Here is a 41276-nt window from a genome sequence, read left to right as displayed (position 1 = left end):
GGCTTGGGGATATACCTAGCGCGGTCGCGCTCACGCACGCATGCCTTACAGGCGCTGCGATGCCTGCCGGGACCATTGCTTGGGAATTCACCCAGGGGCTTGGTCTCTCGGCACTTTGTGCAAGTCTTCAAGGGAGGTGGAGACGCCCAGGGCGGGCAAGGAAAGCAGGAGGGGATGGCGGGATGCCGTAAAGCTAAGGTCTGTTACTAACATGTACGTATTTAGTAGTTCCCCCCACTCACGGGCAGCGGCATGCCTCAGGACGGTATAAGGCAAGTCAGAGTGAGTCGTGCAGAACAAGGCGCGGCATAGCGAGGGTCGCTAGCCGAGGGAGTGGGTAACTCCCCCATCGGTCCCCATCAGCGGGCTTAAAGACTTTCTCTAGGACGTCTTAGGGACAGCCCATGACTCCCTTCCCTATCTCATAGAGCGGCCCAGCGGTACTACCATGTACGTATTTACTCGGCATAGCTTGGTGGGTCCGTCGCCGGCCCCGGCCGAGTTGGCGAGCGCAAAGTCTTCCTCGTCTGCGCGGCGATTAACCCTTAAGGATTCGGCACAGGAGCCGGGGAGGGCTGCTCGGCGTCCGGGTCCAGCCCGTGCGCCTGGGCGGCCAGCTTCGTCACCTTGCGTTGGAGGACCTGCATCGCGGCTAGGATCAGTTCATCCTCGGACTGCGCGTGTTCCTCACCACGGATGTAGCCGCCGTCTTTGCGGATCGCCGGCAGGACCACGGAGGTAACCCACTTGCGAAAGGACTGGGCCTCAGGCTTGCGGGACTTCATCACGAGGGCGTACAGACCGGACTCGCTAACCACTACGGGCGGGCGGCCCCGGAAACCACTATTCGGTAGGGGTTTAAATTCGTCCGATTCCAGAATGGTGCGGATGTTGTCGGTACGCGTCCCCAATGCGTCACACACGTCCTTGGCAAAGAACCAAGGGTTCTCGGCGTCGCCCGTGACGCGTAGGGACATGCCGGGCGCACGACCCACGCGGCGGGGCGCGGAGTAAATCAGTACATGGCAGTACCGCTGGGCCGCTCTATGAGATAGAGGGGAAGCTCAGAGACTGTCTCTAGGACGCTATGAGCCGTTCCCTGGTAGAGGGGTGGGAACCCCATCCCCTGTGCCCTTAGGCCGCTGTAGGACTCTTGCGGGCCGCCATGATGGCTTCAGAGCCCCATGACGGTCGCATGCGCGTCTCAATGATCCATGTCGCGCTTTGCGGCTTCGCGCTTACGGTCCTGCTCTTCCCAACGTCTGCGGTCGTCAGCTTTGTCCCGCGTATAGGCCATGTATCCGGCGCCAGCGAAGAAGGCGGCAACAACGAGTGCGAATGTCATGGAGGTGTCTCCGGGCTTGTGGCGGCTCACGCCTGCGCCTTTAGCGCCGACTCGACCATGATGTCGCACAGGACGTCTTCGAGAAATGACAGGACGTGCGGTGCGGTGGGGTGGCCCGAGGATTCGGCAGCCGCTTGCAAGACCCACGCCTTACCGACAGGGCGCAGGGTCCGACTATGGACAGTCATACGGTGATCGCGCCGCAGAACCCTCACAGCGCCACCAGCGGCCCGATTGAGGCACGTAATGATATGGGGCGGGACGGTAACGGCTGATTGCGTAGCGAGCATCTTCAATCTCCAAGGAATGGGGCCGCTGCGTTCAAGTGCCGGGACGGGCAAACAAGAAACAGAGGCGAGCAAGTACGAGCGGAAGATAGTGCATGGACGCTGCAAGCGGCGCAAAGGGGGCATGCGACCATCGGACTTAAGTCCCACGGCCCCGACGCCCGCATTCTGTTTACCGGCGCGGCGTTGCGGGGCTGTCAATGGTCCACAGGAATCTTTTTGAAGCGTTGGCCGCAAACGACAATTCCGCCTCACGGCTACCCGTAAAGCGGCATGGGAAAAGGCCCAAAGGGATGAGGGTCTAGGCGGCGTCCCGGACTTCCGCACAGTAGCGAGCGACGGTCGCGGCGCTGATTCCGAATTGCTTTGCGGTCCCGCTGATGCTTGCGCCGTTCGCCTTGCGCCAGTTGGCTACCTCGATAGGCGTAAAGCTCTTAGACCGCCCCAGGGACGCCTTACCGTTCTGAGTCTTGCCCGTCTTCGCCAGCGCCTCACGGGCGGCCTTGCGACCGTCTGCGGCTCGCTCGTTGATGCGGCGGCGCTCCAGTTCTGCGACCTGGGCGAGGACTGCAATGATGATCTCGCCCGCGCCGGGAGCCACGGGACCGATGCCCCGAATGTCCACAGTCACGCCTTGGGCCATGAGACCCTTCACGGTCTGCTGCACGTCAATGGCGTCCCGCCCGAGCCGATCCAGCGCATAGACCCGCACGGTGTCGCCCTTGCGGACGAACTTGAGCAACTCGGCAAAGCCGGGGCGATGCGCCGCCATTACGCCGCCACTGACCCCCTCATCGCTGAACTCGTGGTCAGCCGGCCCCAACGCCGCCCGTTGGCTCTCTACGGTCTGGTCCTTGGTCGATACGCGGTAGTAGTTAATGACGCTCACGTCAGCCCCTATCTCAAAAGGTAGGGCCTCAGTATGCCTATGTCAAAACATACCGTCAACACCAATATTGCGATAGGTCATGAGATAGGTCGCAAAAGGACTCACTTCTGAGAGAGGCGTACAACCCGGACTTAGAGACCCTGCATCGCCTGTTACGCGGAGGTGCCATCCCGGACACAGGTGCGTGTTACCACACCTGTGTATGGTAGTGTTCTAAATCCGCCACAAAGGAGATGTCATGGAAGTCCATAGCGGCAAGATTGCCGGACCGCTCACTGTCGAACGAGATATGACAATTCAGGGGATGGTTGTCGGTCACGCAACAGTGCGTCCGGGGTGCAAGCTCGTGCTTCACGGGATGGTAACGAGCGACCTAGTGGTTGAGTCGGGCGGACATGCCATCGTCAATGGGATGGTCAACGGTGCGGTTATCAATGAGGGTGGCCGAGTCGAGATTAACGGTATGGTCGGCGCTGTCGTGGACAGGGTTCCGTCATCCCGAACCGTGATTGCACAGGGGGCTGTTGTCAAAGGACTCTAGTTGTCCCCAGGCGGGGCCGTAGCGCCTCAGAGTTTCTACGTTGAACGTAGGACGAGGACACCCGGCCCCACGGGGGAAATCCGCTATGCCGAGCCCACCCAGGGGTATGCGCGGATTTTCTTGTCAGATTTTTTGGGGAGTGCTTGCCCTGCCGTCATTCGCCGGGATAGGCCACGCGGTCCAGGGCCTCCTTCAGGACCGCCAGTGACACCTTGCCCGTATAAACGACGCGACCGGCTGAACCACTGGCGGCGTGGCCGGTGATCTGGTCGGCCACCTCGACTGCGACATGCCGCTCGGCCAGCGCCGTCCGTAGCCAGTGGCGAAACTTGTGTGCCCCGTTCAGGCCGCCTTCGGGCAGGCGGGCATCCACACGGAACTGGCGGAACCAGCGACCGGCAATGTCGCCCGGAGTGGTCCTCCTGCCGTGCATTGAGGGCAGGGCCGGCCCGTTGGCGCCCATGGCGCGAGAGACCCACTCAGCGAACCACAGATTGCTCATCAGATGGGCCGCCAGCGGGACAACCCGTTCAGAGGCGGAGGTCTTCACGGTGCCGGCCTCGGCGGTAATGCGAACACAGGTGAGGCCGTTGCGGACCATGAAGTCCTCCCCCCGGAGTTGCGCGAGCTCCCCAATGCGGGCACCGGTATGCGCTAGCAGAAGTAGCAGGGCACGGCCATCCTCGGCCGCAACGTCCCGCCAGCGCGGAAACTCTTGCAGATCGGTCTTGCAGTCGAATAGGCGGTGCTTGAACATCGCGGCCAGTTCTTCGGACGTCCAAGCGTCGCGCTGCTGACTGCCGGCGCTGGCATCCATCGTCAGGTCGAACGGGTTCTGTTGAATCAGGTCCTCGCGCTCCGCAACGTTCATGAGCGCGTTGATCGCGGCGGCATGATTCGTCGCGGTCTTGGCGCCGAACCCGCGTGCCTCAGTGTCGCTCAGGAACCGCACGAAAGCGGCGCCGTGGCCCTTATTGAAGGCGGTCAGGGAAAGGGTGCCCACGGCTTCCTCAAACAGCCCTAGCGCCCTCTCCGTGCGTCCAATGGCGTTCGGCTTCGCCTTTGTGCGGGCGATCCATAGCGGTAGTACGTCGCGCAGGGTTTGGGAGGGGGCGGGCGTTTCGGGCGTTGTATTGGTCGGCCCTTCGATGGTCACGGGGACGTGCTCCGGCGTGGGGATGGGTTCACCCACTGCCCGCGCTGCAAGAGCCCTCCACGCTGCAATGGCGGCCCTCTGAACCCGCTGAAGCGCCGACCGTGCTGGCGTGGTCGTCAGGTCCACGACGACGCCAAGTTCCCGTAGCTGTCCGCGTGCAAAGTCCTCGGCATAGCTCAGGTCCCCCAGGGCGGTCATCTCTCCAAGGTTCCGGGCGACGACCTCCGCTACGGCCTGTCGTTGGGCAAGTTCGGATTCGTCGTCGTCATGGCCGGCCCGGACGATCCCCGCTTTGGCCCTCTCGATCTCATGGCCGCTCCCTGTCAGCGATAGCTCGTCGTCTTCGGCCAGGAGTCGCCGCTCTACCTCTCGAACAAGGTACGCGGCCATGGCGGGTGTTAGCGGGACAGTCTTTGGAGCGGCGTCGCGGCGCAGGGCGTCGAACTTCTCGTGATACTCGGCAATGATGCGGTGAGCCTTGGCGGCGGCTTCATTGCGATCTGATGTTCGCAGGGACTCCCGGAATGCATCGACGGCAGGCGAGCCATCGCGGCGCTTGGGCCAGAGATGGCGGATGTCGTCCGGAATACCGATGCGTAGATGGAACGTCGATCCCCGGAGGTGGACTCCGGTCGGCAGGGAGATAGGCATGTGCGAATCGTGATCGATTGACACAGCGGATTGCCTCGACTTCAAAATGAAATCGCCCGGATCGCCTTGACTGACCTCGGTTCTGAGGACTGTCGCGGCTTTCCGGGCGATGGTATCTGGTCGGGGTGAGAGGATTCGAACCTCCGGCCTCTACGTCCCGAACGTAGCGCTCTACCAGGCTAAGCTACACCCCGATTTGGTTTGCTGGCAAACGTCTGACCGTCTGCAGCAAAGAATGTAAGTTTAGCAGCGTTTTTTGGGGAATGGAAGAGGGCGAGGAAAATCGCCGTTCAGCCCGCTTCCGCTGCCTTCCCCGCGGTTGCGTCAGGACTGCCGTTGCAATGAGAACGCGCAGAGCTGGATCAGGGTTTCCTTCAGTTCCGACGGCGGGAACTGCCGTGCCGCCTGTTCGGCGGCTTCAGCCTCGCGCCGTGCGGCTTCGAAGGTGACGTCCAGCGCGCCACTGGCGTGGATTGCGGCAAACACGGCATCGAAATGCTCGGTGCCGCCTTGCACGATGGCGTCGCGCGCGAGCTGGCGCTGTTCGGGCGTGCCGTGTTCCAGCAGGTGCAGCAGGGGCAGGGTGGGCTTGCCTTCGCGCAGGTCGTCGCCGGCGTTCTTGCCCATCTGCTCGGCGCTGGCGGTGTAGTCCAGCATGTCGTCGATCAGCTGGAAGGCGGTGCCAATGCGGCGGCCATACTCTGCCGCCGCTTCTTCCATCTGGGCGTCGGCGCCGGCCAGCACGGCGCCGAGTTGCGCTGCGGCCTCGAACAGCTTGGCGGTCTTGTAGCGGATCACCTGCAGGTAGCGTTCGACGGTGACGTCGGGGTCGTGCATGTTCAGCAGCTGCAGGACCTCGCCCTCGGCGATCACGTTGGTCGCGTTGGACAGGATCTCCATGATGCGCATGCTGCCGGCATCGACCATCATCTGGAACGCGCGCGAATAGAGGAAGTCGCCCACCAGCACGCTGGCGGCGTTTCCGAACACGGCATTGGCGGTATCGCGCCCGCGCCGCAGCTCGGACTCGTCGACCACGTCGTCGTGCAGCAGGGTGGCGGTGTGGATGAACTCCACCACGGCGGCCAGCTCATGGTGGCGGTTGCCGTCGTAGCCCATCGCGCGCGCTGTCAGCAGCAGGATCACCGGGCGCAGGCGCTTGCCGCCGGCACCGATGATGTATTCGCCGATCTGCTCGATCAGGGGGACTTCAGAAGACAGCCGCTGGCGGATAACAGCATCGACCGCGCGCATGTCTGCAGCGACCGGGGCAAGCAAGGCAGTGGCGGAAGGCTGGGACAAGATGATCACCGTTACGCAAAACCGGACGATTATATGCGATGCGCGTAGCGTTCTACGTATGGCGCGTTTCTAAAGATTCGCGCTCAGGGTATGCGCTCAGGGTGTTCGCAAGGCGCGCAACTATAATGCAGCCATGAACAAGCCCGTGCCTCGCCGCCACCTGCGCCGCACCGCCCTTTGGGTGGCGTTTGCTGCACTGGCGGGATTCCTGCTCGCCGACCTGACCTGAGCCAGGGCGCGGCCCCATTGTGGCGATGCCGCCGCACACAGGCTATGTGCCTGTTTTCTTTGCCCTTTTCCCGGATCTCGTTTACAATTCCCGGTTTCCTCCGGTAGCTGCGCTCGCTTTGCGGGTTCTGACCGGCGGGAGATAACCGGGCCGCACTGAGCCCATCCAGGCGCCAGGCCGTGCGATTGACCGGCCGCGCAGGGTGCGCCAGTGCCGGCATACGGCGTTTTATTCACATCCGAGAGGTTCGACAATGTACGCGGTCGTAAAAACCGGCGGCAAGCAATACAAGGTTGCTGCTGGCGAAAAACTGAAAGTAGAACAGATACCGGCAGACATTGGCGCAGAAATCACGCTCGACCAGGTGCTCGCAGTGGGCGCCGGCGACCAAATCAAGTTTGGTACGCCGCTGGTTAGCGGGGCTTCCGTCAAGGCTACCGTTATCTCCCAAGGTCGTCACGACAAAGTGAAGATCTTCAAGATGCGCCGTCGCAAGCACTACCAGAAGCGTCAGGGCCATCGTCAGAATTACACCGAACTGCGCATCGAAGCGATCGTTGCCTGATCGATCGAGCGTAACCAGGTAAAGCGACAGGAGTAAGACATGGCACAGAAAAAAGGCGGCGGTTCCACGCGGAACGGCCGTGATTCCGAATCGAAGCGTCTGGGCGTGAAGGTGTTTGGTGGCCAGGCCATCAACGCCGGCGGCATCATCATCCGCCAACGCGGTACCCGCGTGCATGCCGGCGACAACGTCGGCGTGGGCAAGGACCACACGCTGTTTGCCCTGGTGGACGGCCACGTGCAGTTCGCCGTCAAGGGCCCTGCCAAGAAGCAGCAAGTCAGCGTCGTTCCGGCGGCCTGATAACAGCCTTTGCAGGATGAAGGCCCCGCAACGCTTGCGGGGCCTTTTCTTTTCTGGCGACAATGTCAGTTCGCCAGCCCGGTTGGAGGCTTCCAGCCGCTGATCCGCCGATCCATCACGGAAACCCATCATCATGAAGTTCATAGACGAAGCCCGAATCGAAGCCATCGCCGGCAACGGCGGCAATGGCAGCGCCTCGTTCCGGCGCGAGAAGTTTGTGCCCTTCGGCGGCCCGGATGGTGGCGATGGCGGCCGCGGCGGCAGCGTGTTCGCCGTGGCGGACCGCAACATCAATACGCTGATCGACTTCCGCTACGCCAGGAAGCACGTGGCCCGCAACGGCGAGAACGGCCGCGGCTCCGACTGCTACGGCGCGGCGGGTGAGGACATCACGCTGCGCATGCCGGTGGGCACGCTGATCACCGACATGGACACTGGCGAAGTCATCGCCGACCTGACCGAGCACGGCCAGCGCGTGTGCCTGGCCGAAGGCGGCATGGGCGGCTGGGGCAACCTGCATTTCAAGTCCAGTACCAACCGCGCGCCGCGCCAGCAGGTGGACGGCAAGCCGGGCGAGCGCCGCATGCTCAAGCTCGAGCTCAAGGTGCTGGCCGACGTCGGCCTGCTGGGCATGCCCAACGCCGGCAAGTCGACCTTTATCTCGCATATCTCCAACGCGCGCCCGAAGGTGGCGGACTATCCGTTCACCACCCTGCACCCGAACCTGGGCGTGGTGCGCGTGGACCATGAGCAATCGTTCGTGGTTGCCGACATTCCCGGCCTGATCGAAGGCGCGGCCGAAGGCGCGGGCCTGGGTCACCAGTTCCTGCGCCACCTGCAGCGCACCGGCCTGCTGCTGCATATCGTCGACCTGGCACCGTTCGACGAGGCAGTCGACCCGGTGTCCGAGGCCAAGGCCATCGTCAACGAGCTGAAGAAGTACGACGAAACCCTGTACGACAAGCCGCGCTGGCTGGTGCTGAACAAGCTCGACGTGGTTCCCGAGGACGAGCGCGCGGCCCGCGTGAAGGATTTCATCAAGCGCTACAAGTGGAAGGGGCCGGTGTTCCAGATTTCGGCGCTGACCGGCGAAGGCTGCCGCGAGCTGATCTACGCGATCAAGGACCACCTGCAGGCGATCAAGGCCGAAGAAGCCGCGGCGCTGGCCGAGCCGGACATCCGGCTGGACGAGCGCCTGCACAACGTCGACCAGGGGCCGGGCGAGGCATAAGCCGGGGCCGCCGCTGGCGCCCCACCACAGAAGAATACCCACGGACAATTCGGGCGCGGCGCCCGCCGCCGGCTGCCCGGGAGACAGGATTCCCGTCATGCAATCGGTCATCGCGCAGGCAAAGCGCATCGTCGTCAAAGTCGGCTCCAGCCTGGTCACCAACGACGGCAAGGGGCTGGACCACGACGCCATCGCCCGCTGGGCGGCCCAGATCGCCAAGCTGCGCGTGGCCGGCAAGGAAGTGGTGCTGGTCAGCTCCGGCGCCATCGCCGAAGGCATGCAGCGCCTGGGCTGGGTGCGCCGCCCGAAGGAAATCCATGAGCTCCAGGCCGCCGCCGCCGTCGGCCAGATGGGCCTGGCGCAGGTCTATGAGAGCCAGTTCGACCGCTACGGCATCCGCACCGCGCAGGTGCTGCTGACCCACGCCGACCTGGCCGACCGCGAACGCTACCTCAACGCCCGCTCGACCCTGCTCACGCTGCTGTCCCTGGGCGTGGTGCCGATCATCAACGAGAACGACACCGTGGTCACCGACGAAATCAAGTTCGGCGACAACGACACGCTGGGCGCGCTGGTGACCAACCTGATCGAAGGCGACGCGCTGGTGATCCTGACCGACCAGCGCGGCCTGTACACCGCCGACCCGCGCAAGGATCCGGCCGCGCAGTTCGTGGACGAGGCCCTGGCCGGCACCCCCGAGCTGGAAGCCATGGCCGGCGGCGCCGGCACGTCGATCGGGCGCGGCGGCATGCTGACCAAGATCCTGGCGGCCAAGCGCGCGGCCAAGTCCGGCGCCCACACCACCATCGCCTCCGGGCGCGAGGCCAATGTGCTGGAGCGCCTGGCCGCGGGCGAGGCCATCGGCACCCAGCTGCTGGCGCCGACCGGGCGGCTCACGGCGCGCAAGCAATGGATGGCCGACCACCTGCAGCTGCGCGGCCGGGTCGTGATCGACAACGGCGCGGTCGAGAAGCTCACCAGCGGCGGCAAGTCGCTGCTGCCGATCGGCGTGACGGAAGTGCAGGGCGAGTTCGCCCGCGGCGAGGTGATCGCGTGCGTCGACGCGCAGGGCAAGGAGGTGGCGCGCGGCATCACCAACTATTCCAGCGCCGAGGCGCGGCTGATCGCGCGCAAGCCCTCGTCCGAGATCGAGTCCGTGCTGGGGCACCTGAACGAGCCCGAACTGATCCATCGCGACAACCTGGTGCTGGTCTGACGGGCGTACAGGCCGGGCGCAAATAAAAACGGCGGGGCTGCCAGGCAGTCCCGCCGTTTTTTTATGTCGACGCTGCGCGCTTCAGCGCTTGCGCGGCGCGCGCGATTGCAGGTCGCGCACCATGGCGTCGGCGGTGCCGGCCACAGTACGGCCCTCGCAGAAGAAATCGATCGCCAGCGTGGCGGCATAGGCATTGCGCACGCCAGTCTCCATGCGGTGCCAGGTCTCGCCGTAGTCGCTGCTGTTGGGCACCCATTCCGTCGCGCCCCTGGGCAGCGTGGCGTAGAGCTTGCGCTCGAACGCATCGCAGCGCAGGCCTTCGAAGGTCACGTTGCGCGCGCCGCTCTGGCTGGTGGTGACGACCGTGTAGCGCACCACGTTGTCCTTGCCGACCGAGACCGATTTGCCGTCCACCGCGAACGACAGCGAGCCGGTGCCCGCCACCGAGAACGGGATCAGGTTGGCGTCCTGCGGTGGTGCCGGCAGCATCGCCTTGGCCTCTTCAAAGGTCTTGGGCGCGAACGGGTTGAGCCAGGTGCTTTCTTCCTCCGCCATCTCCTTGCCGGTGGTCTTGCAGCCGGCCAGCGCAAGGCTGGCCGCGGCAATCAGCAATCCGGCAGCGGTCAGGCCGCGGCGGCGGCCCAGGCCGGTGAAACTAGTCATCAGTGCTCCGTGAGGTGGAAACCGGCGTTGCCGGTGAATCGTGCTCGGTCGCGTGCGCGGCCTCGGCATTGCAGTCGGCGTCGGCCTGCTGTGCCTGCTGGGCACGGCTGAGCGCCTGGCTGCGCGGCCCGCCATGCCGGCCATGCATGCCGTGGGGGCCGTGCGTGCCGTGTGTGCCATAGGGACTCAGCGGCACACGCGCGTGCCGGTTCAGGAAGCGTGACAACTCCGTCAGCGCCAGCTGGTAGACATCGCGCTTGAACTCGATCACCGCCTCCAGCGGCACCCAGTAATGACTCCAACGCCAGGCGTCGAATTCAGGGTGCTCGGTGGCACGCAGATGGATGTCACAGTCCCTGCCGGCCATGCGCAGCAGGAACCAGATTTGTTTCTGGCCCTTGTAGTGGCCGCGGATCTCGCGGCGGATGAACTTGTCCGGCACCTCGTAACGCAGCCAGTCGCGCGTGCGACCGACGATCCTGACGTGCTCCGGAAGCAGGCCGATTTCCTCATGCAGTTCGCGGTACATGGCCTGTTCAGGCGTTTCGCCGTACTTGATGCCACCTTGCGGGAACTGCCAGGAGTGTTCGCCGATTCGCTTGCCCCAGAAAACCTCGTTTCGTGCGTTGAGGAGGATGATGCCGACGTTCGGGCGAAAGCCTTCACGATCGAGCATGACTGCACCTCGAATCCTTTAGAATTACGCTGATTATAAAGGAAGCGCGCAGCCGGGCCCGGACCGGGGGATGCTGGTTTTCCCCGAGCGGAAGGGCAGTTTCAGGCGCGTGCCCACAATTCAGCGCCGCCGGCCCCCGGATTTTGCCGGGACGGATTTTCCCGAACCCGGCGGCCCAGAGAGAAATTACGGATGAAAGCCTCGCAATTCTTCATTTCCACCCTCAAGGAAGCGCCCGCCGACGCGGAAATCGTTTCGCACAAGCTGATGATGCGCGCCGGCATGATCAAGAAGCTGGGCGCCGGGATCTACAACTACATGCCGATCGGGCTGCGCGTGATCCGCAAGGTGGAGAACATCGTGCGCGAGGAAATGAACCGCGCCGGCGCGGTGGAGCTGTCCATGCCGGTGATCCAGCCGGCCGAGCTGTGGCAGGAAACCGGCCGCTGGGACAAGATGGGGCCCGAGCTGCTGCGCCTGAAGGATCGCCATGAACGCGATTTCGCGGTCCAGCCGACCTCAGAAGAGGTGGTGACCGACATCGCCCGCTCGGAAATCCGCAGCTACAAGCAGCTGCCGGTCAATTTCTACCAGATCCAGACCAAGTTCCGCGACGAGCGCCGGCCGCGCTTCGGCATCATGCGCGGGCGCGAGTTCACCATGAAGGATGCCTATTCCTTCGACCGCGACACGGACGGCCTGCGCAAGTCGTACGAGAACATGTACGACGCCTACGTGCGCATCTTTCGCCGCTTTGGCCTGGAATTCCGCGCCGTGGCGGCCGACAACGGCGCCATCGGCGGCTCGGGCTCGCATGAGTTCCATGTGATCGCCGACACCGGCGAAGACGCCATCGTCTACTGCCCGACCTCGGACTACGCCGCCAACATGGAGGCCGCCGAGGCGCTGCCCCTGCTGGCCGAGCGCGCCGCGCCCAAGGAAGACCTGGTCAAGACCTTCACCCCGGAAAAGGTCAAGTGCGAGCAGGTGGCGGAATTCCTGAACATCCCGCTGGAGCGCAACGTCAAGTCCATCGTGCTGGCCAAGGACACCGAAGCCGGCGCCGAGATCTGGCTGCTGCTGATCCGCGCCGACCACGAACTGAACGAGGTCAAGGCGTCCAAGGTCCCGGGCCTGGCCGACTTCCGCTTTGCCACCGAGAACGAGATCGTCGACGCCTTCGGCTCGCCGCCGGGCTACCTGGGCCCGATCGACATGAAGAAGCCGGTCAAGGTGGTGGCCGATCGCACCGTCGCCAACATGAGCGATTTCGTCTGCGGCGCCAACTACCGCGACTACCACTACACCGGCGTCAACTGGGGCCGCGACCTGCCCGAGCCGATCGTGGCCGACCTGCGCAACGTGGTCGCCGGCGACGCCTCGCCGGACGGCCAGGGCACGCTGGAAATCTGCCGCGGCATCGAGGTGGGCCATGTGTTCATGCTGGGCACGCGTTACTCGGAATCGATGAACGCCACCTTCCTGGACGAGAACGGCAAGACCCAGCCGATGCAGATGGGCTGCTATGGCATCGGCGTCACCCGTATCCTGGGCGCGGCGATCGAGCAGAACTTCGATGAACGCGGCATCATCTGGCCGGCCGCGATCGCGCCGTTCGCGGTGGTGATCTGCCCGGTGGGCTACGACCGCTCCGAAGCCGTCAAGGCCGAGGCCGACCGCATCCATGCCGAGCTGCTGGCCGCCGGCGTGGACGTCATCCTGGACGACCGCGGCGAGCGCCCGGGCGTGATGTTTGCCGACTGGGAGCTGATCGGCGTGCCGCACCGCGTGGTGGTGGGCGACCGCGGCCTGAAGGAAGGCAAGGTCGAGTACCAGGGCCGGCGCGACGCGCAGGCCACCGCCGTCAGCGTGGCCGACGTGGTCGGCCACGTGCGCAGCCAGCTGGCGAACTGAGCCCCATGCGCGCCGCCCGCGGCATGACCGGTGCCGCCCGCCGCTGCGCGGGCGGGCTGCTGCTGGCCGTCGCGGCCATGGCAGCCCACGCTGGCGCGCAGAAGGAAGAAGACCTCGCCGATTCCGTGCGCGGCGCGCTGGCCGCCGCCATTGCCGATGACCGGCCCACGCGGCCGGTATTCGCGTCCGGCGGCGAGCGCCTGGCCTACCTGAAATGGCTGGGCGAGATGTCCGCCCGCCTGGCCTCGCGCATCCCCGAGCCGCAGGTGCGCGTGGAACTGATCGAGGTGGCCTACTACGAGGCCAAGCGCGCCGGGCTGGAGCCCGCGCTGGTGCTGGGCCTGGTCCAGGTCGAGAGCAACTTCCGCAAGTACGCGATCAGCTCGGCCGGCGCGCGCGGGCTGATGCAGGTGATGCCGTTCTGGGTGCGCGCCATCGGCGACAGCGACCCGCGCAAGCTGTTTCACCTGCAGAGCAATCTGCGTTACGGCTGCACCATCCTGCGCTACTACCTGGACCGCGAGCAGGGCGACCTGTACCTGGCGCTGGGCCGCTACAACGGCAGCCGCGGCCGCCCCGAATACCCGAACGCGGTGCTGGCGGCGTGGAAGCGCTGGCAGTATTCCGAAGCCACGGTTACCGTTGCCGGCGACCCCGAGATCGCGCCGTCGCGCCCGCGCGCACCGGTGTCCGAGCCGCCTGCCCGCAACCCGTTCTCGTCGCAACGCGTCGTCACCAATCCGTCATGATCCGCGAAGCCTCCGTTGCCGGCGGCAAGACCGGCTACACCGAATCCTCGCCCGAACTTGAACAATGGCTGGCCCGGCATATCGCCCAGGGCTTTGCCGCCGATGCGCTGGTGTTGTCGATGCTGCGCTCGGGCTATGACGACGCCTTTGCCCGCCAGGCCGTGGCCGCGGCCTTTGCACAAGACGCCGGTAGTGCCGCCCCGGCCCGGCCTGCGCCGGCGCGCCCTGCGGCTGCCGCCGGCACGCCCGCGGTCTACGCGGCCGATGGCGGCGACCGCCAGGTCCCGATCCTGTTCCGGCTGGCGTCGCCGCAGGTCCAGCTGTTCCAGCAACTGCTGACCGACGACGAGTGCGATGCCCTGGTGGCGCTGTCGCGCGGCCGCCTGGCGCGCTCGCCGGTGGTCAACCCGGACACTGGCGACGAGAACCTGATCGACGCCCGCACCAGCATGGGCGCGATGTTCCAGGTGGCCGAGCACGCCCTGATCGCGCGCATCGAGGCACGCATCGCCGCCGTCACCGGCGTGCCCGCCGAGCACGGCGAAGGGCTGCAGATCCTCAACTACAAGCCCGGCGGCGAATACCAGCCGCACTTCGACTACTTCAACCCGCAGCGCCCGGGCGAGGCGCGCCAGCTGTCCGTCGGCGGACAGCGCATCGCCACCCTGGTGATCTACCTGAACACGCCCGAGGCGGGCGGCGCCACCGCGTTCCCGCGCGTGGGGCTGGAGGTGGCGCCGGTCAAGGGCAACGCGGTGTACTTCAGCTACCTGCTGCCCGACGGCACGCTGGATGAACGCACGCTGCACGCCGGCCTGCCGGTGGCATCCGGCGAAAAGTGGATCGCCACCAAATGGCTGCGCGAACGCCCGTACCGCAGCGAGGGGTGAGCCACCCCATGGCCGCGCCTGCGGCCACCCGCTGGTGGGCCGATCCCGCGCTGGCGTTCGCCGAAAGCCGGCGCGCCAGCCACAGCAGCGCCAGCTACCTGCCGCATACCCATCCCACCTTGTCGGTCGGCGCCGTCGACAGCGGCACCAGCCGCTTTGCCTGCGGCGACGAAGCGGCGCTGATCGGGCCCGGCGCGGTGGTGGTGATCCCGGCGGGCCAGGTGCATGCCTGCAATCCCGTGCCGGACGGGCGCTGGAGCTACCAGATGCTGCATTTCGATCCGGCGTGGGTCGCCTCCGTGCTGGATGAGGACGGCGCGGCACGGACCGCGCTGCCGGCGTGCGTGACGGAGTCGCCTCCGGTCTACGGGCTGGTCTGCGGGCTGAACCGCGCGCTGTTCTCGGCTGCGGACAGGGTCGAGAAGGAGGCCGCGCTGGTTGCCTTCATCGGCGACCTGCATGCCGCCATCGATACCGGCGCGGCCACGCAGACAATGCCGGCGCCCGCCGCCGTCTCCGCACGGGTGTCGCAACTGTGCGAGCTGCTGCGCGCACGCCACGCCGAACGGCTGCCGCTGGCCGAACTGGCGCACACCTGCGGCCTGAGCCGCTATCACCTGATCCGTGCCTTCCGCGCCGAGACCGGCATGACGCCGCACGCCTACCAGCTCGACCTTCGCATCCAGCACGGGCGCCGCCTGCTGCGGCAGGGCGCGGCGCTGGCCGAGGTGGCGCTGATGCTGGGCTTTGCCGACCAGAGCCACTTCCAGCGCGCCTTCAAGCAGCGCGTGGCCATGACGCCGCGCGGCTACCAGCGCGCTGCCTGACCTGGCCTGCCGCCACAGCAACTTTCTTCAAGACCGCTCGCATCCCCGCGCACGACACTGCTGGCTCTTCACGGAGGGTCGCATGGACATGTCTTTCGATCTCGGCACGCGCGCGCTGCCCTGGCAGCAGTTCGCCATGGTGGCCGGCGCGCATGCGCTGGCGCTGCTCAGCCCGGGGCCGGACTTTTTCCTGGTGGTGCGCAGCGCGCTGGTGCACGGGCCACGGCGTGCCAGCGGCGTATGCCTGGGCATCGCGCTCGGCAATGGTGTCTTTATCGGCCTGGCGCTGGCCGGGTTTGCCGCGATGCGCGACTATCCGCTGCTGTTCGCGGCGTTGCAGTGGGCGGGCTGCGCCTACCTTGCATGGCTGGGCTGGCGGCTGCTGCGCGCCAGTGGCGACGTGGCCATTCCCGCGGCGGACGGGGCCGCGCGCGCCGCGCCCGCGCCGTGGCTCGCCCAGCTGGCCAGCGGGTTCCTTTCCGCTGCCCTGAATCCCAAGAACGGGCTGTTCTATGCCAGCCTGTTCTCGGTGCTGGCCGCCAGCCGCACCCCGCCCGCGGTGCAGCTCGCCTACGGCGCATGGATGTTTGCCGTGGTGCTGGGCTGGGACCTGCTGGTGGCGCATGGCATCGGGCATCCGGCGGTGGCGGCGCGCTTCGGACGCTCGGTGCGGTGGGTGGAGCTGCTGACCGGCGCCGTGCTGTGGCTGCTGGCGCTGGCCGTGGCCTGGCACGCTGCCCGCTGAGCGTCACGGCGGCTCCGGCGCGGCGCCGTGACGCAATACGCGCCGCAGGGCCTCATCGTCCAGCCGCTGCATGCCGTGCATCCAGCCGCCGAGCAGCGTCAGCAACTCCAGCAGCGCATCGATGCGCGCCAGCAGGTGGGGGGCGTCCTCAGCGGCTTCCTGCCGCAGCGCGCGCAGGGCGCGCAGTGCCGGGTCGATCTCGCGGCGCTTGCGCTCGGCGGCCAGGGTGCGGAAGCTGACCCAGACATCGGCGGGAACGCGCAGGTATTCGCGCCGGTCGCGCGGGACATCGGCCTGGGAAGGGCGGGTCAGGTTCCAGGAGTCCAGTTCCCTTAACCCCACGCTGATATTGGAGCGCGAGCGGCTCAGCGCCTGCGCGATCTCGTCGGCATTCAGCGGCCGCGAGGCGATATAGAGCAGGCTCAGGATCCGGCTGGCGGTGCGGGACAGGCCGCACTGGCTGCCCAGGTCGCCAAGGTGCGCAATCAGAAGTTGGGCTAGCGGTGACAGATGCATGGTGTAGGGGTGGGGGTCGCTTCGCCGCCGCATCGGCGGCCATGTGTTTGGCAGGACAATGCGCGGCGGGTTTGCGCCCGCCGCGCCGGCCCGGGTTGCTACTGCGCCGGCATCCAGGCTTGCGCATCCGCCTCCTTGGGCACCTGCGGTCCGCCCGACTGACGCCGCTGGCGCCGCAGCAGCTGGAAGGCAACTGGCATTTCGACGCGCTGCCGCTGCCCGATGCGCTGGCGCGCGGGGTGCTGCCGGTGCGCGTGCACGGCACCGACTACGTGGTGCTGGCCGATGCGATCGGTGCCGCGCTGACATCAGACATGGCCCTGACCACGGTGGATATCCAGGCCGCCGAAACGCGCGGCCAGCATCGAGCTGGAGGCGCGCGACATGGCGTCGGCCTTCCGCTACCTGGAAGCATTGCAGGCCGCGCCCGGCCTGGCCGCGACGCTGACGCAGAGCGCGATCAAGGCAAACGATCCGCAGCAGCCGCTGGCAGTGAAAGCTGCGCGTTTCACTGGTGCGCAAGTCCATCAGCCCGAAGCAAGCTGACCGGCGGCCGGCGGATCCCTGTATCGGCGTATTTTCATCAAAGTGTACCGGTACTGTACCGTTGGCTGACCGTAGACTGATTCCCCGAATGCCCTGGAGTCAGTCATGGAAGTATCCCAACTCGCCGCCGGAACCGGTGTCTTCGCCGCCTTTGCCGGCTTTGCGCTGGTGTCGTCGATCACCCCTGGTCCCAACAACACAATGCTGCTCGCCTCGGGCGTGAACTTCGGCTTCGTGCGCACGGTGCCGCACCTGCTCGGTGTCAGCATTGGCTTTGCGCTGATGGTGGGGCTGGTCGGGCTGGGCCTGGGATCAATGTTTCACGCCTTCCCGTGGACCTGGCAGGTGCTGCGCGTGGTGGCGACGGTCTACCTGATATGGCTGGCGTGGAAGCTGGCCACCGCCGGCGGCGTGCAGGACCAGCAGGTGGCGCGGCCGATGGGCTTCTGGGCCGCGGCGGCGTTCCAGTGGGTCAATCCCAAGGCGTGGGTGATGGCGGTGGGCGCGTGCAGTACCTACGTGCTGCACGGCAACCTGTGGCTCAACGTGCTGCTGCTGGCGGGGATCTTCGGGGTGGTGAACCTGCCCAGCGTGGCGATGTGGGCACTGTGCGGCTCGGCGCTGCGGCGCTGGCTGGCACGTCCGCGGGTGCTGCGCGCGTTCAATATCGGCATGGCCTTGCTGCTGCTGGCCTCGTTGTGGCCGATCCTGGCGCCGCACCAGGCCTGACCAATGGGCTTGCTCCCCTCCCCCATGAACCGATTGTGTGCTCCCTCTCCCGCTTGCGGGAGAGGGAGCAAACCGAGAGGCGACCTAAATCACACCAGCGCGCGGATCGAGCCCAAGTTACGCCAGTAGCCCTTCGCATCCATGCCGCACCCAAACACATAGCGGTCCGGCACGGCAAAGCCGCAGAAGTCCGGATGCATGGGCTTGATCTTGGTCAGCGTCTTCTCGCACAGCACCGCGGCATGGAATTCCTTGGCGCCCATGTCCATGATGCGCTCGCGGATCGCGGCCATGGTCTCGCCTTCATCCAGGATGTCGTCCAGCACCAGCACCACGCGGTCCTTGACCGACTCGCGCGGGGCCACGCGCCACTGCATCTCGCCGCCCACGGTCTTGTTGTTGTAGCGCGAGAGGTGGATGTAGTCGAACTCCAGCGGGAAGGCCAGCTTGGGCAGCAGCATGCCGGTGAAGACCACCGCGCCGCCCATCACCGACAGCACCAGCGGGAAGGCATCGCCCATCTTGGCGGTGATTTCCGTGGCCATGCGGTCCAGCGACTCCTGGACTTCCGCGGCGGAGACGATTTCTTCGGAGTTGGCCCACAGCTCGCGGGCCTGTACGGCGCTCATCATGATGTCTTTCCTGTTCTTTTGCGGGGGAGGCAAGTCGGGGTGCGACGGACGGATTCTAGCGGTTGAAGAGGCCCTTCATGCCGCCCTTCATCGCGCCCATCTGGCGCATCATCTTCATCATGCCGCCGCCCTTGAGCTTTTTCATCATGGACTGCATCTGGTCGAACTGGTTGAGCAGGCGGTTCACTTCCTGCACCGGCACGCCGGCGCCCGCGGCAATGCGGCGCTTGCGGCTGGCCTTGATCAACTCGGGCTTGGCGCGCTCGGTCGGCGTCATGCTGTTGATGATGCCTTCCATGCGGGCCACCTGCTTCTCGGCCTGGTCCATGTTGGCGCCCTGCGCCTGCTGGGCGAACTGCGCCGGCAGCTTGTCGACCAGGCTGCCCAGGCCGCCCATCTTCTTCATCTGGCCGATCTGGGCCTTGAAGTCTTCCAGGTCGAAGTCACCGGTCTTCTTGATCTTCTTGGCCAGCTTCTCGGCCGCTTCCATGTCCACGCCGCGCTGGGCTTCCTCGACCAGCGCGAGGATGTCGCCCATGCCCAGGATGCGCTGGGCCATGCGGTCGGGGTAGAAGGGCTCCAGGCCGTCCAGCTTCTCGCCGACGCCGACGAACTTGATCGGGCGGCCGGTGATATGGCGCACCGACAGCGCCGCGCCGCCGCGCGCGTCGCCGTCCAGCTTGGTCAGCACCACGCCGGTCAGCGGCAGGGTGTCGTTGAAGGCCTTGGCGGTGTTGACGGCGTCCTGGCCCAGCATGGCATCGACCACGAACAGGGTTTCGGCGGGCTTCAGCTCGGCGTGCAGGGCGGCGATTTCCTGCATCATCAGCTCGTCGATACCGAGCCGCCCGGCCGTGTCGACGATCAGCACGTCGTGGTAGTGCTTGCGCGCCCAGTCCACCGCCGCGCGGGCGATGTCCGCCGGCTTCTGGTCCGGCTGCGACGGGAAGAAGTCAGCGCCGACTTGCTCGGAAACCGTCTTCAGCTGGGCGATAGCGGCGGGGCGGTAGACGTCGCACGAGACCGTCAGCACCTTCTTCTTTTTGTTTTCCTTGAGCCACTTGGCCAGCTTGCCCACGGTGGTGGTCTTGCCGGCGCCCTGCAGGCCGGCCATCAGGATGATGGCGGGCGGCTGCACGGCCAGGTTCAGCTCGGCTTCCTTGTTGTTGCCGCTGGCCGCGTCGGCGCCGCCGATCACGGCGGTCAGCTCGCGCTGGACCACGCCGACCAGGGCCTGGCCCGGGGTGAGGCTGCTGACAACCTCCTCGCCCATGGCCTTTTCCTTCACGCGGGCAACGAATTCGCGCACGACCGGCAGCGCCACGTCGGCTTCTAGCATGGCAAGGCGCACTTCGCGCAGCATCTCGGCGGTGTTGGCCTCGGTCAGGCGCGCCTCGCCGCGCATGGTCTTGACCACACGCGCCAGGCGTTGAGTGAGATTGTCCAGCATGGCAGGAATCGGGGGAGAAGTCGGAGCAGGGCTCGGGGCTGAAATCGGAGGCAGTCTTGCACACGGGGCGGACCTGGAACACCGGTTACACCGGTTCAAGCGGGCCGCCACCGTCCGTGGGCACTAAGGTAAACTGCGTAAATGGTCATTGTACTGTATGCCCTGACGGCACTTCTCTATTGCGGCCTGGCCTTTCACGGCTGGGCCACGCGCCACCCACGCGTTGCCACCGCTGCCGGCCCGGCAGGGGGGGCGAGCTCGGCCGTGCTGGTGGCCGGCGGCGGCCCCATCCCCCCGGCGGGCGGCGCGCACGGCGAAGGGCGCCCGGCCTGGTGGCACGTGCTGATGCTGGCGGCGCTGGCCAGCCACGGCATGCTGCTGCATGAAACCATCTTCCCGGCCGAGCGCATGATGTTCGGCTTTGCCTTTGCGCTGTCGGCCATGCTGTGGCTGGGCGTGGGCATCTACTGGATAGAAAGCTTCTTCTTCTCGCTGGCGGGCCTGGGCCTGATCGTGATCCCGGTGGCGCTGGTGGCCAGCCTGATGCCGCTGGCCTTCCCCGGCTCGCAGATCCTGGGCTACGCGGCGCGGCCGCTGTTCAAGCTGCATTTCATCATCGCCAACGTGGCCTACGGGTTGTTCACGCTGGCGGCGTTCCATGCCTTCCTGATGCTGCTGGCCGAACGGCGCCTGCATGGCTTCCGGCACGCTCCGGCGCGGCCGCCGGAGCAGCAACCCAGCGAATGGCTGGGCCGCTGGCTTGACCTGCTGCCGCCGCTGCTGACGCTGGAGAAGCTGCTGTTCCGGCTGATCGGCGCCGGCTTTGTGCTGCTGACGCTGACCATCGGCTCGGGCCTGCTGTTCTCTGAAGACCTGTTCGGCCGCGCCTTCCGGCTGGACCACAAGACGGTGTTCGCGCTGATCTCGTGGGCCATGTTCGGCGGCATCCTGGCCGGGCGCATCTTCCGCGGCTGGCGCGGCAAGGTGGCGCTGCGCTGGGTCATCGCCTCGTTCGGCATCCTGCTGCTGGCCTATGTCGGCAGCCGTTTCGTGATTGAAGTCGTCCTGCATCGCCTCTGATTCCCCATGGCACGTATCCTGATCCTGCTGGCCGTGGTGCTGGGCGTCATCTGGTGGCTGCGCGCCCGCGCCGAGGCCCGGCTGGCTGAACACCGCGCACGCCAGGCCCGCGAGGCCAGCGAGCGCACTGCCGCCGCCGGCCCGGCCGACGCCACCGCCGAACCGATGGTCCAGTGCGCCCAGTGCGGCGTGCACCTGCCGCAGGGCGAGGCCATTGCCTGGCGCGGCCTGCATTACTGCCGCCGCAGCCACCTGCCGGACGAAAGCCGGGCCGAAGGCAGCGACAGCAGCAGCGGCCCCCGCCCATGACGGAGCCGGCGTCGTCGGGCTGGCAGCGGCTGAATGCCTGGCGCGGCCTGGCCCAGCTGTGGCGCCAGCCCGAACCGCCTGACTTCCACTGGCGCCTGCTGCGCTATTTCTGCTGGACCCGCGTGGCCGTGGGCGTGCTGCTGGTCGGCTTTGCGCTGATGCGGCGCGGCGAGCCGGCATCCGTCTCCGCCATCACAAATGCGATCCCGCCCGTGCCGTTCGACCTCGGGGGCCTGGGCGGCATCGAGCACGCGGCGGCCATGACCATCGCCGTGCCCTATCTTGGCATTGCCGTGGCGATGCTGGCCGGCACGCTGTGGCGCCGGCACTTCCACCTGCGCGTGCGGGTGCAGGTGCTGGCCGACCTGGCCCTGCTGGCGCTGGTCTTCAGCGTGCTGGGGCGGGGCGGGCAGGCCGAGGGCCTGGCCATGATCTTCCTGCTGCCGGCGCTGGAAGCCGGTGCACTGACCAGCCTGCTGTTCGCGCTGTTTGCCGCGTCGATCTCCGCGCTGGTGGTGATGAGCGGGCCCTTCATGCACACCATCCTGCTGCGCCAGGCCGATGCCGGGCTGCTGGGCTCGGGCCTGTTCGGCCTGGTGTTCATGATCGCGGCGCTGCTGATGTATATGCTGGCCAACCGCCAGATCGCGCAGGAGCGGCTGGCGCTGGCGCGCGAGCAGGAGCTGCGCCTGCAGCAGCTGGTCAACCGGCTGATGGTCAACGACATGCAGGACGGCGTGATGCTGGTGCGCGCCAACGGCGCGGTGGTGGCCGCCAACCCCGCGGCGGTGGTGCTGCTGGGCGTGCAGCCGCATGAGCGCATCTACTCGCGCCGGCTGGGTGGTGCGGCAGGTCAGGGCGGAGAAGCAGTGCTGTTCGACCTGCGCCGCATCCCGCGCCTGCAGCCGCTGATGGAGATGCTGCGCGACTGGCTGCACAGCAAGGACGACGTGCCGCGCATCCTGCAGCTGCTGCCGATGGCGTCCGGCACCGCGCTGGCCGACGGCACCATGCAGCACACCCGGCTGCGGCTGCGCTTTGTGCTGCCGGGGCTGGCAGGATTGCGCTCGACCATGGCGCATGGCCGCACCGTGCCGGCCACGCTGGATACTGCCGCCTGGAGCGAACTGTCGCCCGAAGCCGCCGGCCGCCTGCGCCTGGCCATCGCCCAGAACGAGGCCATGGCCTGGTCGCAGGAGGATGAGGCCCTGTTGCGAAACGAGATGCGCGACACCGTGCTGGTCCATATCGAAAGCTGGGAACGCATCGCCGAGCAGGTGCAGCAGGAAAAGCTGGCCGCCATGGGCCGGCTGGTGGCCAGCATCGCTCACCAGATCCGCAACCCGCTGGCGGCAATCAGCCAGGCCAGCGAGCTGCTGGGCGATTCCGGCCGGCGCGACCCCGCCGGCCAGGACCATGGCGGCGCCGATGTCGATATCGACGCGCGCCTGCTGCGCATCATCAACGACAACGTGCGCCGGCTGGACCAGGTGGTGTCAGACGTGCTGCAGATGTCGCGCCGCCCGCGCACCGGCCGCAGCACCGTGCACCTGGCGCAGGCGCTGCCCGAGATCGTCGAGCGCTGGCGCGCCGAAATGCGCTCGCGCCGCCCGCGCGCCGGCGAGACCCGCCCGGCGGGCCGGGCCGACATCAACGCCAATGCCATCCGGCTGACCGTGGACGTGGCCCAGCCGGTGGTGTTCGACGCCTCGCAGCTGCAGCAGGTGCTGGGCAACCTGCTGGACAACGCCTGGCGCTACTGCAGCCGGCTGCCGGGCTCGATCCGGCTGCTGGCGCATGCGCTGGACCAGCACCATGCCGAGCTGATCGTCTGGAACGACGGCGCCGAAGTCGCGCGCGAGCACCAGCGCAGCCTGTTCGAACCGTTCTTCACCAGCAACGCCCAGGGCACCGGGCTGGGCCTGTTCATGGCGCGCGAGCTGTGCGGCGCCAATGACGCCCAGGTGCGCTACGGCGCCATCGCCTTGCCGGCGCTACTCGAGCGCACCGGCATGCTGGCCGCCGCCGCGCGCGATACACTGCCGGCCAAGGCGTTCGTGCTGACGCTGCGTATTGAAAGCGCCGATGCGGCCGCCGCCTGACCTGTCCCAACCCAGCCACCACCCCATGCCACCCCGAATGTCCCGAGCGCCCGATCCCATCCTGGTCATCGACGACGAGGCCGACCTGCGCGAGCTGCTGGACATCTCGATCCGCCGCATGGGCCATGACGTGGTGCTGGCCGGGTCGCTCGCCGAGGCGCGCGAGAAGCTGGCGCAGGGCCGCTACAGCCTGGTGTTGACCGACATGCGCCTGGGCGACGGCCTGGGCATCGAGATCGTGCGCCAGCTGTCGGCCGCGCCGGAGCGCATCCCGGTGGCGGTCATCACCGCCTACGGCAGCGCCGACAACGCTGTGGAAGCACTCAAGGCCGGCGCCTTCGACTACATCGCCAAGCCGGTCTCGCTGGAGCAGCTGCGCAGCCTGGTGCTGAACGCGCTGGGCCGCCAGCAGCGCGACAGCACCGATGCCGAAGCCGCCGCGGCCGAGCAGGCCGCAGACCGCGCCGCCGCCCTGCTTCCTGGCCATTCCGCCGCCATGCAGGAGGTGCGCCGCTCGCTGTCGCGGCTGGCGCGCAGCATGGCGCCGGTGGTGATCAGCGGCGAATCCGGCAGCGGCAAGGAGCGCGCCGCGCGCGCCATCCACGCCACCAGCGGGCGCGCCGCGCATCCGTTTATCGCCGTCAACTGCGGCGCCATCCCCGAGAACCTGATGGAGTCCGAGTTCTTCGGCCATGTCAAAGGCGCCTTCACCGGTGCCGACGGGGAGCGTGGCGGCTTCTTCCAGTCCGCCAACGGCGGCACGCTGCTGCTCGACGAGGTGGCCGACCTGCCGCTGCCGATGCAGGTCAAGCTGCTGCGCGCGCTGCAGGAGCGCCGCGTGCGCAAGATCGGCGCCAGCCGCGAAGACGCCGTCGACGTGCGCGTGATGTGCGCCAGCCACAAGGACCTGGCGGCGATGGTGGCGGCCGGCCAGTTCCGGCAGGACTTGTACTACCGCCTGAACGTGCTGGCGCTGCGCATGCCCACGCTGCGCGAGCGCGGCGAAGACATCCCGGTGCTGGCGCACGCCATCCTGGACCACCTGGCGGTGCGCTACGGCGACCCGCGCCCCAGGCGGCTGTCGCCGGCGGCGCTGCAACGGCTGGTGGCCTATCCCTTCCCCGGCAATGTGCGCGAGCTGGAGAACCTGCTGGAGCGCGCCTACGCCTTTGCCGAGAGCGAAGAGATCGAGCTGGCCGACCTGGGCCCGCTGGACGCCGGCGCCGAGCGCGCCGGGCTGATGCATGCCCCGGCGCCGGCGATGGCGCCCACCAACTATTCCGCCCCCTGGGGCGCCGCAGGCATGTGGGCGCCAGTGCCGCCGGCCGCCGCGCCCGCGCCGGCCCCGGCAGAGCCGCCCCCGGCCAGCGCGCCCGAGCCCGAGCCCGCCGGCGATCCCGCCGAACGCGCCTGCCGCGGCATCGTCTTCCCGATCGACCTGCAAGCCAGGCTGGAAGCCGTGGAGCGCGAGCTGATCCTGCAGGCGCTGGCGCAGACCAACTTCAACCGCACCGCGGCCGCGCCGCTGCTGGGCCTGAACCTGCGCCAGCTGCGCTACCGCATCCAGCAACTGGGCATCCGCGAAGCCATGGACGCCGCCGACCGTAGCACCGTGGAAGGCGAGGGCACGCCATGACCAAGCCCGCGCACCGCTACCTGCCCGATGCCGACGGCTGGGTCCCCGCCGCGCGCCGCGTGCCGTCGCCCAACTTCGACGCGCGCCCGGCCGGCATGCCGGTGGACCTGGTGGTGCTGCACAACATCAGCCTGCCGCCTGGCCAGTTCGGCAGCGGCGACATCGAGGCCTTCTTCCAGAACCGGCTCGATCCCAACAAGCACCCGTTCTTTGCCACCATCCACCAGGTGCAGGTGTCCGCGCACTTCCTGGTCACCCGCGAGGGGGAGCTGGTGCAGTTTGTCCCATGCACGCAGCGGGCCTGGCACGCCGGGCAGTCAGACTTCTTCGGCCGTGCCCGCTGCAATGATTTTTCCATCGGCATCGAGATCGAGGGCTGCGACGACCTGCCGTTCACCCTGGCCCAGTACGACACCGTGGCCGCGCTGGTGCCCGCGCTGCTGGCCGCCTACCCGGTGCGCGCGATTGCCGGCCACAGCGACATCGCCCCGGGGCGCAAGACCGATCCCGGCCCGCATTTCGACTGGGCGCGCTTTGCCAGGCAGGCGGGCGTGGCGCCGGGCATGTTGCCCTACCAGTGCCCGGGCGCGGCTGGCCAGGTGACGAATCCTTAACCTCATTCCCCATCCCCGTGCGCCCCGTTCCGGCGCACATGCCCCACCTCCGGGTGGGGCTATCGCAACGTCGCAACAATCAAAAAAATTTTTGTGAAATGTGCAGTTGCGAACGGTCTGACGAAAACCCTTGCGAGTACTAGGCTTGCGGGCATGTGGCGCTGCCGCATCGGCGCAACCGCCCCCGAAAAAGCGCTTGTCAAGACTGGTCATTCGGATTCGTTTCACTATACTTAGCCCAGTTTTACGCGTCACACACTATATCTAGTAGTCAAACCGGGGAGCCGGCCCAAGGGCGAGTCAGGGATCACGAAGTTCGTGCATCGTCTCGAAACCGCCCGCTAAGGCCAGCGAATCACAAGAGTCCCTGGCGAAATGTTCACGTAAAGGCAGTCTGTCCGCCCCGACTTCACGCCGGGAGGGACGTTCTTTTCGCCGCATTTCGCCAGGGACTCTTTTGTCTCTTATTTCCAGGGTAAAAACAGGAGTTCTCATGCAAACGGCCCAGAACGAAATCACCACGGGTGGCGCCGCCGCCGGTATCGCACCGACCGCGCAGCAGACCCCCACCGCCGCTACCACGAATTACCCGGATCACAAGATCATTCGTCGCAACGGCGCCGTGGTGGCTTTCGAGCCGTCCAAGATCGCGGTCGCCATGACCAAGGCCTTCCTCGCCGTGAACGGCGGGCAGGGCGCTGCCTCCGCGCGCGTGCGCGAGATCGTCGAGCAACTGACCGACAACGTCGTGCGCGCACTGGTGCGCAGCCGCCCGAGCGGTGGCGCCATCCATATCGAAGACGTGCAGGATCAGGTTGAGCTGTCCCTGATGCGCTCGGGCGAGCATGAAGTGGCCCGCGCCTACGTGCTGTACCGCGAAAAGCGCAAGGCCGAGCGTGCCAGCGCCAGCGCCGAGGCCGTGGCCCGCGTGCAGGAAGGCGGCATCAGCGTCAACGTGAGCGACGCCGGCGTGACCAAGCCGCTGGACATCGTCGCCCTGCACGAACTGCTCGACAACGCCTGCGCCGGCCTGGGCAAGGCCGTCAGCGCCGAGCCGATCCTCAAGGAAACGCTCAAGAACCTGTACGAAGGCGTGCCGATGACGCAGGTGTACGACTCCGCCATCCTGGCCGCGCGTACCCTGATCGAAAAGGACCCGGACTACAGCCAGGTCACCGCCCGTATCCTGCTGCACACCATCCGCAAGGAAATCCTGGGTGCCGAAGTGACGCAGGCCGAGATGACCACGCGTTACGCCGAGTACTTCCCGAAATTCATCGCGCGCGGCATCAAGGCCGAGCTGCTGGACGAAAAGCTGGCCACCTTCGACCTGGCCCGCCTGGGCGCCGCGCTGGACGCCGGCCGTGACTTCCAGTTCAACTACCTGGGCCTGCAGACCCTGTATGACCGCTACTTCCTGCACATCGATGAAACCCGCATCGAAATGCCGCAGGCCTTCTTCATGCGCGTCGCCATGGGCCTGGCCCTCAACGAAACCGACCGCGAAGCGCGCGCCATCGAGTTCTACCAGCTGCTGTCGTCGTTCGACTTCATGTCGTCCACGCCGACCCTGTTCAACTCGGGCACCCAGCGCTCGCAGCTGTCGTCGTGCTACCTGACCACCGTCTCGGACGACCTGGAAGGCATCTACGAAGCGCTGAAGGAAAACGCGCTGCTGTCCAAGTTCGCCGGCGGCCTGGGCAATGACTGGACCAACGTGCGCGCACTGGGCTCGCACATCAAGGGCACCAACGGCAAGTCGCAGGGCGTGGTGCCGTTCCTGAAGGTGGTGAACGACACCGCCGTGGCCGTGAACCAGGGCGGCAAGCGCAAGGGCGCCGTCTGCGCCTACCTGGAAACGTGGCACCTGGACATCGAAGAATTCCTGGAGCTGCGCAAGAACACCGGCGACGACCGCCGCCGCACCCACGACATGAACACGGCCAACTGGATTCCGGACCTGTTCATGAAGCGCGTGATGGAAAACGGCGAATGGACGCTGTTCTCGCCGTCCACCTGCCCGGACCTGCACGACAAGGTCGGCAAGGCGTTCGAGCAGGCCTACCTCGGCTACGAAGCCAAGGCTGCAAGCGGCGAACTGAAGCTGTTCAAGAAGATCCCGGCCATGCAGCTCTGGCGCAAGATGCTGGGCATGTTGTTCGAAACCGGCCACCCGTGGATCACCTTCAAGGATCCGTGCAACATCCGCAGCCCGCAGCAGCACGTCGGCGTCGTCCACAGCTCCAACCTGTGCACGGAAATCACGCTGAACACCAATGACAGCGAAATCGCCGTCTGCAACCTGGGCTCGGTCAACCTGGTCGCCCACCTGGCCAAGCAGGCCGATGGCTCGTACGTGCTCGACCACGCCAAGCTGCAGAAGACCATCCGCACCGCCATGCGGATGCTCGACAACGTCATCGACATCAACTACTACGCTGTCGAGAAGGCCCGCAACTCCAACCTGCGCCACCGTCCGGTCGGCATGGGCATCATGGGCTTCCAGGACTGCCTGCACGTGCTGCGCACGCCGTACGCCAGCGACGCCGCGGTGAAGTTCGCCGACACCTCGATGGAAGCCGTGTGCTACTACGCCTACCAGGCCTCCACCGAGCTGGCCGAAGAGCGTGGCCGCTACGAGACCTACACCGGCTCGCTGTGGGACCGCGGCATCCTGCCGCAGGACTCGCTCAAGCTGCTGGCCGAAGAGCGCGGCGGCTACCTGGACGTGGACCTGTCGAGCAGCATGGACTGGGACAGCCTGCGCGCCCGCATCAAGCAGCACGGCATGCGCAACTCGAACTGCATCGCCATCGCGCCGACTGCCACGATCTCGAACATCATCGGCGTGTCCGCTTGCATCGAGCCGACGTTCCAGAACCTGTACGTCAAGTCGAACCTGTCGGGCGAGTTCACCGTGGTCAATGACTACCTGGTGCGCGACCTGAAGGAACGCGGCCTGTGGGACGAAGTGATGGTCGCCGACCTGAAGTACTTCGACGGCTCGCTGTCGCGCATCGACCGCATCCCGCAAGACCTGCGCGACATCTACGCCACCGCGTTCGAAGTCGAGCCGACCTGGCTGGTCGAAGCCGCCAGCCGCCGCCAGAAGTGGATCGACCAGGCCCAGTCCCTGAACATCTACATGGCCGGCGCCTCGGGCAAGAAGCTGGACGACACCTACAAGCTGGCCTGGCTGCGCGGCCTGAAGACCACGTACTACCTGCGCACCATGGCGGCCACGCACGTGGAGAAGTCCACCGTGTCGCGCGGCTCGCTGAATGCGGTGTCGTCGGGTAGCGACAGCAGCTCTGCCATGGACGCCGCCGCAGCCGCAGCACCGGCCATGCCGGAAGCGGAAGGCGCGGTTTGCACGATGCGCCCGGGTGATCCTGGCTTCGAAGAGTGCGAAGCCTGCCAATAAGGCAAAAAGAAGACTAGAGAGCAAAAAACCGCCCCCTGTTTGCTCCCCTCTCCCGCATGCGGGAGAGGGGCGGGGGTGAGGGCCGGCGCATCAACGAAGTGAAGCGTCAAACCTGACCAACCACCGCGCCCCCCAAACCGAATCACGGAGAACCACATCATGCTGAGCTGGGACGACGACGTTCAAGCCACCCCGCAGGCCGCACCGCAGCCTGCCCTGCAACCCGCAGCAACGGCTGCCACCGCTGACCAGCAAGGCGTCCTGCCGCCGAGCGCCACGCAAGCCGGCATCCTGGGCAACAACCCCAACGCCGCCGCCGCGCAAAGCAACCGCCGCGTCAACGCCGCCGACAAGCGCGTCATCAACGGCTCGACCGACGTCAACCAGCTCGTCCCGTTCAAGTACAAGTGGGCGTGGGAAAAGTACCTGGCTGGCTGCGCCAACCACTGGATGCCGCAGGAAATCAACATGTCGCGCGACATCGCGACGTGGAAAGACCCCAATGGCCTGACCGAAGACGAGCGCCGCATCATCAAGCGCAACCTCGGCTTCTTCGTCACCGCCGACTCGCTGGCCGCCAACAACATCGTGCTGGGCACCTACCGCCAGATCACCGCGCCGGAATGCCGCCAGTACCTGCTGCGCCAGGCCTTTGAAGAGGCCATCCACACGCACGCTTACCAGTACATCGTTGAATCGCTGGGCCTGAACGAAGCCGAGATCTTCAACGCGTACCACGAAGTGCAGTCGATCCGCGACAAGGACGAGTTCCTGATCCCGTTCATCGACACGCTGACCGACCCGTCGTTCAAGACCGGCACGCCGGAAAACGACCAGAAGCTGCTGAAGTCGCTGATCGTGTTCGCCTGCATCATGGAAGGGCTGTTCTTCTATGTGGGCTTCACGCAGATCCTGGCGATGGGGCGGCAGAACAAGATGACTGGGGCGGCGGAGCAGTATCAGTACATCCTGCGGGATGAGTCGTTGCACTGCAATTTTGGGATTGATCTGATTAACCAGATCAAGCTGGAGAATCCGCATCTTTGGACGGCGGAGTTTAAGGCTGAGATTACGGAGTTGTTCAAGAAGGCTGTTGATCTTGAATATCGCTACGCTGAGGACACGATGCCGCGTGGCGTGCTGGGTCTGAATGCGCCGATGTTCAAGTCGTATCTGCGGTTCATCTGCAATCGTCGGTGCCAGCAGATTGGTCTTGACCAGCTGTTCCCGAATGAGGAGAACCCGTTCCCGTGGATGAGCGAGATGATCGATCTGAAGAAGGAGCGGAACTTCTTTGAGACTCGGGTTATTGAGTATCAGACGGGTGGGGCGTTGAGCTGGGATTGATGAATTCGGAGCCCGCGTTGTGAAAAAAAGGGAGCCTAACGGGCTCCCTTTTTTTCACCACTGGAAATTGAGATACTATTGGCAATCCTGGTCGCAGATGAAACAAAGCTGTTCGCCGTCAAATGCGATGGCAAGCGAACTGATAGCTGGCGGTGATTTGGCTTACAATCACCTCCAACCTTAATGCGGTTAGAACGCTATGTTGACTAAGCTTGAAGCACACGGGTTCAAAAATTTATTAGATTTTTCCGTCTCATTTGGCCCTTTTAATTGCATTGCGGGGCTGAATGGTGTGGGGAAGTCGAACATCTTCGATGCGATCAGATTCCTCTCATTGCTGGGGGATAAGTCCATTGTTGAGGCAGCTTTGGAAGTGCGGGATTCCGAGTCTTCAGATCCTCTCGACATTTTCTGGACTAGCGGGGGGGTTCGCGCGGATCGGCTCTCCATGGCGGCAGAAATGATTGTTCCTTTAGATCTAGTGGATGACTTCGGCCGGAAAGCGCGTGCTACCTCAACGTTCTTGCGTTATGAAATAGAGCTGGCTCGAAATCCAGAAGAGGAATCAAATGGATCGTTAGGGCTTTATCTTGTGCGTGAGGCGCTAAGCTATATTAATAAGGGAGAGGCGGTTAATAAGCTACATTTCCCTCTTAGTGCATCTTTGTTTCGCGATCAGGTTGTTATTAACAATAGAAAGGGCGCTGGATATATCTCAACGAAGATATCCGGTGACGGTATCACTGAAATTCATCTGCATCAGGATGGTGGTAGCGGTGGCCAACCCCAAAAGATACCTGCACATCGTATCCCGAAGACTGTTGTGGCAAATACGAATAGTGCCGTTTGGCCGACGGTTCTCGCTGCGCGAAGGGAGATGCAGTCTTGGCGCTTCCTCTCTCTAGAACCAAGTGCCATGCGTCGCTCGAATAAGATGCATGAAGAGAGCAGTGTCGGAGTTGATGGCGGCAGATTAGCTGCGACGCTATATAAGCTCCAGCGGCAAGATCCGAGTGTCTGCTCACGTATTGCCAGTCGTCTTTCCGAAATTGTGCCAACCTCGGACGTCAGGATTGATGTTGATCAAGTCCGTCAACTACTGACTATTGAAGTAAAAGAACGATCTGGCGCTTTTCTACCAGCTCGCGCTTTGTCGGATGGAACTCTTCGCTTCTTGGCATTATGCATTATGTCTGAGGATCCAAATTTTAATGGGCTTCTGTGTTTTGAGGAGCCGGAGAATGGTATCCATCCGGCAAAGATGGATGCCATGCTTAATTTGCTCAAGGAATTGGCGGTTGATGCTAACCACCCGGCGGGTGAGGATAATCCGATGCGGCAGATATTTATCGCTACGCATTCTCCTGTTTTGGTCAAGCTTGAAAGTCCCGATGATCTTATTTATGCGGATGTCGTTAAAGTTCGAGGACTCGATGGGAGACCCACTTCGACCATTCGTTGTAAAAGTTTGCAGGAAGGTTGGCGTAGTAAAACTGATGATGGCACGTGCGTTGATCGAGGGTCGATTGTCGCATACCTTGCCCTTCCCCCTAATGCTCAGATTGAGCTTGATTTGGCTGACTGAGAGGGGACAGAACAAATGAAGGTTCGTTTTATCTTGACGGGTGAGGGTACGTCAGATTTGAATTTGGTCGAGCATATCGAGAGCATTTTAATTGACGAGGGGTTCTCGGAGGTGAGCGGCGAGGCTCCTGACCTCCGTCTTTATAGAGCCCCAGTAGGACGTACGGTGCGCGATAAACTGCGCGCTTTGCTTAGGCACCATCCCAACGCCGACGTAATATTTGTTCACAGGGATGCAGACAACGCAGGCGTCGATGTGCGTGAGCAGGAAATCATGGATGCGGCGGGCGGATTAATAGATGTCGGTCGAGTAATACCAATTATCCCCGTAACCAAATTGGAGACTTGGCTGCTGACGGATCGTGATGCAATCAAGCGTGTGGCGGGAAACGCATCTCATAGGGGAGATCTGGGCTGTATCCCTGCTTTGCGCAATTTGGAAAATGTGCAGGACGCCAAAGGGCTTTTGCTAGATGCTCTTTGTGAGGCAAGTGAGACGCAAGGTGGTCATTTGAGGAAATTCAGAAATCGATTTTCTGAAATGCGAAGACGCTTAGCTTTCGATTTGGATCCAAATGGATCTGTTCGACAATTAAAATCCTATCAGCATTTCCGGGGCGCGATCACAGCGTTTTCACAGCAAAGGCTAAATGGTGTTGCGTAGGCCAATTTCAATGAGGGAAATGGGGGGGCTATTTCAGAATCAGAAATAGATATGTTTCCCTTTCGCCGCATTGGTCGTCACTGATAGACAATCTGGGATCCACAGCAAAGCATCTGTGAATCCCTTTCCGCTGCAGTTACTCGGAGGAAATTACGACAACTCTATTCCTTACTTCCACTTTGAGCGCTTGCCCGATCTTGAAGCCTGCCCGTTCCAACCATACTCCGCCTAAGCGAATCCATGGAACGCATCGCATCCCACTATAGCGATTACTTTCAGTTGCCTTGATGCGGAAATGCCTGTAGCTGGTTGTGAGTGTGCGCACGTGCGCAGTGGAAGATATCTTCCGCATAGCGAACTCCTAATTCGAAACTTGGATTCGCCCGTGCAAGCTGGGCGGCCGGGCACTTGAACACCGCCCGCAGATCGGCCCGCATGTTTCCCCTTTCGGGTCTTGTATCGATGCGCGCTGCCCGGCCTTAGCAGAAAGCTATGGAAGACACGCCACGACTGTCGGACGTGGCAACGCTGCGGGGGGTGTGTTCAGCACCGACAGCTAGGCTAAGGAATGCGGATACTGCCGCCAATGAGACAACTCTGCATTGCGGTATCGCAACCCACAGGCCCGCTCCAATTCTTCTTGATCGCCTAGCCAATCGGCTGGCGAAAGTATCTCTCGCCCAGATAGGCCAGATACGTTCGATACTCTGGTCGGCTAGCTGAACAGAGCTCCTCAAAGATCTCCTGGTAACTGATGGCATTGAACTTCAGTTCATCGCCAACCAGCTCTTGGAATCTCCGGATCTCGTCCCGATGACGCTCCCCGTATGGTCCCGGCCAATCGAAGTACACATACCGCAGCACCCAACGGTCTCCATACTGCCGAGCAAGCGCAAGGGCATGCTTAAGTAGCTGCGGCGCGCCAATGTGCCGGAACGCCTCCCGGCCCTCTTGCAGGGCTTCCGCGAGCGCCTGTGCCCGCGGCAACTCGACCTCTTCCCAGCGGCGACGCCCTTTTGCAAGGTATGGCGGCCTGAACGCCTCGCCCGCCTGCGTTGCCTTGCCGCGCAGCCATTCCGTGAACTTGCTCTCCACGCCGGCCATGACGCCGTTCGCCAGTGGCAGGCACACATCCAGGTTGGCGTGACTGTCGACGCCGGTGGACAGTTTGGATTCGAATAACGCTGCGGTGGGGCAGGAGGGTAGCGCCAGCGCTTTCATCAATGGCGTGGCATCCGCGGAATCGGTCCAGAAATCGAAGATGTTCGCGGCCAGCGCAGAAGACGAATGCAAGGCTCGCATCTTTGCCGGCTTGTCTCCACGCTCCAGCAGTTCACCGCCGTCGCCATTGGCAAACGCCGTCAACGTTGCTGGCGAAAGTGGTCGCATCAGATTCAGGTCCAGATGGGGGACATAACCGCGTGCGTCAAAGGCGATGCCCCGGTTCGCTGCCCATTCCTGTTGTTCCCTGCAAATGGCTGTTACAGACATGAATCGCCTCCGTCGAGCGCGTTCCCAAGCTGACTAGCGGTCATACAAGGGATCGTGGTTACAGATGACGATTGTTTGTCAGTCGGGCAGGGCAGGGAATCCGCCGAATGGTGGAGCGGGAAATATGCGCTGGCCGATGTCCGACATCGTCCCGCCCACGAGCCCACCTTGCTATCGCGACCTCTGACCATGGCTCCATCACCCGCGGCGCCCCCGGTCAACACAGTGCTGACGTGCCTCTCGCGTCTTTGGGAACTTGATCTGCCGTAAAGACAGCACTAAGTACGCCACGTATAGAACCTCAGCCCAACGACGAAAGGAGAGAACCATGGTTGATGTTCGAAATGCACTCCGAGACCGGGATGCGACAAGTACCGGTGGAACGCTCATCGGTACCGGCGACATGTGGCACCACAACGTTCGTGTAGCCGTGGACGGAGATTTCGCCACGTGCCCTGCGTGCAAAAAGGGCGGAAGGGTGGTCAATGACTGCTATCCGGCCTTTGACCTGATGGGCAAGCAGATACTCGTCGAAGGGGCGCGGGTGTATTGCTCTTGTGCCGTGAAGCCATTCGTCATTTCTTCCCAAAACAACTTCACCATAGAGGTGAATCAAGGAACATCCATTGCAGGCGCATCATGGAAAGAAGCCAACGCGCCGCAAACATTCAACAAGCTTTCGGAAGGCGTTACCGGCAACGAGCACACTTCGGATGAGGCAAGGATCTGCCCGAGTATGAGCAATGAAATGTTCCACAAGATAATGAGTCGGCTTCGTGATAAGGCGGTTCGCCTTTTAGGCGACCGCCTCGGCGAACTTGAGCGATGGAGCCGTGCGGATCAGGACAAGGTCAGTCTATGGTTCGGCTCTGCATTGCCCGAAACGCGAACTACCCTGCTCGACGGTCTCGTCCGGATCCGCGAAATTATGAAAGGCTTGACGGCAAAGAACTACGAGCGAAGCACGCCCGAAGCGCTTGCGCGGGTCGGATGTGTACCACGATCCGGGTCAGGGCAAATTCCCGCTTCTGCGAGCGTTTGCAAGCCGGACGGTACCTACACGATCTTCATCGGCGACATATTCTGCTCCCAACCAGATGAAAACAATCGCTATGACGGCATGCCTCTTGCAAAGGACTCCAAGCTGGTAACGTTGATTCACGAGGTGTCGCATTTTCCCGCTGCGATGAATACAGATGACCACTGGTACAGTATGACGCGGTCGCAGGAGCGGGCGGCTGCCCGCGATATGTTCTGCTTGAGCAATGCCGACAATATTGCCGCCTACGTGGTGAACATCCCGAACTGGAACGGGGATAAGCCGATTTGGAGGCAGCAATGAAGAGGATTCTCGTCTTGTTGGCACTCCTGCTTGCCACGCCCATACCTTCCTTCGGCTGCAGCTTGGGTAACCTGGAGTTGGATCCCATCTTCGAGCCGGGTGCTTCTCGTTTGTCTGCGCAAGAGATGCTGCGATTGGCCGACTGGCGGTCTGAACTGAGGCTCAGGTTTCCAAATGCGGGCGAGTTCTACGTTGAGGTCCAGGCAAACAAAGCTGCGGGCGTACCCGCTCGGCTTGCGGAAATCCGGCGGATACACCTAATGGAAGCCCTCCAGAACCTCGGCGTCGGGGTGGCTGATATCCAGGTGTCCAGAGTTGTCGAGAGAAGCGTTGACCCAGCGCACCTGGCAAGAACGGACCTGAAGCCGCAGGTAGTCCGCTACATCAATACTGCCGCTATTGCGATCAACCCCAGATGCCCACATGCTTGTTGTCCGGGGCCACAACCTATCCGGCACTGATCCAAGTATCAGGAGTGTCGTGGACCTCGGCTTCGCTCGACGGTGTCGTGTTGCTGCATGACATATCGACATGGGTCGGCGCGGCCGAGTTCTTGGAATGGTGCACATGATTTGAGGCCCGTCACCCGGCACGGATTTCGCATCTGGAGGGGACGCGGTTCAATCCGCCGAACCTTGCGATCAGCGCTGCGTTGAACCTCCGGGGCGTGGCGATGGGGCGCACGGCTATGGTCTGTGACGAGATCAGGGGCGGACGGCTGGTGAATGTCTTTGGCAAGCACGTACGCGCGCCGACGCGCCACATGCTGCTTGCTCGTGATCCTGAGGATCGGCGTGTGACGATCTTCTCGACGTGAATGAAGAGCGGGCACGCCTAAGGTCGCCTCTATTGCCCCCGCAATAACAAGGAATGCCGCTGCGTGAATGACGACGCCCCATACATTGCAGACCAAGAAATAGCCATGGAATACGCCTTCACTTTCAGATTTCTGCTGTCGCAGGCCGACCACGACATTGAAGCACTGGCCGAACGCCTGGGCGAGGCAGGTTGTGATGACGCACTCGTGGGTACCGGCCTGCCAGGACGCGTGGCGTTGTCATTTGTCCGCGAGGCAGATTCCGCTAAGTCGGCCATGGTAAGCGCCCTTGCCGATGCCCGGCGCGCCATGCCGTCCGCGACGCTGATCGAAGCGGTTCCCGATCTGGTGGGACTCACCGATATCGCCGATGCCGTCGGCATGTCCCGCCAGAACGTGCGCAAGTTGATGCTCGGCAATCCCGAGTCTTTCCCGGCGCCGGTGCATGAAGGCAGCACCACACTCTGGCACTTGCTGGATGTGCTGGTATGGCTGGATCAGCGCGATTACAGCATTGACCCGATCCTGTTGGATGTTGCCGCCACGGCCATGCAAGTCAATCTCGCACGGTGCGCCAGTCAGGTGGTGCCTGCCATGGCGCGGGAGTTTCGGGCGCTGGTGGGGTAGGGGCGACGCAATGGAACGCACCCAACCGTTCGATAGCCGGGGAGGGCGAGGAGCCGACCAAGGCTGGCGAATTACTCAGCGCTTCCGAACAAACCAATTCCCAGTGGTGGATCAAACGAATCGGCTTCATCGGTCCAACCGTCGAGGTTGCCGCATTTCAACCGGTAGGAAACTACAGCTTTCGTCTCGACGTTGACCAGTCGGCATCGTGTGCCCGGCGGAACGGTTCCCTTGAAAGGCCCGTGCCGCTGCAATACGTCAAGCGGGTTATCGTGCAGCGGAACGGGGGCTACTGCCGTTCGCCCCGCGACGTCGATGACATAGCCGCTGAACCAAGCGTATGCGAGGCACAACGCAGCAGCACATGCACTCCAGATGAATACCCTACCAATTGCCGGACGCGCCACCCTCGTAACCCTTCCCGTAGAACCTACGTTCGATAAGCCTGTTTGACTTTTCCAGTGCGGCGAGCAACTCCGCAGGGGATACTGGCGTCGGAAAATAGCGGGGGTCATGCGCCATGATGCCAATCATCTCCAGCACATCCGCGACATTCGAACTACATGAGTTATTGAGCACACTATACTCTGCGTCTACCATCACCCGTCTGTCCAGTTCATCGCGGAGAATGGTCTTCTCGCGCGGGGTAACCCATAGGTACAGCCCAGCCACATCGCGCTTGACCCTTTGCGTATTGCTCTTAAGGTATTCCGAAAGCGAGCCCTTGTAGTACCGTTCATGCGCTCGGCTGTACACCGTACCGTCGATTCCTATTGCAACGTGTCCGAAGGCGGAGGCAGGGCGTGGCAAGCTATCGAAGACAAACACTTCTACGTACTCTCGCTCGATATAGACTGACTTCGGTTCGTCATTACTGGCAGGTGTAGTCGTGCGCGTGGCGACCTTTGTCATCCGCTTGCCGTTTGGGGAAATGATCGTATTGGTCATGCTCATCCTTCCACATAAATTCCGACGTCTTCCGATTGCGCGACACTTGATAGCAGGTGCGTACGGCCATCGGCATCTGTCGTGCCATGTTCAACTTCACCATTTCCTCGCTTGATCGCGTAAGCAATATTCGGAACTGGATCCTGCGAGCTCCCGTCGCGAATAACATAGCGCTCGTCATATGCAAGCCCCAAAACACTATCTTCAGATGCTCCGCCATGGACAGCGTTACTCGCAATCTGTGCTTGGCCGTACCCGCTGCGAGAGACCTCGATCGTGAAATCGTGCTGGGTATGGAGAACGACGGGCCTGTTTGCGCACCTGCAATTGACGCGGGCGCCACTCACTAGGATTTGTTTGCCGAGAATGTCGAAAGCCGGGTAGCAATCGTTCATCACCGATCCGGTTGATTTGCAGGCCGGACACGTCGCAATGTCCCCTTCCACGCCGACGCTCACGCCATGGTGGATCATGTGGTTTGTATGGGCGATGAGTTGGCCACCTGTAGTGGTTGGGTCGCCATTCTTTAGTGCGTAACGAATATCTGGCATTGGTTCCCTTCGGCTGGAAGAAGCTCCATCAAGCGTGACAGAGCGCCACCATGGGATAGAACCGCGCGAACGTTGCGACGTCAATAGAGAGAACATCTTCCGCGGCGCCCGATCAACGCAGTGCCGGGGTACCCCCACGCATCTTCGGGATGTTGATCTGCCGTAAAGACAGCACTAAATACACCGCGTATAGAGCTTCTGCGCAACTTCGAGATGAAGGCCCGGATGTGCGATCAGTTCTGCATCGCCGATGCGAACAACATTGCAGGCTATATCGTCAACATCGGAGATTGATCATGCTGCGAAGACTCACCGCTGCCCTGCTGTTCAAGTGGTGCAGCCCCACATTCCCTTGCGCGCTGATCGGCCTCGAGCACGAACTCAGCTTTGGCAACGCCGACAGCGTCTTGCCGGCAGCGGAAGTACGCAAGCTGGCCGAGTGGAACGCAAGAATGAAGAGAGCTTTCCCAGTGGAGGGCAATATGCCGTCTTTGTCAGGCGAGCATACAGCGGACGGCCATCGATGAATCTAGCCATGATGCGCCTGGAAAGCGCCAAGGCAGCTTTGGGGGCCATCGGTCTGGTGCCGGAGCGGATCGAGCATTCGGAAATCGATACCGCGATTCTTGAGCTTCGGACCAGTGGTAAGAGCGTGGGTCCAGTAAGCGAGGTCTATGTAGCATTTCAACCGGCCTGTCCGCATCCGTGTTGCCTTGGGCCACAGCCAATCCGGTAGAAACCAATCCCGGGACTGGAGGGACCTTCTTGTACAAAAGGAGGCCAGACAAATGAAATAATTTGCTTGCAAGATACCCGGCCTTGCCCTGTCTTCGGTGCTGCTAATGGGTGCCGGAGTCCTGGCCGTACTCCTATATCCATTCTCGCTCTCAAGCGACAATACGACGATCGATGTCATCTACATGCAGTACGCCTGCGGGGACTGCTACGTACAGTACCGCGTGCTAAGGGCTGGTGAACGAGGGGGGCAGATGCAAGCCAGAACGTTCGATAACGAGAACGATACCCCGATGCGGTTCATTGGCTGGGATGTCGTTGTTCTATACAAGGGCTCTGACCAGCCGCTTATCAAGTATGTGGACCCAAGCACCGCCTCACGCAATGACTGCATGAGCCCCGTCGTCCGCTTGCGGGGGCGGTTCAAGCGCAAGCTGATCTACATGTTCCTCTACTCCGGCGACAGATACGATGGCATCTACTTTGATGCGGACACGGCATCGATCGTCCCGAACGGCATCCACGGCTGCAGGCCGAGTCGCGGGGCGTCGATCCGATAGTCTATCGATCCGTAGGGCGCTCCCCGGTCCTTGCCATGAGACAGGTCGCATAGGCCATGACCATTGATCACGAAACCAAATCGGCTGGCGACGTCGCAATGGTGCGGCGGGCCGTCGCAACCGTCTACGGCATAGACGCGATCGAAGTGCATGAAGTCGTGCACGGGGTGAATCGAACATTCTCGCTGACGGATTCCGCCGATCGGACCTACTACCTTCGTCTGTACAGAACCCATGGACGAGGCGAAGTCGAGATCGACGCCGAGCTGCGTTTGCTAGCGCGAATCGAGCGGGATGATCTGCTGGAAGTATCGAGTGCACATTCAACGCTCCGGGGCGGAAGGCGCTTTCGTCTTGCCTTGTCGGACGGTGCTATACGTCATGCAGCTTTGTTTGACGCGGCAGTGGGACGTCCTGTGGAGATGACCTGTGATGATCTCGCTGCAGCCGCGAACGCGCTGAAGCGTCTTCATGCGCAGCCTGCGTTGGGCGAGCTCGCACCAAGCAGACATATTGCAGAGCTTGGTGAGGCATATCGGACGCTGAACCGTTTGGCCGAAGCGTTCGCCTTTGCCGGTAGCGCAGCAGCGACAGTCAGGGACCGTTGCAAGCACTTGGCGGCTGCCGGTTGGCCGCCTGCCGGTATGCCCATCGGCTTCTGCCATGGCGATTTCCGAATGGCGAATATGCGGATCGAAGGCAGGCGAGTCACGTTGTTCGACTTCGACGACTGTGGATGCGGGCCGCAATGGTTTGACCTGGCCACCATTGGATGGTGGCTCGAGACCGAAGGCCGAGACGATTCAGCGTCTTTGTGGCGTGCGTTCGTCAATGCCTATATGCCAGCGTTGTATGGCTCCCCGGGGTTTCGCCATTCGATCCCTGCTCTGGTCCTGCTTAACGAGATCAGGTCGATCGGCATTCTCCTTGATTACTGTCTACTGGAGGAGACCACTTGGCGCGAGCTGTGCAAACGTGTGGATGATCTGAGCTACCGCGCAGTGTCAGGTCAGTTGGCCATTGACCGTTGGTTCGCGTAAGCAAGAAGGAAATACCAGCGAAGGGGCTCTCATGAAGATTGAGATCCGCACTGCGAGGCATAGCGATCTCGAATGGTACAAGCTTCTGCATTCCGACGAGGCGTTCAACCGATGGATCGCGCGAAGCATCAACGATCCGCAGTCCATGGAGAACGTCCCGGCCAGATTTGTCGGCGTGCGTATCGTTGGTGCTACTTGATACAGCGTTGTGCAAAGAGCCTTCCCGGCACACGTTCGGGAGGTGGGCCACCCATTCCTCTAGTTGACGTTGCGCCCCTTCCCATCCCAGTACGGCGCCCGCAACTCCCTCTTGAGAATCTTGCCCGCAGCGGACAACGGCATCGCGGTACGGAATT

At 63.6% G+C, this 41276-nt stretch carries 42 protein-coding genes and 1 tRNA gene (1 of these 43 running past the window's edge); 27 read left to right on the top strand and 16 right to left on the bottom strand.

The window, feature by feature from the left end; all coding sequences use genetic code 11:
* Positions 1-545: 545 nt before the first annotated feature.
* The 3 genes from AC3WON_RS04955 to AC3WON_RS04945 all read right to left on the bottom strand — a co-directional run bounded on the left by AC3WON_RS04955 (position 546) and on the right by AC3WON_RS04945 (position 2521).
* Positions 546-977, bottom strand: coding sequence for a BRO-N domain-containing protein (locus AC3WON_RS04955; RefSeq protein WP_492351263.1), 432 nt, complete (start codon positions 975-977; stop codon positions 546-548).
* Positions 978-1204: 227 nt separating this feature from the next.
* The gene (locus tag AC3WON_RS04950) at positions 1205-1345 is read right to left on the bottom strand and encodes a hypothetical protein (RefSeq protein WP_492351262.1); all 141 of its coding nucleotides are present in this window, start codon (positions 1343-1345) and stop codon (positions 1205-1207) included.
* Between the two features lie 588 nt (positions 1346-1933).
* A complete protein-coding gene (locus AC3WON_RS04945) occupies positions 1934-2521 on the bottom strand; it encodes a recombinase family protein (RefSeq protein WP_492351261.1) in 588 nt (195 codons plus the stop codon).
* Between the two features lie 238 nt (positions 2522-2759).
* Here AC3WON_RS04945 and AC3WON_RS04940 point away from each other — a divergent pair, with 238 nt between their 5' ends.
* Positions 2760-3062 (top strand): hypothetical protein, encoded by a 303-nt coding sequence (locus AC3WON_RS04940; protein ID WP_492351260.1) that lies wholly within the window; start codon positions 2760-2762, stop codon positions 3060-3062.
* A 154-nt stretch (positions 3063-3216) separates the two neighbouring features.
* Here AC3WON_RS04940 and AC3WON_RS04935 read toward each other — a convergent pair whose 3' ends face one another.
* From AC3WON_RS04935 to ispB, 3 genes are all read right to left on the bottom strand, one after another.
* Entirely contained in the window at positions 3217-4869 is a 1653-nt protein-coding gene (locus AC3WON_RS04935) for a DUF6538 domain-containing protein (protein WP_492351259.1), read from the bottom strand.
* Positions 4870-4986: 117 nt separating this feature from the next.
* Positions 4987-5063 (bottom strand) — tRNA-Pro (locus tag AC3WON_RS04930).
* Between the two features lie 130 nt (positions 5064-5193).
* Positions 5194-6123 carry an octaprenyl diphosphate synthase gene (gene ispB / locus AC3WON_RS04925; protein ID WP_049800579.1) on the bottom strand — a complete coding sequence of 310 codons (930 nt, stop codon included), beginning with the start codon at positions 6121-6123 and terminating at the stop codon, positions 5194-5196.
* Positions 6124-6653: 530 nt separating this feature from the next.
* Here ispB and rplU point away from each other — a divergent pair.
* The 4 genes from rplU (at position 6654) to proB (ending at position 9712) form a co-directional block, all read left to right on the top strand.
* A complete protein-coding gene (gene rplU / locus AC3WON_RS04920; RefSeq protein WP_006576525.1) occupies positions 6654-6965 on the top strand; it encodes a 50S ribosomal protein L21 in 312 nt (103 codons plus the stop codon).
* A gap of 39 nt (positions 6966-7004) precedes the next feature.
* A complete protein-coding gene (gene rpmA, locus AC3WON_RS04915) occupies positions 7005-7265 on the top strand; it encodes a 50S ribosomal protein L27 (protein ID WP_010814747.1) in 261 nt (86 codons plus the stop codon).
* Between the two features lie 133 nt (positions 7266-7398).
* Positions 7399-8496 carry a GTPase ObgE gene (obgE, locus tag AC3WON_RS04910; protein ID WP_492320367.1) on the top strand — a complete coding sequence of 366 codons (1098 nt, stop codon included), beginning with the start codon at positions 7399-7401 and terminating at the stop codon, positions 8494-8496.
* A 97-nt stretch (positions 8497-8593) separates the two neighbouring features.
* Positions 8594-9712, top strand: coding sequence for a glutamate 5-kinase (gene proB, locus AC3WON_RS04905; protein ID WP_492320366.1), 1119 nt, complete (start codon positions 8594-8596; stop codon positions 9710-9712).
* A gap of 81 nt (positions 9713-9793) precedes the next feature.
* Here proB and AC3WON_RS04900 read toward each other — a convergent pair whose 3' ends face one another.
* Positions 9794-10375: a CNP1-like family protein gene (locus AC3WON_RS04900; protein ID WP_492351258.1), complete on the bottom strand. Its 582-nt coding sequence runs from the start codon at positions 10373-10375 to the stop codon at positions 9794-9796.
* Entirely contained in the window at positions 10368-11051 is a 684-nt protein-coding gene (locus AC3WON_RS04895) for an RNA pyrophosphohydrolase (protein WP_010814743.1), read from the bottom strand. Before AC3WON_RS04895 ends, AC3WON_RS04900 begins: the two co-directional genes overlap by 8 nt.
* Before the next feature lie 192 nt (positions 11052-11243).
* Between AC3WON_RS04895 and AC3WON_RS04890 the strand changes: the two genes are divergently transcribed.
* The 5 genes from AC3WON_RS04890 to AC3WON_RS04870 all read left to right on the top strand — a co-directional run bounded on the left by AC3WON_RS04890 (position 11244) and on the right by AC3WON_RS04870 (position 16176).
* The gene (locus AC3WON_RS04890; protein ID WP_035817091.1) at positions 11244-12965 is read left to right on the top strand and encodes a proline--tRNA ligase; all 1722 of its coding nucleotides are present in this window, start codon (positions 11244-11246) and stop codon (positions 12963-12965) included.
* A gap of 5 nt (positions 12966-12970) precedes the next feature.
* Entirely contained in the window at positions 12971-13714 is a 744-nt protein-coding gene (locus tag AC3WON_RS04885) for a lytic transglycosylase domain-containing protein (RefSeq protein WP_492351257.1), read from the top strand.
* On the top strand, positions 13711-14604 hold the full coding sequence (locus AC3WON_RS04880; protein ID WP_492351256.1) for a 2OG-Fe(II) oxygenase: 894 nt from the start codon (positions 13711-13713) through the stop codon (positions 14602-14604). The genes AC3WON_RS04885 and AC3WON_RS04880 overlap by 4 nt, the downstream gene beginning before the upstream one ends.
* Positions 14601-15431, top strand: coding sequence for an AraC family transcriptional regulator (locus AC3WON_RS04875; protein ID WP_492351255.1), 831 nt, complete (start codon positions 14601-14603; stop codon positions 15429-15431). The genes AC3WON_RS04880 and AC3WON_RS04875 overlap by 4 nt, the downstream gene beginning before the upstream one ends.
* Positions 15432-15513: 82 nt before the next feature.
* Entirely contained in the window at positions 15514-16176 is a 663-nt protein-coding gene (locus AC3WON_RS04870; RefSeq protein WP_492351254.1) for a LysE family translocator, read from the top strand.
* A gap of 3 nt (positions 16177-16179) precedes the next feature.
* Here the strand turns inward: AC3WON_RS04870 and AC3WON_RS04865 are convergent, their stop codons facing one another.
* Positions 16180-16692, bottom strand: coding sequence for a GbsR/MarR family transcriptional regulator (locus AC3WON_RS04865; RefSeq protein ID WP_492351253.1), 513 nt, complete (start codon positions 16690-16692; stop codon positions 16180-16182).
* Positions 16693-16811: 119 nt separating this feature from the next.
* Here AC3WON_RS04865 and AC3WON_RS04860 point away from each other — a divergent pair, with 119 nt between their 5' ends.
* Both AC3WON_RS04860 and AC3WON_RS04855 read left to right on the top strand, forming a co-directional pair.
* Positions 16812-17318, top strand: coding sequence for a hypothetical protein (locus tag AC3WON_RS04860; protein WP_492351252.1), 507 nt, complete (start codon positions 16812-16814; stop codon positions 17316-17318).
* A gap of 25 nt (positions 17319-17343) precedes the next feature.
* A complete protein-coding gene (locus AC3WON_RS04855) occupies positions 17344-17967 on the top strand; it encodes a LysE family translocator (RefSeq protein ID WP_492320358.1) in 624 nt (207 codons plus the stop codon).
* Positions 17968-18056: 89 nt separating this feature from the next.
* On the opposite strand, the gene AC3WON_RS04850 is transcribed toward AC3WON_RS04855, so the two are convergent.
* Both AC3WON_RS04850 and ffh read right to left on the bottom strand, forming a co-directional pair.
* The gene (locus tag AC3WON_RS04850; protein ID WP_035817098.1) at positions 18057-18599 is read right to left on the bottom strand and encodes a hypoxanthine-guanine phosphoribosyltransferase; all 543 of its coding nucleotides are present in this window, start codon (positions 18597-18599) and stop codon (positions 18057-18059) included.
* A gap of 55 nt (positions 18600-18654) precedes the next feature.
* Positions 18655-20049, bottom strand: coding sequence for a signal recognition particle protein (gene ffh, locus AC3WON_RS04845; RefSeq protein WP_010814737.1), 1395 nt, complete (start codon positions 20047-20049; stop codon positions 18655-18657).
* Positions 20050-20190: 141 nt separating this feature from the next.
* On the opposite strand from ffh, the gene AC3WON_RS04840 reads away from it, so the two are divergent.
* The 9 genes from AC3WON_RS04840 to AC3WON_RS04800 all read left to right on the top strand — a co-directional run bounded on the left by AC3WON_RS04840 (position 20191) and on the right by AC3WON_RS04800 (position 32809).
* Positions 20191-21129: a cytochrome C assembly family protein gene (locus tag AC3WON_RS04840; RefSeq protein WP_492320356.1), complete on the top strand. Its 939-nt coding sequence runs from the start codon at positions 20191-20193 to the stop codon at positions 21127-21129.
* Positions 21130-21135: 6 nt separating this feature from the next.
* Positions 21136-21438: a PP0621 family protein gene (locus AC3WON_RS04835; protein WP_010814735.1), complete on the top strand. Its 303-nt coding sequence runs from the start codon at positions 21136-21138 to the stop codon at positions 21436-21438.
* Complete coding sequence (locus AC3WON_RS04830; RefSeq protein ID WP_492351251.1) at positions 21435-23540, top strand: sensor histidine kinase; 2106 nt, start codon at positions 21435-21437, stop codon at positions 23538-23540. Before AC3WON_RS04835 ends, AC3WON_RS04830 begins: the two co-directional genes overlap by 4 nt.
* Before the next feature lie 25 nt (positions 23541-23565).
* Positions 23566-25176, top strand: a complete 1611-nt coding sequence (locus AC3WON_RS04825) for a sigma-54-dependent transcriptional regulator (RefSeq protein ID WP_492320354.1) — start codon at positions 23566-23568, stop codon at positions 25174-25176.
* The gene (gene ampD / locus AC3WON_RS04820) at positions 25173-25790 is read left to right on the top strand and encodes a 1,6-anhydro-N-acetylmuramyl-L-alanine amidase AmpD (RefSeq protein ID WP_492320353.1); all 618 of its coding nucleotides are present in this window, start codon (positions 25173-25175) and stop codon (positions 25788-25790) included. Before AC3WON_RS04825 ends, ampD begins: the two co-directional genes overlap by 4 nt.
* Positions 25791-26283: 493 nt before the next feature.
* Entirely contained in the window at positions 26284-29214 is a 2931-nt protein-coding gene (locus AC3WON_RS04815; RefSeq protein WP_492351250.1) for a ribonucleoside-diphosphate reductase subunit alpha, read from the top strand.
* Positions 29215-29373: 159 nt separating this feature from the next.
* A complete protein-coding gene (locus AC3WON_RS04810) occupies positions 29374-30561 on the top strand; it encodes a ribonucleotide-diphosphate reductase subunit beta (RefSeq protein ID WP_492351249.1) in 1188 nt (395 codons plus the stop codon).
* Between the two features lie 199 nt (positions 30562-30760).
* Entirely contained in the window at positions 30761-32146 is a 1386-nt protein-coding gene (locus tag AC3WON_RS04805; RefSeq protein ID WP_492351248.1) for an AAA family ATPase, read from the top strand.
* Positions 32147-32161: 15 nt separating this feature from the next.
* On the top strand, positions 32162-32809 hold the full coding sequence (locus AC3WON_RS04800) for a hypothetical protein (protein WP_492351247.1): 648 nt from the start codon (positions 32162-32164) through the stop codon (positions 32807-32809).
* 136 nt (positions 32810-32945) lie between these two features.
* Here the strand turns inward: AC3WON_RS04800 and AC3WON_RS04795 are convergent, their stop codons facing one another.
* Positions 32946-33161, bottom strand: coding sequence for a SymE family type I addiction module toxin (locus tag AC3WON_RS04795; protein ID WP_492351246.1), 216 nt, complete (start codon positions 33159-33161; stop codon positions 32946-32948).
* 296 nt (positions 33162-33457) lie between these two features.
* Entirely contained in the window at positions 33458-34300 is an 843-nt protein-coding gene (locus AC3WON_RS04790; RefSeq protein ID WP_492351245.1) for a PGN_0703 family putative restriction endonuclease, read from the bottom strand.
* A 328-nt stretch (positions 34301-34628) separates the two neighbouring features.
* On the opposite strand from AC3WON_RS04790, the gene AC3WON_RS04785 reads away from it, so the two are divergent.
* Complete coding sequence (locus tag AC3WON_RS04785) at positions 34629-35642, top strand: M35 family metalloendopeptidase (RefSeq protein ID WP_492351244.1); 1014 nt, start codon at positions 34629-34631, stop codon at positions 35640-35642.
* A 922-nt stretch (positions 35643-36564) separates the two neighbouring features.
* The gene (locus AC3WON_RS04780; protein WP_492351243.1) at positions 36565-37086 is read left to right on the top strand and encodes a helix-turn-helix transcriptional regulator; all 522 of its coding nucleotides are present in this window, start codon (positions 36565-36567) and stop codon (positions 37084-37086) included.
* A 384-nt stretch (positions 37087-37470) separates the two neighbouring features.
* Here AC3WON_RS04780 and AC3WON_RS04775 read toward each other — a convergent pair whose 3' ends face one another.
* Both AC3WON_RS04775 and AC3WON_RS04770 read right to left on the bottom strand, forming a co-directional pair.
* Complete coding sequence (locus tag AC3WON_RS04775) at positions 37471-38034, bottom strand: hypothetical protein (protein ID WP_492320345.1); 564 nt, start codon at positions 38032-38034, stop codon at positions 37471-37473.
* A gap of 2 nt (positions 38035-38036) precedes the next feature.
* Positions 38037-38585: a PAAR domain-containing protein gene (locus tag AC3WON_RS04770; protein ID WP_492351242.1), complete on the bottom strand. Its 549-nt coding sequence runs from the start codon at positions 38583-38585 to the stop codon at positions 38037-38039.
* Between the two features lie 296 nt (positions 38586-38881).
* Between AC3WON_RS04770 and AC3WON_RS04765 the strand changes: the two genes are divergently transcribed.
* The 4 genes from AC3WON_RS04765 (at position 38882) to AC3WON_RS04750 (ending at position 41119) form a co-directional block, all read left to right on the top strand.
* On the top strand, positions 38882-39112 hold the full coding sequence (locus AC3WON_RS04765; RefSeq protein WP_492320343.1) for a hypothetical protein: 231 nt from the start codon (positions 38882-38884) through the stop codon (positions 39110-39112).
* Between the two features lie 462 nt (positions 39113-39574).
* Positions 39575-39880, top strand: a complete 306-nt coding sequence (locus tag AC3WON_RS04760; protein ID WP_492351241.1) for a hypothetical protein — start codon at positions 39575-39577, stop codon at positions 39878-39880.
* A 56-nt stretch (positions 39881-39936) separates the two neighbouring features.
* Positions 39937-40920 carry a phosphotransferase enzyme family protein gene (locus tag AC3WON_RS04755; protein WP_492320341.1) on the top strand — a complete coding sequence of 328 codons (984 nt, stop codon included), beginning with the start codon at positions 39937-39939 and terminating at the stop codon, positions 40918-40920.
* 31 nt (positions 40921-40951) lie between these two features.
* Positions 40952-41119 carry a hypothetical protein gene (locus AC3WON_RS04750; protein WP_492351240.1) on the top strand — a complete coding sequence of 56 codons (168 nt, stop codon included), beginning with the start codon at positions 40952-40954 and terminating at the stop codon, positions 41117-41119.
* 59 nt (positions 41120-41178) lie between these two features.
* Here the strand turns inward: AC3WON_RS04750 and AC3WON_RS04745 are convergent, their stop codons facing one another.
* A protein-coding gene (locus AC3WON_RS04745) for an acyl-CoA synthetase (RefSeq protein WP_492351239.1) crosses the window boundary here: on the bottom strand, positions 41179-41276 show its 3' portion. It continues 1456 nt past the right edge of the window; only the last 98 of its 1554 coding nucleotides appear in the window; its start codon lies beyond the right edge, outside the window; its stop codon occupies positions 41179-41181.

The sequence above is a fragment of the Cupriavidus sp. FW305-46 genome, assembly GCF_058787075.1.
This window is presented reverse-complemented; position numbering and strand designations above follow the sequence as displayed.

Coding starts and splice junctions, on each gene's coding strand:
- AC3WON_RS04895 (WP_010814743.1), bottom strand. CDS start 11,051: ATGCTCGATCGTGAAGGCTTTCGCCCGAACGTCGGCATCATCCTCCTC.
- AC3WON_RS04940 (WP_492351260.1), top strand. CDS start 2,760: ATGGAAGTCCATAGCGGCAAGATTGCCGGACCGCTCACTGTCGAACGA.
- ispB (WP_049800579.1), bottom strand. CDS start 6,123: ATGCGCGCGGTCGATGCTGTTATCCGCCAGCGGCTGTCTTCTGAAGTC.
- obgE (WP_492320367.1), top strand. CDS start 7,399: ATGAAGTTCATAGACGAAGCCCGAATCGAAGCCATCGCCGGCAACGGC.
- AC3WON_RS04755 (WP_492320341.1), top strand. CDS start 39,937: ATGACCATTGATCACGAAACCAAATCGGCTGGCGACGTCGCAATGGTG.
- AC3WON_RS04780 (WP_492351243.1), top strand. CDS start 36,565: ATGGAATACGCCTTCACTTTCAGATTTCTGCTGTCGCAGGCCGACCAC.
- AC3WON_RS04765 (WP_492320343.1), top strand. CDS start 38,882: ATGCTGCGAAGACTCACCGCTGCCCTGCTGTTCAAGTGGTGCAGCCCC.
- ffh (WP_010814737.1), bottom strand. CDS start 20,049: ATGCTGGACAATCTCACTCAACGCCTGGCGCGTGTGGTCAAGACCATG.
- AC3WON_RS04825 (WP_492320354.1), top strand. CDS start 23,566: ATGCCACCCCGAATGTCCCGAGCGCCCGATCCCATCCTGGTCATCGAC.
- rplU (WP_006576525.1), top strand. CDS start 6,654: ATGTACGCGGTCGTAAAAACCGGCGGCAAGCAATACAAGGTTGCTGCT.
- AC3WON_RS04810 (WP_492351249.1), top strand. CDS start 29,374: ATGCTGAGCTGGGACGACGACGTTCAAGCCACCCCGCAGGCCGCACCG.
- AC3WON_RS04870 (WP_492351254.1), top strand. CDS start 15,514: ATGGACATGTCTTTCGATCTCGGCACGCGCGCGCTGCCCTGGCAGCAG.
- AC3WON_RS04790 (WP_492351245.1), bottom strand. CDS start 34,300: ATGTCTGTAACAGCCATTTGCAGGGAACAACAGGAATGGGCAGCGAAC.
- AC3WON_RS04855 (WP_492320358.1), top strand. CDS start 17,344: ATGGAAGTATCCCAACTCGCCGCCGGAACCGGTGTCTTCGCCGCCTTT.
- AC3WON_RS04830 (WP_492351251.1), top strand. CDS start 21,435: ATGACGGAGCCGGCGTCGTCGGGCTGGCAGCGGCTGAATGCCTGGCGC.
- AC3WON_RS04880 (WP_492351256.1), top strand. CDS start 13,711: ATGATCCGCGAAGCCTCCGTTGCCGGCGGCAAGACCGGCTACACCGAA.
- AC3WON_RS04775 (WP_492320345.1), bottom strand. CDS start 38,034: ATGACCAATACGATCATTTCCCCAAACGGCAAGCGGATGACAAAGGTC.
- AC3WON_RS04800 (WP_492351247.1), top strand. CDS start 32,162: ATGAAGGTTCGTTTTATCTTGACGGGTGAGGGTACGTCAGATTTGAAT.
- AC3WON_RS04840 (WP_492320356.1), top strand. CDS start 20,191: ATGGTCATTGTACTGTATGCCCTGACGGCACTTCTCTATTGCGGCCTG.
- AC3WON_RS04750 (WP_492351240.1), top strand. CDS start 40,952: ATGAAGATTGAGATCCGCACTGCGAGGCATAGCGATCTCGAATGGTAC.
- AC3WON_RS04885 (WP_492351257.1), top strand. CDS start 12,971: ATGCGCGCCGCCCGCGGCATGACCGGTGCCGCCCGCCGCTGCGCGGGC.
- proB (WP_492320366.1), top strand. CDS start 8,594: ATGCAATCGGTCATCGCGCAGGCAAAGCGCATCGTCGTCAAAGTCGGC.
- AC3WON_RS04900 (WP_492351258.1), bottom strand. CDS start 10,375: ATGACTAGTTTCACCGGCCTGGGCCGCCGCCGCGGCCTGACCGCTGCC.
- AC3WON_RS04815 (WP_492351250.1), top strand. CDS start 26,284: ATGCAAACGGCCCAGAACGAAATCACCACGGGTGGCGCCGCCGCCGGT.
- AC3WON_RS04805 (WP_492351248.1), top strand. CDS start 30,761: ATGTTGACTAAGCTTGAAGCACACGGGTTCAAAAATTTATTAGATTTT.
- AC3WON_RS04955 (WP_492351263.1), bottom strand. CDS start 977: ATGTCCCTACGCGTCACGGGCGACGCCGAGAACCCTTGGTTCTTTGCC.
- AC3WON_RS04785 (WP_492351244.1), top strand. CDS start 34,629: ATGGTTGATGTTCGAAATGCACTCCGAGACCGGGATGCGACAAGTACC.
- AC3WON_RS04850 (WP_035817098.1), bottom strand. CDS start 18,599: ATGATGAGCGCCGTACAGGCCCGCGAGCTGTGGGCCAACTCCGAAGAA.
- AC3WON_RS04770 (WP_492351242.1), bottom strand. CDS start 38,585: ATGCCAGATATTCGTTACGCACTAAAGAATGGCGACCCAACCACTACA.
- AC3WON_RS04760 (WP_492351241.1), top strand. CDS start 39,575: ATGCAAGCCAGAACGTTCGATAACGAGAACGATACCCCGATGCGGTTC.
- rpmA (WP_010814747.1), top strand. CDS start 7,005: ATGGCACAGAAAAAAGGCGGCGGTTCCACGCGGAACGGCCGTGATTCC.
- AC3WON_RS04835 (WP_010814735.1), top strand. CDS start 21,136: ATGGCACGTATCCTGATCCTGCTGGCCGTGGTGCTGGGCGTCATCTGG.
- ampD (WP_492320353.1), top strand. CDS start 25,173: ATGACCAAGCCCGCGCACCGCTACCTGCCCGATGCCGACGGCTGGGTC.
- AC3WON_RS04950 (WP_492351262.1), bottom strand. CDS start 1,345: ATGACATTCGCACTCGTTGTTGCCGCCTTCTTCGCTGGCGCCGGATAC.
- AC3WON_RS04890 (WP_035817091.1), top strand. CDS start 11,244: ATGAAAGCCTCGCAATTCTTCATTTCCACCCTCAAGGAAGCGCCCGCC.
- AC3WON_RS04865 (WP_492351253.1), bottom strand. CDS start 16,692: ATGCATCTGTCACCGCTAGCCCAACTTCTGATTGCGCACCTTGGCGAC.
- AC3WON_RS04795 (WP_492351246.1), bottom strand. CDS start 33,161: ATGCGGAAGATATCTTCCACTGCGCACGTGCGCACACTCACAACCAGC.
- AC3WON_RS04935 (WP_492351259.1), bottom strand. CDS start 4,869: ATGCCTATCTCCCTGCCGACCGGAGTCCACCTCCGGGGATCGACGTTC.